Annotated in this window: 55 protein-coding genes and 1 tRNA gene (1 of these 56 only partly in view); 18 read left to right on the top strand and 38 right to left on the bottom strand. The window is 55.9% G+C overall.

Annotation, left to right across the window (positions count from 1 at the left end):
• Positions 1-601: the 3' portion of a cobalt ECF transporter T component CbiQ gene (cbiQ, locus tag HJW02_RS10600; RefSeq protein ID WP_102721276.1), read on the top strand. 212 nt of this gene lie to the left of the window's left edge; only the last 601 of its 813 coding nucleotides appear in the window; the start codon falls outside the window, past its left edge; it ends in the stop codon at positions 599-601.
• Complete coding sequence (locus HJW02_RS10595; RefSeq protein WP_102721275.1) at positions 598-1,368, top strand: ABC transporter ATP-binding protein; 771 nt, start codon at positions 598-600, stop codon at positions 1,366-1,368. The genes cbiQ and HJW02_RS10595 overlap by 4 nt, the downstream gene beginning before the upstream one ends.
• Positions 1,369-1,382: 14 nt before the next feature.
• Here the strand turns inward: HJW02_RS10595 and HJW02_RS10590 are convergent, their stop codons facing one another.
• From HJW02_RS10590 to ispE, 3 genes are all read right to left on the bottom strand, one after another.
• A complete protein-coding gene (locus tag HJW02_RS10590; RefSeq protein ID WP_290503209.1) occupies positions 1,383-3,344 on the bottom strand; it encodes a helicase C-terminal domain-containing protein in 1,962 nt (653 codons plus the stop codon).
• Between the two features lie 38 nt (positions 3,345-3,382).
• A complete protein-coding gene (locus HJW02_RS10585) occupies positions 3,383-3,949 on the bottom strand; it encodes a hypothetical protein (RefSeq protein WP_146018182.1) in 567 nt (188 codons plus the stop codon).
• Positions 3,950-4,012: 63 nt separating this feature from the next.
• A complete protein-coding gene (ispE, locus tag HJW02_RS10580) occupies positions 4,013-4,861 on the bottom strand; it encodes a 4-(cytidine 5'-diphospho)-2-C-methyl-D-erythritol kinase (RefSeq protein WP_102721272.1) in 849 nt (282 codons plus the stop codon).
• A 125-nt stretch (positions 4,862-4,986) separates the two neighbouring features.
• Between ispE and HJW02_RS10575 the strand changes: the two genes are divergently transcribed.
• The 4 genes from HJW02_RS10575 to ruvX are packed head-to-tail and all read left to right on the top strand — an operon-like array spanning position 4,987 to position 9,081.
• Positions 4,987-6,828, top strand: a complete 1,842-nt coding sequence (locus HJW02_RS10575) for a DNA topoisomerase IV subunit B (RefSeq protein ID WP_102721328.1) — start codon at positions 4,987-4,989, stop codon at positions 6,826-6,828.
• Positions 6,829-6,850: 22 nt separating this feature from the next.
• Positions 6,851-7,567, top strand: a complete 717-nt coding sequence (locus HJW02_RS10570; RefSeq protein WP_102721271.1) for an isoprenyl transferase — start codon at positions 6,851-6,853, stop codon at positions 7,565-7,567.
• A 33-nt stretch (positions 7,568-7,600) separates the two neighbouring features.
• The gene (locus HJW02_RS10565) at positions 7,601-8,659 is read left to right on the top strand and encodes a mannose-1-phosphate guanylyltransferase (protein WP_022398131.1); all 1,059 of its coding nucleotides are present in this window, start codon (positions 7,601-7,603) and stop codon (positions 8,657-8,659) included.
• Positions 8,656-9,081: a Holliday junction resolvase RuvX gene (ruvX, locus tag HJW02_RS10560; RefSeq protein ID WP_102721270.1), complete on the top strand. Its 426-nt coding sequence runs from the start codon at positions 8,656-8,658 to the stop codon at positions 9,079-9,081. The genes HJW02_RS10565 and ruvX overlap by 4 nt, the downstream gene beginning before the upstream one ends.
• 38 nt (positions 9,082-9,119) lie before the next feature.
• On the opposite strand, the gene HJW02_RS10555 is transcribed toward ruvX, so the two are convergent.
• Positions 9,120-9,644: a DUF3592 domain-containing protein gene (locus tag HJW02_RS10555; protein ID WP_180970991.1), complete on the bottom strand. Its 525-nt coding sequence runs from the start codon at positions 9,642-9,644 to the stop codon at positions 9,120-9,122.
• Positions 9,645-9,664: 20 nt separating this feature from the next.
• Positions 9,665-10,666 (bottom strand): 2-enoyl thioester reductase domain-containing protein, encoded by a 1,002-nt coding sequence (locus HJW02_RS10550; RefSeq protein ID WP_102721268.1) that lies wholly within the window; start codon positions 10,664-10,666, stop codon positions 9,665-9,667.
• A 259-nt stretch (positions 10,667-10,925) separates the two neighbouring features.
• On the opposite strand from HJW02_RS10550, the gene rpmB reads away from it, so the two are divergent.
• On the top strand, positions 10,926-11,189 hold the full coding sequence (gene rpmB / locus HJW02_RS10545) for a 50S ribosomal protein L28 (RefSeq protein WP_012420229.1): 264 nt from the start codon (positions 10,926-10,928) through the stop codon (positions 11,187-11,189).
• Between the two features lie 201 nt (positions 11,190-11,390).
• The gene (locus tag HJW02_RS10540) at positions 11,391-11,615 is read left to right on the top strand and encodes a hypothetical protein (RefSeq protein ID WP_012420228.1); all 225 of its coding nucleotides are present in this window, start codon (positions 11,391-11,393) and stop codon (positions 11,613-11,615) included.
• A gap of 334 nt (positions 11,616-11,949) precedes the next feature.
• Here HJW02_RS10540 and HJW02_RS10535 read toward each other — a convergent pair whose 3' ends face one another.
• Both HJW02_RS10535 and HJW02_RS10530 read right to left on the bottom strand, forming a co-directional pair.
• Entirely contained in the window at positions 11,950-13,551 is a 1,602-nt protein-coding gene (locus HJW02_RS10535) for a glycoside hydrolase family 27 protein (protein ID WP_180970990.1), read from the bottom strand.
• Between the two features lie 64 nt (positions 13,552-13,615).
• Entirely contained in the window at positions 13,616-14,683 is a 1,068-nt protein-coding gene (locus HJW02_RS10530) for an FAD:protein FMN transferase (protein ID WP_180970989.1), read from the bottom strand.
• Between the two features lie 201 nt (positions 14,684-14,884).
• Here HJW02_RS10530 and HJW02_RS10525 point away from each other — a divergent pair, with 201 nt between their 5' ends.
• Entirely contained in the window at positions 14,885-18,259 is a 3,375-nt protein-coding gene (locus HJW02_RS10525; RefSeq protein WP_180970988.1) for a PA14 domain-containing protein, read from the top strand.
• A 291-nt stretch (positions 18,260-18,550) separates the two neighbouring features.
• Here the strand turns inward: HJW02_RS10525 and HJW02_RS10520 are convergent, their stop codons facing one another.
• Together HJW02_RS10520 and HJW02_RS10515 are read right to left on the bottom strand one after the other, a co-directional pair.
• Complete coding sequence (locus tag HJW02_RS10520) at positions 18,551-19,792, bottom strand: LL-diaminopimelate aminotransferase (RefSeq protein ID WP_102721263.1); 1,242 nt, start codon at positions 19,790-19,792, stop codon at positions 18,551-18,553.
• A 142-nt stretch (positions 19,793-19,934) separates the two neighbouring features.
• A complete protein-coding gene (locus tag HJW02_RS10515) occupies positions 19,935-20,630 on the bottom strand; it encodes a DNA alkylation repair protein (protein WP_102721327.1) in 696 nt (231 codons plus the stop codon).
• 174 nt (positions 20,631-20,804) lie between these two features.
• Here HJW02_RS10515 and HJW02_RS10510 point away from each other — a divergent pair, with 174 nt between their 5' ends.
• The 3 genes from HJW02_RS10510 (at position 20,805) to HJW02_RS10500 (ending at position 23,237) form a co-directional block, all read left to right on the top strand.
• Positions 20,805-21,461 (top strand): hypothetical protein, encoded by a 657-nt coding sequence (locus HJW02_RS10510; protein ID WP_102721262.1) that lies wholly within the window; start codon positions 20,805-20,807, stop codon positions 21,459-21,461.
• Between the two features lie 89 nt (positions 21,462-21,550).
• Positions 21,551-22,840, top strand: a complete 1,290-nt coding sequence (gene eno, locus HJW02_RS10505; RefSeq protein ID WP_102721326.1) for a phosphopyruvate hydratase — start codon at positions 21,551-21,553, stop codon at positions 22,838-22,840.
• 28 nt (positions 22,841-22,868) lie between these two features.
• The gene (locus HJW02_RS10500) at positions 22,869-23,237 is read left to right on the top strand and encodes a septum formation initiator family protein (RefSeq protein ID WP_022197005.1); all 369 of its coding nucleotides are present in this window, start codon (positions 22,869-22,871) and stop codon (positions 23,235-23,237) included.
• 260 nt (positions 23,238-23,497) lie between these two features.
• Here the strand turns inward: HJW02_RS10500 and HJW02_RS10495 are convergent, their stop codons facing one another.
• From HJW02_RS10495 to HJW02_RS10455, 9 genes are all read right to left on the bottom strand, one after another.
• Positions 23,498-24,895: a sulfatase-like hydrolase/transferase gene (locus HJW02_RS10495; RefSeq protein WP_102721261.1), complete on the bottom strand. Its 1,398-nt coding sequence runs from the start codon at positions 24,893-24,895 to the stop codon at positions 23,498-23,500.
• A 290-nt stretch (positions 24,896-25,185) separates the two neighbouring features.
• Positions 25,186-25,848, bottom strand: a complete 663-nt coding sequence (locus HJW02_RS10490; protein WP_102721260.1) for a hypothetical protein — start codon at positions 25,846-25,848, stop codon at positions 25,186-25,188.
• Positions 25,849-26,028: 180 nt separating this feature from the next.
• Positions 26,029-26,892 (bottom strand): hypothetical protein, encoded by an 864-nt coding sequence (locus tag HJW02_RS10485; protein ID WP_102721259.1) that lies wholly within the window; start codon positions 26,890-26,892, stop codon positions 26,029-26,031.
• 4 nt (positions 26,893-26,896) lie between these two features.
• Positions 26,897-27,904: a hypothetical protein gene (locus tag HJW02_RS10480; protein ID WP_102721258.1), complete on the bottom strand. Its 1,008-nt coding sequence runs from the start codon at positions 27,902-27,904 to the stop codon at positions 26,897-26,899.
• Positions 27,905-28,141: 237 nt separating this feature from the next.
• The gene (locus HJW02_RS10475; RefSeq protein WP_022398146.1) at positions 28,142-28,837 is read right to left on the bottom strand and encodes a FadR/GntR family transcriptional regulator; all 696 of its coding nucleotides are present in this window, start codon (positions 28,835-28,837) and stop codon (positions 28,142-28,144) included.
• A gap of 6 nt (positions 28,838-28,843) precedes the next feature.
• Positions 28,844-29,641: an ATP-binding cassette domain-containing protein gene (locus HJW02_RS10470; protein ID WP_022398147.1), complete on the bottom strand. Its 798-nt coding sequence runs from the start codon at positions 29,639-29,641 to the stop codon at positions 28,844-28,846.
• 99 nt (positions 29,642-29,740) lie between these two features.
• Positions 29,741-30,721: a ketol-acid reductoisomerase gene (ilvC, locus tag HJW02_RS10465; protein ID WP_102721257.1), complete on the bottom strand. Its 981-nt coding sequence runs from the start codon at positions 30,719-30,721 to the stop codon at positions 29,741-29,743.
• Between the two features lie 504 nt (positions 30,722-31,225).
• Positions 31,226-31,753: a lipocalin family protein gene (locus HJW02_RS10460; protein WP_022398149.1), complete on the bottom strand. Its 528-nt coding sequence runs from the start codon at positions 31,751-31,753 to the stop codon at positions 31,226-31,228.
• Entirely contained in the window at positions 31,750-32,619 is an 870-nt protein-coding gene (locus tag HJW02_RS10455) for a TIGR01777 family oxidoreductase (RefSeq protein ID WP_022398150.1), read from the bottom strand. The genes HJW02_RS10460 and HJW02_RS10455 overlap by 4 nt, the downstream gene beginning before the upstream one ends.
• Before the next feature lie 262 nt (positions 32,620-32,881).
• On the opposite strand from HJW02_RS10455, the gene HJW02_RS10450 reads away from it, so the two are divergent.
• Positions 32,882-33,934 carry an SPFH domain-containing protein gene (locus tag HJW02_RS10450; RefSeq protein ID WP_022398151.1) on the top strand — a complete coding sequence of 351 codons (1,053 nt, stop codon included), beginning with the start codon at positions 32,882-32,884 and terminating at the stop codon, positions 33,932-33,934.
• A gap of 36 nt (positions 33,935-33,970) precedes the next feature.
• Here the strand turns inward: HJW02_RS10450 and HJW02_RS10445 are convergent, their stop codons facing one another.
• Entirely contained in the window at positions 33,971-34,654 is a 684-nt protein-coding gene (locus HJW02_RS10445; protein ID WP_102730239.1) for a hypothetical protein, read from the bottom strand.
• Positions 34,655-34,728: 74 nt separating this feature from the next.
• Positions 34,729-35,715, bottom strand: a complete 987-nt coding sequence (locus HJW02_RS10440) for a hypothetical protein (protein ID WP_102721255.1) — start codon at positions 35,713-35,715, stop codon at positions 34,729-34,731.
• Positions 35,716-35,947: 232 nt separating this feature from the next.
• On the opposite strand from HJW02_RS10440, the gene HJW02_RS10435 reads away from it, so the two are divergent.
• Positions 35,948-36,442: a YbhB/YbcL family Raf kinase inhibitor-like protein gene (locus tag HJW02_RS10435; protein WP_022398154.1), complete on the top strand. Its 495-nt coding sequence runs from the start codon at positions 35,948-35,950 to the stop codon at positions 36,440-36,442.
• Positions 36,443-36,467: 25 nt separating this feature from the next.
• Here HJW02_RS10435 and HJW02_RS10430 read toward each other — a convergent pair whose 3' ends face one another.
• The 10 genes from HJW02_RS10430 to HJW02_RS10385 form a co-directional block, all read right to left on the bottom strand.
• Complete coding sequence (locus HJW02_RS10430) at positions 36,468-37,652, bottom strand: DUF418 domain-containing protein (protein WP_102721254.1); 1,185 nt, start codon at positions 37,650-37,652, stop codon at positions 36,468-36,470.
• Between the two features lie 316 nt (positions 37,653-37,968).
• Positions 37,969-39,006: an aminotransferase class I/II-fold pyridoxal phosphate-dependent enzyme gene (locus HJW02_RS10425; RefSeq protein ID WP_102721253.1), complete on the bottom strand. Its 1,038-nt coding sequence runs from the start codon at positions 39,004-39,006 to the stop codon at positions 37,969-37,971.
• A gap of 179 nt (positions 39,007-39,185) precedes the next feature.
• Positions 39,186-40,181, bottom strand: a complete 996-nt coding sequence (locus HJW02_RS10420) for an L-dopachrome tautomerase-related protein (protein WP_180970987.1) — start codon at positions 40,179-40,181, stop codon at positions 39,186-39,188.
• Positions 40,182-40,583: 402 nt separating this feature from the next.
• Positions 40,584-41,234 carry a recombinase family protein gene (locus tag HJW02_RS10415; protein WP_102733139.1) on the bottom strand — a complete coding sequence of 217 codons (651 nt, stop codon included), beginning with the start codon at positions 41,232-41,234 and terminating at the stop codon, positions 40,584-40,586.
• 137 nt (positions 41,235-41,371) lie between these two features.
• Complete coding sequence (locus HJW02_RS10410; protein ID WP_146018181.1) at positions 41,372-41,956, bottom strand: hypothetical protein; 585 nt, start codon at positions 41,954-41,956, stop codon at positions 41,372-41,374.
• Positions 41,913-42,539: a hypothetical protein gene (locus tag HJW02_RS10405; protein WP_102721249.1), complete on the bottom strand. Its 627-nt coding sequence runs from the start codon at positions 42,537-42,539 to the stop codon at positions 41,913-41,915. The genes HJW02_RS10410 and HJW02_RS10405 overlap by 44 nt, the downstream gene beginning before the upstream one ends.
• 48 nt (positions 42,540-42,587) lie before the next feature.
• On the bottom strand, positions 42,588-42,971 hold the full coding sequence (locus tag HJW02_RS10400; protein WP_146018180.1) for a hypothetical protein: 384 nt from the start codon (positions 42,969-42,971) through the stop codon (positions 42,588-42,590).
• A 10-nt stretch (positions 42,972-42,981) separates the two neighbouring features.
• Positions 42,982-43,323: a hypothetical protein gene (locus HJW02_RS10395; protein WP_102733137.1), complete on the bottom strand. Its 342-nt coding sequence runs from the start codon at positions 43,321-43,323 to the stop codon at positions 42,982-42,984.
• Between the two features lie 79 nt (positions 43,324-43,402).
• Positions 43,403-44,026 carry an outer membrane beta-barrel protein gene (locus HJW02_RS10390; protein WP_180970986.1) on the bottom strand — a complete coding sequence of 208 codons (624 nt, stop codon included), beginning with the start codon at positions 44,024-44,026 and terminating at the stop codon, positions 43,403-43,405.
• Between the two features lie 19 nt (positions 44,027-44,045).
• Positions 44,046-44,234 (bottom strand): hypothetical protein, encoded by a 189-nt coding sequence (locus HJW02_RS10385; RefSeq protein ID WP_146018179.1) that lies wholly within the window; start codon positions 44,232-44,234, stop codon positions 44,046-44,048.
• 60 nt (positions 44,235-44,294) lie between these two features.
• On the opposite strand from HJW02_RS10385, the gene HJW02_RS10380 reads away from it, so the two are divergent.
• Positions 44,295-44,711, top strand: a complete 417-nt coding sequence (locus tag HJW02_RS10380; RefSeq protein WP_146018178.1) for a helix-turn-helix transcriptional regulator — start codon at positions 44,295-44,297, stop codon at positions 44,709-44,711.
• On the opposite strand, the gene HJW02_RS10375 is transcribed toward HJW02_RS10380, so the two are convergent.
• The 3 genes from HJW02_RS10375 to HJW02_RS10365 form a co-directional block, all read right to left on the bottom strand.
• Positions 44,675-45,631 (bottom strand): protein rep, encoded by a 957-nt coding sequence (locus HJW02_RS10375; protein ID WP_146018177.1) that lies wholly within the window; start codon positions 45,629-45,631, stop codon positions 44,675-44,677. The genes HJW02_RS10380 and HJW02_RS10375 overlap by 37 nt on opposite strands.
• Before the next feature lie 437 nt (positions 45,632-46,068).
• The gene (locus tag HJW02_RS10370) at positions 46,069-47,394 is read right to left on the bottom strand and encodes a tyrosine-type recombinase/integrase (protein WP_102721245.1); all 1,326 of its coding nucleotides are present in this window, start codon (positions 47,392-47,394) and stop codon (positions 46,069-46,071) included.
• A gap of 214 nt (positions 47,395-47,608) precedes the next feature.
• Positions 47,609-47,695: transfer RNA gene (locus HJW02_RS10365), tRNA-Leu, on the bottom strand.
• Positions 47,696-47,896: 201 nt separating this feature from the next.
• On the opposite strand from HJW02_RS10365, the gene HJW02_RS10360 reads away from it, so the two are divergent.
• Positions 47,897-49,696, top strand: coding sequence for a potassium transporter TrkG (locus HJW02_RS10360; protein ID WP_146018176.1), 1,800 nt, complete (start codon positions 47,897-47,899; stop codon positions 49,694-49,696).
• Between the two features lie 137 nt (positions 49,697-49,833).
• Positions 49,834-51,171: an MATE family efflux transporter gene (locus HJW02_RS10355; protein WP_022398159.1), complete on the top strand. Its 1,338-nt coding sequence runs from the start codon at positions 49,834-49,836 to the stop codon at positions 51,169-51,171.
• A 410-nt stretch (positions 51,172-51,581) separates the two neighbouring features.
• On the opposite strand, the gene HJW02_RS10350 is transcribed toward HJW02_RS10355, so the two are convergent.
• The 5 genes from HJW02_RS10350 to rsmA all read right to left on the bottom strand — a co-directional run bounded on the left by HJW02_RS10350 (position 51,582) and on the right by rsmA (position 55,074).
• Positions 51,582-52,394 carry a hypothetical protein gene (locus HJW02_RS10350; protein WP_146018175.1) on the bottom strand — a complete coding sequence of 271 codons (813 nt, stop codon included), beginning with the start codon at positions 52,392-52,394 and terminating at the stop codon, positions 51,582-51,584.
• 56 nt (positions 52,395-52,450) lie between these two features.
• Entirely contained in the window at positions 52,451-52,714 is a 264-nt protein-coding gene (locus tag HJW02_RS10345; protein WP_022398161.1) for a hypothetical protein, read from the bottom strand.
• Positions 52,715-52,849: 135 nt separating this feature from the next.
• Positions 52,850-53,128, bottom strand: a complete 279-nt coding sequence (locus HJW02_RS10340) for a TfoX/Sxy family protein (protein WP_208050637.1) — start codon at positions 53,126-53,128, stop codon at positions 52,850-52,852.
• A 117-nt stretch (positions 53,129-53,245) separates the two neighbouring features.
• Positions 53,246-53,707: a hypothetical protein gene (locus HJW02_RS10335; protein ID WP_102721243.1), complete on the bottom strand. Its 462-nt coding sequence runs from the start codon at positions 53,705-53,707 to the stop codon at positions 53,246-53,248.
• A gap of 14 nt (positions 53,708-53,721) precedes the next feature.
• Positions 53,722-55,074 (bottom strand): 16S rRNA (adenine(1518)-N(6)/adenine(1519)-N(6))-dimethyltransferase RsmA, encoded by a 1,353-nt coding sequence (gene rsmA / locus HJW02_RS10330; RefSeq protein WP_102721242.1) that lies wholly within the window; start codon positions 55,072-55,074, stop codon positions 53,722-53,724.
• Positions 55,075-55,432: 358 nt separating this feature from the next.
• On the opposite strand from rsmA, the gene galE reads away from it, so the two are divergent.
• Positions 55,433-56,422 (top strand): UDP-glucose 4-epimerase GalE, encoded by a 990-nt coding sequence (gene galE, locus HJW02_RS10325; RefSeq protein WP_102721324.1) that lies wholly within the window; start codon positions 55,433-55,435, stop codon positions 56,420-56,422.
• Positions 56,423-56,898 lie beyond the last annotated feature (476 nt).

Below are 56,898 nucleotides of genomic sequence, written 5' to 3'. Positions count from 1 at the left end.
CCTGGGCTACCTGCTGAAGCGCACCCTGTGGCTGCTGCCCGTCGCCGTCATGATCGGCATCTTCAACCCGCTGGTGGACAGGACGCCGGCGGGAGAATGGTTCGGCATTCCCGTTACCCGGGGCATCATCTCCTTCATCTCCATCATCCTGCGGTGCATGCTCACCATCCTGGGAGCCTTCACGCTGCTGGCCTCCACGGGCTTCGCTCCGCTCTGCCGGGGCCTGAGGCAGCTCGGCGCGCCGCGCATCCTGATCACGCTCCTGGCCTTCCTGTACCGGTACGCCTTCATCCTGATGGATGAATTCCAGAACATGCTGATGGCGTTCCGTTCCCGGAGGGGAGGCTCCGGTTCCGTCCCCCTCTCCACCTGGGGGGCCATGACCGGCCAGCTCCTGCTGCGCACCTTCGGTCGCGCGGAACGCATTTACCAGGCCGTCCTGTGCCGGGGAGGGGAAGACCCTGAATTCGTCAGCGCCCCCGGCGTCATCACCATGCGCGGCGTGGCGGGCGGCATTCTCTTCTGCGCCCTCGTCATCCTGTTCCGCTGCTTTAACGTCACCATGCTGGCGGGCCAGTGCGCCCGCAGCCTCCTCTCATGAGCCACCACCTTGTAGAAACCATCGACCTGTGCTTCAGCTACCCGGATTCTCCTCCGGCGCTGAACCGCGTCTCCCTGCGCATCACCCACGGGGAATCCGTTGCCGTCGTGGGCGGGAACGGAGCGGGAAAATCCACCCTGCTCCTGCACCTCAACGGCCTGCTGGAGCCCTCCTCCGGACAGGTGCGGGTGGGGGACATCCCCGTCACGCCCAAAACCGTCGCCCGCGTCCGGGAAAGCGTGGGAATGGTATTCCAGCAGGCGGACGACCAGCTTTTCATGCCTACCGTCCGGGAGGACGTGGCCTTCGGCCCGCTCAACATGGGCCTCCCTCCGGAAGAAGTCAGCCGCCGCGTGCGGCAGGCTCTGCGGGACGTCCATGCGGAAGCCCTGGCGGACAAGATGACCCACCACCTTTCCGGCGGGGAAAAACGCGCCGTCTCCATCGCCACCGTCCTCTCCATGACCCCGGACATCCTGGTTCTGGACGAACCCAGCGCGAACCTGGACCCGGCCTCCCGCCGCACCCTCATCAGCCTCCTGCGCCAATTCTCCCATACCAAAATCATCGCCACCCATGACCTGGACATGGTCATGGACCTGTGCACCCGCTGCATCGTGATGAAGGACGGCTCCATTCTGGCGGACGCGCCCGTTCCGGACATTTTCGCCGACTGCGCTTTGCTGGAAGAAGCGCGCCTGGAACAGCCCCTCAGCTACCGCCTGATGCAGTACGGCAGGGAGAAGGAGAACTCCGGCCAATTTTAAGGAGGAAAAACTCCTTACACAAACTCCAGACGGGCATCCGGCAGGGACTTGATGAACCGCGCCCCGTACCTCTTGGTGGCTACGCGGGGGTCCAGGATCACCACCATGCCGGAATCGCTTTTCGTGCGGATCAGCCGCCCCACCCCCTGCCGCAGCTTCAGAATGGCTACGGGCACGGAATATTCGTAAAACGGGTTCCCCCCGCGCGCCCTGATGCTCTCAAAGCGGGACTCCACCAGCGGGTGGTCCGGCACCTCAAACGGCAGGCGCGTCACAATAACGTTGGAAAGGGCCTCTCCGGGCACGTCCACCCCGGTCCAGAAACTGTCCGTGCCGAAGAGCACGCTGTTCACATCCTTCCGGAACGCCTCCAGCATGGCATGCCGCTGCATGTCCTGCCCCTGCACGTACAAGGTCCATCCCTGTTCTTCACAGAACGGGCGCACCTTTTCCGCCACCTGCACCATCAGCCGGTAGCTGGTGAACAGCACGAAGGCCCTGCCGCGGGACTCCGCCAGATACCTTTTAATCCATTCCGGCAGCACTTCCGCATACTCCGGCTGGTCCGGCTCCGGCATGGAACGGGCCACGATCAGCCTCATCTGCTCCCGGTAATTGAACGGACTGCCTATCTGGAGCTTCCGGACGCTTTCCGCACCCACGCGCCCCGCAAAGTAGCCCATGTCCGCATCCCCCGTCCCCAGCGTAGCGGAGGTCAGAATGGCGGAACGCCCGGCGGAAAACAGGCGCTCCCTCAGGATATCGCCCACCTCCACGGGGGCGGAGCACACGCTCATGTTCCTTCCCTCCGGACCGGACCGCTCCGCCCAGTACACGTGCCCCTCCTCCGTCATGTCCATCAGCACCTTCAGGGAGGCCTGCGCCTCCTCCATGCGGGCGGCCATGTCCGCCAGTTCATCCTTCACGGCCACGTTTTCCTCCTGCTTCGCGCCCTCCCTCTTCAATTCTCCGATCAATTCCGCCAGAGGCAGGGAAAGAATGTCCTGGGACCATTCCGGCTGGAGAATGCGGACAATCTTGCCGGAGCCCGCAAACCCCAGGTCATCCCGCGCATTCTGGAAAAACAGGCCTGAAGCGTCAATCACGTCCTGCACCCGCTGGAACAGGGCCGGATTGTTCAGCGGTTTCAGCAGGCCCTTGTGCGTGCGCGGATTGAACATCCGCAGCAGTTCATAATTGAGATGCGGTTCCGAGAGCTGCACGCCCAGCTGCCGGGCGGCGATGTTCTCAATCATGTGGGCCTCATCCAGAACCACGAAATCCCCGGGAAAAACGAACCCCGCCTCCTCGGAACCCTCCGCCTGGGCCATCAGGCCGAAAAACAGGGTATGGTTCAGCACCACCACCTTGGCCTCCAGCACCCTCTTGCGGGCCACCTGGTACGGACAGGAGGGGCCGCAATGGCGCATGCTGCACGCATGCGGTTCACTGCACACCATGGCCCATACCTTGGGAGACGGACGGAACGCCATGTCGCTCAGGGTGCCGTCCTGCGTTCTCAGCGCCCAGTCCTGAATCCGCGTCAGCTCCGCGGCTTCCCCCTGCGTAAACAGGGAATCCATCTGGGCCAGCGCGCGCCGCAGGCGGGTATGGCACAGGTAATTCTGCCTGCCTTTCAGCAGGGCGGCGGAAAAATCAATCCCCAGGGCGGCGCGCAGCAACGGAATATCCTTGTTGAACAACTGCTCCTGCAAATTGATGGTATGCGTGGAAATGACCGCTTTCCGGTCAAAATCCAGCGCAAACTTCACGGCCGGCAGCAGATAGCCCAGGGACTTGCCTACGCCCGTTCCGGCCTCCACCAGCAGCGGGGCGTCCACCTGGAGAGCCCTCGCCACGGCCAGGGCCATATTCTGCTGCTCCGCCCGGTATTCAAAATCCCTGGCGCGGGAGAACAACCCGTCCGGGGCAAATGCCCGGTGGACATAAGCCTCAAAGGCGCTAACGCCTTCCACGTCATCTGCCCCGGCGCCATTCATACGGGAACGCTCCCCTACTGGCCCACGGGAAGCTGGCGGGAGGAAACCGGCGGCAGATTCACCTTTTCCGGCAGGTCATAGAACATGGAGCGCAGGGCATTCGCATTCATCTTGGAAGCATCAATGAACGTCCAGGGCCCCTTGTCCTTCAAATCCTTCACCAGCACCAGAACGCCTGTATTCTCTATCTTTACAGGCATCCCGTCCGGACGCTTCATGGAAATGACCATCCGCGTGGGGAGCACCACCAGCACCTCGTCTCCATTCTTCACCAGATGTTCCGCCGTAGGCTGGCCTATTTCATACGTCTCCACCACCATGCCGCGCTCTTTCATCACGGCGGCGGCTCCCTGCATCTTTTCCCTCATGGTCTTCATGAACGCGGCCTCCCCTCCCGGGAAGGAAGAAACAAGCTGCTTCTTCATGGGAGCGTACATCTTCTCAATCATCCACATCATGTCCCCCGTTTTCACCGCTCCGGAAAGCTCCCGGGCGGCCTGGACGGCGCTGTCTCCGTATTCACCGGCCTGGACGGCGCACGCAGCCGCCACCATCACACCTGCAAACAAACTTTTAATCATGGACGGAGTGTAACGGCATGCATCCCCCGCCGTCAAGGCAAGGCCTCCTGCACAACCATGTTTTTACCGGGCGCCCTCCCGCATCACAAGCCCGGACCACATCCACAGCGTGGGGTCCAGTTCCCGCGCGGCGTCCTCCATCAACTTGCGGGCCGCTTCTTCATCCTCCGCCACGGCGAACATGGTGGAGCCGGAGCCGGACATCATGGCGCCGCGCACGCCGGGCCTCTCCAGCAGCCATCGCTTCATCTCCGCCAGGAACAAATGCTTCTCAAACACGGGCCTTTCCAGATCATTCACCAGCACATGGCCGTCCACCCGCTGCTCCCCGTACGGTATGCCCGGCAATTCCCGTGAACCCGCCCAGCGGCGGTAGGCGTCCGGCGTGGAAACGCCGAACGACGGCTTCAGCAGAACGATCCGGGGGCGCCATTCCCTCCATTCCGGCAGGGGCTCCACCTTTTCCCCGCGGCCGGTGCAGCGGCACGCCATTCCATAAATGAAAAATCCCACATCGGAACCGATCTCCCCGGCCAGCTCCGCCAGACGCCTCCGGGACAGGCCGCCGTGTTCCAGCTCATTCAGGGCGGACAGCACGCACGCGGCGTCGCTGCTGCCGCCGCCCAGCCCCGCGCCATGGGGCACGTTCTTGACCAGGCGCACATGCCACGGCATGGGCCGTCCCAGCTCCCGCTCCATCAGCCGCCCCGCCTTCATGACCAGGTTGCTTTCATCCAGCGGAACTCCCGGGGCGTCGCAGCTCATTTCCAGGCCGTCCGCCGGGAAAAACTCCAGCACGTCGCACAATTCCAGGGGAACCATCACGGTATCCACTTCATGGAAACCGTCCGCCCTCTTACCCAGAACGCGGAGGGAAACGTTCACCTTGCACGGAGCCTTGCAACTGATCATACGCCATGGATTCCACCAAGGGACGGCCTCCGGGTCAAGCCCCCATTGGGCGCAAATGGACGGGCACGCATTTTTTCTTCGCAAATTCCGGGGGCTCCGCTATAATAGGCGCGACCCCGCTGCACATGGCCTACGACGAAAACAGCATTAAAACCCTGGACTGGAGGGAGCATATCCGCATGCGTCCGGGGATGTACATCGGCAAACTGGGCGACGGAACCTCTCCGGATGACGGCATTTACGTCCTGCTGAAGGAAGTCATTGACAACTCGATTGACGAATTCGTCATGGGCTTCGGCAAAAAAATCACCATTGACGTGACTCCGGACGGCCTGTGCGAGGTGCGCGACTTCGGACGCGGCATTCCGCTGGGCAAACTGCTGGACTGCGCCGCGAAAATCAATACCGGAGCCAAGTACGACAGCGATGCCTTCAAGAAATCCGTAGGGCTCAACGGCGTAGGCATCAAGGCGGTGAACGCCCTTTCCGACTTTTTTGAAATCCAGGCCTACCGCGACGGGGAAACGCGCTCCTACCAGTTCTGCCGCGGGAAGGAACTCCCCAAAGGACGGAAGGACGGCGCCACGGAGGAGCCCAACGGCACCCGCACGGCGTTCCACGCAGACCCGGACATTTTCCCCGTAACCACGCAGTTCCGTCCGGAATACATTGAAAAAATGTGCCGGTACTACTCCTACCTCAACAAGGGGCTGGCCCTGCACTTCAACGGACGCCGCTACGTCTCCAAAAACGGCCTGCTGGACCTGCTTACGGAGGCAATGAGCGAGGAACCGCTGTACCCCATCATCCATCTGGAAGGGCACGACATCGAGGTGGCCTTCACCCATGGCGGCCAGTATGGGGAGGAGCACTACTCCTTCGTCAACGGGCAGCACACCACGCAGGGGGGCACCCACCAGGCGGCCTTCCGGGAGGCCATCGTCAAAACCCTGAGGGACTTTTTCAAGAAAAACTATGAGGCCGGGGACATCCGTTCCTCCCTCGTGGCCGCCATCTCCATCAAGGTAAAGGAACCCGTCTTCGAATCCCAGACCAAGACCAAGCTGGGATCCAATACCATCAGCCCGGAAGGGGAAACCATCCGCACCTTCGTAGGCAACTTCATCGCCAGGGAGCTGGACAACTACCTGCACAAAAACCCGGAGACGGCCAAAGCCCTGGAAGCCAAGATCAAAGACTCCGAGCGGGACCGCAAGGAACTCTCCGGCATCCAGAAGCTGGCGAAGGAAAACGCCCGCAAGGCCAAAATCCACAACAAGAACCTCCGGGACTGCCGCGTGCACTACAACTCCAAGCACGCCCGCGCGGGGGAAACCACCCTCTTCATCACGGAAGGCATCTCCGCCTCCGGCTCCATCACCACGGCGCGGGATGCGGAAATCCAGGCGGTCTTCTCCCTGCGCGGCAAGCCGCTGAACTCCTTCGGGATGAGCCGCAAGGTCGTCTATGAAAACGAGGAATTCAACTTCCTCCAGCACGCCCTGAACATTGAAAACGGGCTGGAAGACCTGCGCTACGACAAAGTGGTCATCGCCACGGACGCCGATGACGACGGCATGCACATCCGCATCCTGCTGATGACCTTCTTCATCCAGTTCTTCCCGGAGCTGATCCGGGAGGGCCACCTCTTCATCCTCCAAACTCCCCTCTTCCGCGTGCGCAACAAGCAGCAGACCATCTACTGCTACTCGGACGCGGAGCGGGAAGCGGCCATCGCCCTGCTGGGCAAAAACCCGGAAATAACGCGGTTCAAGGGCCTGGGCGAAATCTCCCCCCAGGAATTCAAGGCCTTCATCGGGGAAGGAATGCGCCTGGACCGCGTTCGCCTGGAAGACTCACACAAGGTGAAGGACCTGCTCTCCTTCTACATGGGCAAAAACACGAGGGAAAGACAGGAATACATCCTGAAAAACTTGCGTGTTGAACTGGACCCGGTCATGGACTAGAGTAGCGGAGCCACATCTATCTATGCTTACCATTCCCAAGGAAAAACTGCCGGTTCATATTGCCTGCATCATGGACGGCAACGGCCGCTGGGCGCACAGCCGCCATCTGCCGCGCCAGGCCGGCCACCGGGCGGGAGCGGATACGGTGGAGCGCTGTGTGGACTTCTGCATTGACCATGATATTCCCTGGCTCACGCTTTACGCCTTCTCCTCGGAAAACTGGAACCGCCCCAAGACGGAGGTGCACGCGCTGATGCTGCTGCTGCACGAATTCCTGAAAAAACGCCTCAGCCAGATGCAGGAAAAAGGCGTGCGCCTTCACGCCATAGGCGACCTTTCACGCCTTCCCAAGCGAACCCAGAAACTGCTGCAATCCAGCCTGGAAGCCACGGCGGGAAATACCAGGCTCAACCTGGTTCTGGCCCTCTCCTACGGCAGCAGGGCGGAAATTGCCGCCGCCGCCAGAAAAATCGCGGAGAAAGCCTCCCGCGGGGAACTCCACCCGGACGCCGTCACGGAAGACCTCTTCAACCAGCATCTGGACACTGCCGGCATGCCGGAACCGGACCTGCTCATCCGCACCTCCGGGGAAATGCGCGTCTCCAACTTCCTGCTGTGGCAGATCAGCTATGCGGAACTCTATGTAACAGAAACGCTGTGGCCGGACTTCAGCGACCGTGACATGGAAGCGGCGCTGCTGGACTACTCCCGCAGAAAACGCCGCTTCGGCGCACTTTGACCCTTTTTTAAACCACATTCCTACGGAATCGCCATGAACCAATACGCTCTCATTCTGGCCGGCGGCAGCGGCACCCGTTTCTGGCCCCTCTCCCGCGACCACCGTCCCAAGCAGCTCCTGAACATGTTCGGGGAAGGCACCCTCCTCCGCCAGGCCATCGACAGGCTGGACGGCCTGGTGCCCCGGCAGAACATCTTCATCCTGACCAACCACCTGCAGGAGGCGGAAGTCCGCCGCCAGGCCCACGACATCCCCGTGGACAACATCATCTCCGAACCCGTGCGCCGGGACACGGCGCCCGCCATCGCCCTGGGCATAGGCCTCATCAAGGCGGCGGACCCGCACGGGGTCATGCTCGTCATCCCTTCCGACCAGCTCATCCAGGACCAGGCGTCCTTCCGCTCCCTGATGAAAGCCGCCATGGACACGGCGGCGCGGGAAAAGGCGCTCGTCACCGTGGGCATCAAGCCCACCTGGCCCTGCCCCTCCTACGGCTACATTGAACGCGGGAAGGAAATCGCTTCCGCACCGGGCTGCTCCTGCCGCGAAGTCATCCAATTCCGGGAAAAGCCTGACACGGCCACGGCCGCCGCCTACCTGAGCCAGGGCAACTTCTGCTGGAACGCCGGCATGTTCGTCTGGAGCATTCCAACCGTGTGCGAACAGCTTGACAAGCACTGCCCGGAGCTGGCCTCCTTCGTGGAGCACATCGCGGAATCCCCGGACCCGCAGGAAACCATCCGGGAGGAATTCCCGGCGCTCACGCCCATCTCCATTGACTTCGCGCTGATGGAAAACGCGGACCGGGTGCTGAACATTGAAGCCACCTTTGACTGGGACGACGTAGGCTCCTGGATATCCGTAGCCAACTATCTGGAAACCCACAACAAAAACACCACCAATACGGACATCACCGTGCAGGACGCCTCCGGCAACATCGTCTTCTCCCAGCGGGGGGACAAGCACGTGGCCCTGCTGGGCGTGGAAAACCTGATCGTGGTGGAAACGGCGGACGCCATCCTGATTGCGGATAAAAACAAGGCGGACGAAATTAAAAAAATCGTCAACCAGCTTCCGGACGAACTCAGATGACCAGCCAGCATCCGGCCCTGGGCATTGACTACGGAGAAGCCCGAATCGGCATCGCCGCCACGGACCCCGTGGGCATCATGGCGCACCCTGTGGAAACCATCCACAGGCACAAAACGGACGGCGTCACCCGCATCGTCCAGCTCGTCCAGGAGCGGGGGATACGCACCCTGGTGCTGGGCATCCCTGTCCGCATGGACGGCACGGAAGGAACCGCCGCCGCCAAGGTGCGCGCGTTCGGCAGGGAACTGGCCGCCGCCCTTCCCGGCCTTCCCATGGTATTCATGGATGAATGCCTCACCACCGTCATCGCCCAGGAAAAACTGCACGCCGCCGGCAAAAAGGAGAAAAGCTTCCGCCCCATCATCGACCAGGTGGCCGCCGTGGAAATCCTCAACACGTGGCTTGATTCCACGCTGGGCTGAAACGGCAAACGGCGCCGTGCCGCGGCGCAATCCCTGCTTTACGCGCCTACGGAACTCCGCACTTCCCTCTTCCTCAGCAGGACCGTTCCGCCGGCAAGCAGAAACGCCATCAGCCACAGGGCCCGGCGCGTTTCCGGCCACCAGATGAAGCTATCCGCCACACGGGCGTCTTCCGGGCGTTCCGGCGGGTAGCAGACCGTCACCCGGTCCCCCCTGGAATAGGAAGACCAGAAAAGAAAAGCGGGGGACTGGAATACCACTTCCCCCTCCCCGGTCTGCGGCAGGAACCGCACTTCCGGCGCCCAGACGTCCAGAGAGGGACCGGACGTCCCCATGACCCGCGAACGGCTCCACAACTTCACCGTATCCTCCGTGATGTTCCGCACCGTCCCTTCCGTACACAGGCCCTCCCGGGCAAAACGGCTCTTTTCCAGAAAAAAATCACCGGCCTGCCATATGGAATAAAGGCTCAGCCCCGCCATCACCCAGGCCAGCAGCCAATACCAACCGAACCACGGAACGCTGAAAAAATCCCTCCAGCGCTCCGCAGCCCGGGAAAACAAAAACTCTCTCCCCCCATGCATCAGGCACGCTCCATGCTCAGCACCACCTTGCCGCTGCGGAACTCTTCCTGGGCCTTCTCCACGGCCCGGCGCACGTCGCTCAACGGATAAACGGTATCCACGGCCTGCTTCAGCCTGCCGTCCGCCATCAGGCGCGCCAGCTTGTCATAAGCGGCCTCAATCTCCGGAACGGGGGCATTCTTGAGCCACTGCGTCACCCACAGGCCTTCCAATTTAATGCCCTTGAAAATCAGGAAACCGTTCGGCACCTTGATGCTCTTCCTGCTCATGGCGCCGTACGTCACCATGCTTCCGCCGGGAGCCAGCATGTCCATCAGGCGCAGGGCGCTTTCCCCGCCCACGGCGTTGGAGGCCAGCACGGGCCTCTTTCCGTCCAGCCGGGCCAGGGTATTCTTCACCACATCCTCGTCATCCTCTCCCACTACCAGGTCGGCGCCCAGCGCGGTCAATTCATCCCTCAATTCATCCGGCCTTCTTACAAAATTCACCGTCTTCACGCCCATCTCCCGGGCCAGTTGAATAATGCACCTTCCCACGCCGGAATTGGAGGCGTTCTGCACCACCCAGTCCCCCGGAGTCAGGGAAACGAACCCTTCCAGCATGCGCAGGGCGGTCAGGGGGTTCACCTTCAGCATGGCCGCCTGCACGGGGTCCACCTTCACGGGGAGCTTCATCACGTTCACGGCGGGAACCGCCACATACTCGCTCCAGGAACCCACGCCGCGCAGCAGAATCACTTCATCGTCCTTGCGGAAGCCTTCTGCGCGGGACTCCTGCACCATGCCGCAGCCTTCCAGTCCGGCGCGTGAATGGGGCAGCACGGGCTTCACACCGTAAACGCCCTGCACAAAATTGATGTCCGCCGGATTGATCGGGGCCGCCTTCATCCGGATCAGCACCTCCCCCTCCGCCGGAACCGGCATGGGACCGGAAACATACTCCAGCACGTCCTGGGGTTTCATGCTGCATTCGGAAAACTCTGCATAATGATTCTCACTCATGCTTTCAATCTCTCACGCCGCCTCCCTCCGTGCAAGCGCCGGATACGTTTTACATGGGCAAATAAGCCATCCGGCCGCGCGCGCCTTTCCCCGGCGCCTGCCCCCCCGGCCATGAACGGAGGGAACCAGACCGCAGGAAAGTCCGGCAGCGCTTCCGCCGGGCCGGCACAAATTCCGAGTCTTTTGTTCGGTTGTTCTTGACCTTAGGCGAAAATACGCTAGACTATCTCTCTCGCATTAACAAATAACTTCGATTGCCATGTCCCGAATTTGCATCATCAGAGGTACCATGCCTCACAAAGGTCGTCGTATCCATCGCTCCGGTCTTGCCAAGAAAAAGGGCGGTATTGGTCGTCACGTCACTAAGACTGTCAATCGTACCGTTTTCCCCAACCTTCAGGAAAAGCGCATCTGGGTTCCCGAACTCGGTCAATTCGTGAAAATGAAGATTTCCGCCAAGGCCCTGCGTACGATCAACAAGAACGGTGCTTACAACACTCTTAAAAAGGTAGGTCTCCTGTAAAAAAGATTCTTTTTTTTGAACGTTGTTACACCACTTGAACTCTAAGGCTTCAACGAGGTGAGCAACTGGCAGAAAAAGATGTCCAAAAAGACAAGGGATCATCTGCTTAAGTGAGGCGCCTCCAAGTTGAAGGTTTTATTGAAACATTAATATACCAACGGACGTAAATAAGACGTCCCCTACTGGAAAAAGATCACACAGATGAAAGCCCAAACCAAAATCGCTCTTAGAATTAATGATGACAACCCCAACCATCACCTGTGGAACAACAGGGGGGTTTGGTGGTGCCACGTCACGGTTCACAAGCCTGACTCCACGGCGGAACGCCTGAGATTCTCTCTGAAGACCCGTGACATCGAAAAAGCCCGCGCCCGCCGCGACAAGATTTTCGCCTCCATCCAGCAGCACTTCGGCATCGCCGCTTAAGGAAGCTGTACGGAGAGATTAAGGCAAGTCACATCAATCTCTTTATAAGAACCGTTCCGGTTAACCGGGACGGTTCTTTTTTATGGAAAAAATAAAGACTTTCACTCGGAAAGGGCGGCAGCGGATTTGCCGCAACACAAGCCCCCTGCAAACAAGGCTGAAACAGCGCGTTTCTTAAAGCCGCCGCCCCGCCAGGCTATCCTTGCAAAGCCGGCTATCCATTTCACCCTTTATTCCTATAATAATGGACGGGCAGTGAAACGCGGCATTCACGGACCCGCTGGCCGGCAAAAAAGGATGCCGTCCTTGAAAGCATCCATTCCTGCCCCTGCCGTCAACTCTTTTTGCTGAACCGGAACATGGCCGCTCCATGGCTGTTCAACTCCACGGCCATATCTCCCGTCACCGTTCCCTGGTCGGCGCGTTTCCAGAGGTCCCTGGCTTCATACGCGCCGGAGAGCCCCAGCTCCCTCAGGTTCACCTTCACTACGCCCTTCTCTTTCCCGGTATTGAAAAACCCCGCCGCTACGGAACCGTCGGACAACTCCTTCGTCCAGACCTGGAAATCCCCCCGGTGCCACGCCTTGCGGGCGGGACGGGCGGCAGGGTCCTGGTCCACGGCAATCACCTCGTCGTTGGTCAGGAGCCCCATCGTGAATGAATCGATATGCTCCAGGTCACAGGAAATGATGAGCGGGGCGGACAGGAGGCACCACAGGGTCACATGGGTGTACTGTTCATCCGGCGTCAGCTGCGTCTGGACAAACGTGGTATTGGGCTGGTTGGGCTTGCCCAGCTTCCCGATCTGGAGAATGTCCGGATCATTCCAGTGGCCCGGGCGCATGTGCTTCTGCCAGCGTTCCTGGGAAAAGCCGATGCCGCTGACGCTGCCCCAGTGGTCCTGGATATCCCCCGTCGTCCTCCACAAATTGGCCAGCTTCCCCAGCTCTTCCACCTGTTTATACGGGGCGGCATTGGATATGCTGAGCACAATATCCCGCCCGGAATCGTCCAGAGCCTGGCGGATGCGTTCCGTCGTCGGCACGTCATTGGGGTTCCAGTCCACCTTCACGTAATCGAACCCCCAGTCCGCCCATTGCCTGGCGTCACGGTCAAACAGCCAGACGGCGCCTACACGGTCCGCCTTCCTGCGATGCACGCCGGGGTAACTCCCGAAAATTTGATTCTTCTGCTTGCGGTCCTTCTCCGGAATGGCCATTTCCCCGTAATCCGCCTTCGCATTGGGCGAGCTTCCTCCGATGAACCCGGCATACGTCCCCATCCAGGGCGTGGAATAAATGCCCGCCTTCATCCCCATGGCATGAATGGAATCGCACATGGCCTTCATGTCCGGAAAGCGCTTGTTGGGCTGGATGGAGAAATTCCGTCCGCCTCGCTCGCCCTGCCAGCAATCGTCAATATTGATATAGGTCCAGCCATGGTTGACAAGCCCCCGCTCCACAAAAAGCCGGGCCGTCTTCAGCACATTCTCCTGCCCCACGGCCTCACTGTAGGAATACCAGCTGCTCCAACCCATGGGCGGGGTCAGGCACAACTCATCCCCCACCTTCAGAATCCACTCCTTCGCATCTTTTCCATGCCTGTTGGAAGCCTGGATCTTCACCTTGTATTCCCCCTTCTTCGCCGGGGCGGTACCCGTAACCAGCCCGCGCGAATCCATCCTCAGGCCGGAGGGAAGCCCAGCCGCCTGAATCTTCATGGGACGCTCCCCGGAAACGGGAACCTGGAACAGCACCCGCGCGCCGGGAGTGGCGCCAACAATGCGGGCGCCGTTGACGGAGGGGGAAAGCGGGGTTTCAGGAGTCAGGCGCACGCCGGGAGGGGGAGCCGGATAAGGATTCGGGAACTCCGTGCCAAATGAGGAGGATACGGCGGCGCCAAGCACGGCAGGCAGGAAAAAACGGTACAATTTCATAACTGGTCTATGGAGGTGTACCTTAAAAAACGCGTCCGCTCCCCCGTTTCTTTCATCATGCTGTCTATCTCGGCCTCCGTGCGCCATCCTGTTCCTGCGTTCCTTCCGCAAAACGTGAGGAACTCCGGAAAAAAGCCGGGACGGACACTCCCGGCAACCGTGCCGCCAGGGAGCGGAAATCCTCTTCACGCATCACGTTCCCCGCCGTCGCCAGGGCATCCGCCAGCGCCGCGGAAGGCGCCTGCACGCTCACCTGCCTGCCCTCCGTCATGCCCAGCCCCGTGCGGGGGTCCAGCACATGGGAATACTCCGCACCGCCGATCTTCGCCATCTGGCGGGCGCTCCCGGAGGTGGAGACGGCGGCATGGCTCAACAGCAACACCGTATTCTTCCCATTACCTTCATCCACCAGCACCCGCCATCCCCGCTCCCCCGGTGGGGGGGCGCCGGCCATAACGTCGCTGGTGCTGTCAATAAAGAAGGAACGGATTCCTCTTTTTCTCAAAATCTCCGCCATCCGGTCCACGGCAAACCCCTTGCCCATGCCTCCCAGGTCCACCCTCATTCCGGGAACCGTTTTGACCGCGGCCCCCTTGCCGACGTACAGCTTTTCCCATCCGGACGCCCGGAGCGCACGTTCCAGTTCCCCGCCGGACGGGAGAACGCCGTGGCGGCGGCTCTTCTTCCACAGGCGGATGCAGGGACCGAGCGTGGGGTCAAAGGCGCCCTTTGTCAGCCGGGCATAATCCAGGGCCAGCAGAAGAGCCTTTTCCAGCTCCGGGGAAACGGGGACGGAAACGCCGTTTTCCGCGGCATTCAACCGGGCCAGACCGCTCCCCGCATCCATGGCGGACATCACCTTCTCCCAGCGGACGGCGCAGGCAAGAGACTCCATGCAGGCCTTCTCCGTCTGCGCCGCATCCATCCCGTGCCCGGGATAGGCGCGCACCGTAAACACCGTTCCCATGGCCGTACCCCGCACCGTTACCCTTCCATCCGGAGCATGAACGCAGGAAAGCGGCTCCGGCGGGGCGGAAGCCGTTTCCCTCTCCTGCCCCCGGCTTGTCCCCGCAGCAGCCAGCAGGCAGGAACAGCACGCAGAAACAACGGCCAGCCGGAAAAAAGAACTCATGCGCACCTGCGGGATCATGTTCCAAAACCTACTCCGCACAAACAAACAGGAGCAAGGACCGAGTGCGCCATGGAGACGCCGTCATCCCATCCGCTGACAAAACCGGGATGACGTTATTTCATTTGAAGCTGGCGCACGCCCCCCTTTTCATGATAAATGGAACGGTTCCACGTTTTTGCAAATTTTCCCCTCTTCATCGTCATGACCAGATTCCTGCTCTCCCTGTGGCTTCTTTTAACGCTTCCCGTTTCCGCCAGCTGGTACGGTGACGAAGTAAAAGCCGGTTCCGACATCATCATGGTGGACCTGCTCTACCCCTACTGGCCGGAATCCACCTACTTTTCCTGCTGGAACCTGGACATGTTCCCCAAGGGCGGCTACTTCTATGCCGGCGTGGCGGCCAACGCCAACGACAACACGAACCTGGAAACCTACCGCCCCTCCACCGTATGGTCCTTCTGGCCCGCTCCCGTTTACGAAGGGCGGCAGGTGCGCAACGTGTACGTCAATCCGCACGTCTACGCCCAGCAATACGTGGGTGAAGGAGCTTCCGGAAAGGCCGGGGGGCGCGACGTCCCGTGGATCAAGACCAAGCAGTGGTACACCATGCTCATGCGGACCTGGGGCGCGGACGAAGCCAGGAAGGAATGCTACGCCGGCTGGTGGATGAAAGACCAGGCCGGCAACCGGTGGCACCACATCGCCACCTTCCGCATTCCCTATGCGGCCACCGGGTTCAAGGGGAACGGCGGCTTTCTGGAGGACTTCGGGCACGGGGGCCGCAAGCAGAGGGAACTGTGGCGCGGCAAGGGCTTCTACAGGCACAACGGCGCGTGGGAAAAATGTGATACCGTTTCCATTAACGTTCCCAAGGAAGGAGGCATGAAATACAGCGGCTGGACGGTCCACCAGACGGAAAACGACTCCATCCTGACCATGTCCTATACGGAAAACAGGCAATTTCCCAGAAACCTGGAGCCGGGCCGCAAGCACACGTTCAAGCTGAACCAGCCGGACAAGCCCGTGATGGACGCCATCGCGGCGGAAGGCAACGCGCGCCACAACGGCAGCCAGGTGATCGTGGACTGGACGCTGGCGGAAACGTCCTCCCCGCAGTTCGGGTACAAGATAGAGGTCTTTGACAATCCGCAATACTCCGGAACTCCCATTTACACGGTGGAGGAACAAATCCCGCACGTACGCACCAAAGCTGTCGCGCTCCCCCGGGACATCCCCCAATGCTTCGTCAGGCTCACCATCACGGACATCTTTGACCAGCAGAAAACCCTGAAACTCGCCAAGGCCGCTGCGGAAACTCCCCTCAAAGGGCTGCCCGGCAAAAAAGACCTGTCCAGCGGACTGGAATACAAATACCTGGAAAACAAGGACGGATGGTCCAAACTGGCGGAATTGGACTTCTCCAAGCCGTTGCGGACCGGCGTCTCCCATGGATTTGACACGGCCCTGCGCGGGGCCAGGGAAGGACGATTCGCCTTTGAATATGAAGGCTTCCTGGTCGTCCCCCAGACGGGGGCCTACACCTTCGCCCTCCAAACCTGTGACGGAAGCCGCCTGGACGTCGGCGGAAAAACCGTTATTGACAACGACGGACTGCACAGCACGTCGGAAAAGCGCGCCTCCGTCTTTCTGGAAAAAGGCGTCACTCCCATCAAGCTGACCTACTTCAAGAAAAAGCCGGAACACGAATTCACCGTGGCGTGGGTGGGCTGGCAGCACGGCAACCGCCCCATGGAGGAAATACCGCTCGCCAGCCTCATGCGCCCCAAACGGGCGGACATACCGGAAGCCAGGCTGGAAGTGGGCGGCAAGGGACCGGAACGCGTGCTGAAAACAGCCATCTCCTCCGGACGGGTGAACAAGGTGGAATACTACAACGGCGCCAAGCTGGCCGCCGCCGCGGACGCAGCCCCCTTCACCGCTCCCCTCATGCTCTTTGACGGAGAAAACAAACTGTGGGCGCGCGTCTTCTACAACGGTTCCCATACGGTGGACACCCCCGTCGTCCCCGTCCATTCCCAGAGCCGCATCACCCCCGGCTGGGAAGCCATGCTGCGCGGGGAACCGGGGCTGCCCCACTCCATCAGCGGCGCGGGAAACGCCTTTCGCTTCGTGGGGGAAGGGGAATACCTGGTCAGCAAAAAAATCAAGGGTGACTTCATGCTGACAGCCCACATCAGCTCCATCAGCGACAAGGCGCTGGACACCGGGGACGACTGCTGGGCCGGCATCATGGTGCGCAAGGACACGGGAGCCACCAACTACGACGATGAAATCGCCGTCTTCCGGACCGTGGGCCGCGGCCTCCGGTGCAGCGCGGACTTCAGCGACTACGGAACGGGGCGCCAATCCACCTTCACCCTGAACAAGGACCACTCCTGGGTGCGCATCATGCGGCGCGGCAATGAATTCACCTGCTTCACCTCCCCGGACATGAAAAAATGGGAAATGGGCATGCAGCGCATCATCCCGATGAAGGAGGAAGCCATCGCCGGCATCACGTTCAGGACCATTCCGGGCAAGGGCAAGGGCATCTTCTCCGCCGCCATGGACGGAATCTCCATCAAACCCGTCAAACTCCAGCCGCACAAGATAACCGCCGCCATGCCTGCCGGAAAAATCATCGGCTATTCCCTGCTCTCCCCGGATCTGGCGGTGGCGCGCTACCGTTCCGGGGCGGACCTGCTGGAACGCAAAAACGGAACCTACGCCCGCAAGCCCCTCACACTGCCCAGGGGCGTCAAAACCGTCCGTTCCATGGCGCTTGCCGGGGACAAAATGTTCCTGCTGGCCCCGACCTCCCAGGGAGGAGCCCTGTTCAGCAGCAAGGATATGGGCAGAACGTGGACCGTCGCCAATCCGGATGTAAAAGTGGACCCGTCCCCCATCTCCTTCATTGCCGGGGAGCTCATCTCCGTCAATCCCCGGAATCCGCGGGAAATCATCGCCGGTTCGGACCGCGCCGGACTCTTCATGAGCACGGACGGCGGAGACACCTGGAACAACGCGGGCCTGGTGGGGGAACCCGTCACCAACGTCGGCTTCCATACGACCGCCCAGGGCAGGATTGGAGCCGTGACGGCGGACCGCAAGGCCAACACCAGCAAAATCTTCATCTCCACCAACAACGGGAAGAAATGGAACCAGAAAAACGAAGTGCAGGGAGCGGGCTTCCTGAGACTGGTGTACGACACCCGCGCCGCAGACCAGCTCTACGTCTTCTCCACCCAGGGCGTTTACACCTCCTTCAATGACTGCCGCACCATGAACCGCGTGCTCCAGGGGCTGCCCGTCACGCAGCCCACGCTGGCGATCGACAGGCGCCGCCTGGACGATACCTTCATGCTCGCCGTCCCGCTGGACGGCAAGGGCGTGTACTCCAGCGAACGCAACGCCAGAAACTGGCAGAAGCGTTCCGACAAGGAAGACTGGGGAGCCGCCTTCAACCTGCTGATTGACACCGCGAACAACAGGCACATTACCCTGTACGCGGAAAAAGGCATCTATGAAAGCACGGACGAAGGCAAAACCTGGAAACAGGTCTATCCGGGCCATTGAGCCAGAATGCTCTCCTTCTTCTCCCATGAACAAAGGCACTCCGGCGCGAGGCGTTCCCTGCAACGCCAGAGGAACTCATGCAGTTCTCTCATTTTCTCCGCCCTGGCGAGCGTTTCCGCCGACCTTAACAAGCTCCGCTTCCGGGCGCCGGGCGGCTTTCCTCTGAAACCGGACGGATTACGCCATCCTAGGCAGGAACAGCCTCCATGCGGCTTTCCCCATCACAATCATGCGCGCAGCCGCAGTGCTTCCCGCACTGCGGCCTGACAAAATCTGCCTGGGAACGCCTCCTTATCTGGCAAACAGGGCATGGATGCGGCGGCAGACCTCATCCACGTTCTCCCGTGAATTGAATGCGGAAATGCGGAAGAACCCTTCCCCCCTGGAACCAAAGCCGGAACCGGGCGTAATGACCACATTCGCCTCATACAGCATCTTGTCAAACATCTGCCAGCTATCCAGGCCGTCCGGACACTGCACCCAGACATACGGGGCGTTTTCCCCTCCCCACACGCGCATGCCCGCCTGGCGGCAGGCATTCAGCAGCAGCGCGGCATTCCCCAGGTAATGGCTGATCAGCACGGCGGTCTGCGCCATGCCTTCCAGCGTAAACAGGGCCGCGGCTCCCCGCTGGACGATGTAGGAAGCTCCGTTGAACTTCGTGCTGGTGCGGCGGCTCCACAGCTGGCTGATGAGAACCTTGTTCCCCCCGGAATCATGGCCGTGCAGCTCCTTGGGAATCACCACGTAGCCGCAGCGCACCCCCGTGAAGCCCCCCTGCTTGGAAAAGGAGCGGAACTCAATGGCGCAATCCCGCGCGCCAGGAATTTCAAAAATGGACTTGGGAACGGCGGAATCCTGTATAAATGCCTCATACGCGGAATCGTACAAAATAATGGCGTGGTTCGCCCGGGCATACTCCACCCATTTCAGCAATTCATTCCGGGAAGCCACGGCCCCGGTAGGGTTGTTCGGGAAGCACAGGTAAATCAAATCCACATGCTCATCAGGCAATTGCGGCACAAAATTGTTCTCCGGCGTGCAGGGGAGGTACACCAGTCCCTCATACGAACCGTCCGCGCTGGAATCCCCGGTATTCCCGGCCATCACATTGGTATCCACATACACGGGATAAACCGGGTCCGGCACGGCGATCCTGTTGCCCGGCCCGAAAATGTCCAGAATGTTGCCCGTATCGCACTTGGCGCCGTCAGACACGTAAATCTCATCCACTTCCACATGCACGCCGTGGACCTGGTAGGCCTTTTTGGCGATAGCCTCCCTCAGCCAGAAATAGCCCTGCTCCGGACCATAGCCGTGAAAGCGCTCATGGGTGGCCAAATCGTCCACCGCCTCGTGCATGGCTTCAATGGCCGCCATGGGCAGCGGTTCCGTCACGTCTCCGATGCCGCAGCGGATCAGCCTTTTGGCCGCCTCCGGATGGGACTCGGCAAACGCATTCACGCGGCGCCCTATTTCCGGGAACAAATATCCCGCCTGCAGCTTGAGGAAGTTATCGTTAATATTAGGCATGGTTTTAATAGTAAGTGTCTCATTCCATACCCTCCACGGGAAGGAATCAAGGCCCCGTTCCGGCATGGCTCCCCTCCCTGCGTCACTATCTCCGCACACCCCTTTTCCTGCGGTTCCCTCCGCGCGGACATGGAGCCGCTGCCTATTTGCGTTTCATGCTCCGCATCAAACTCTTGTCTTCCCGGCTAACACGCAGGGATTCAATAATTTTTTGCAAAGCCCTGTTGTAAGTGAAATCGGACAGGGACGAATTCCTCAAATACTCCAGCGTCAATGCCGGGAACTTCACATAACAGACGGAAACCGCCCAGGCCACCGCCATGCCCACGTAATAATCCTCATGCCGCACGCCATCCAGCAGGGCCAGCACCTGCTCCACGTAATCCTCCGTAATGAAATGGGCCAGCATCATCACCACGGCAAAGCGGACATCATAGACCCGTGCGGACGTTAAATACGGCTGGATGAACTCCCAGACCAGGGCAGGATGCTTTTTACAAAACTTCAGGCTGGTGCAGAAAGTATCGCAGACAGCCCAGTTATCCATGCGGGGCACGAAGCGCGCGACCTGTTCCAGGCGCTCTTCCGGCTCCATGCGCGCCAGCGCTATCAGCATGCCGTCCAGCATCACTTCCTCCGCACACGGGTCAACGGCTGGATTTTCCAGCAGCTCCCGCCAATTCCCCCCCGCCACCTCGCGGGCAAGGTTCCGGAGAACGGGGAGGCGAACACCCAGCAGACGGTTGGCGCCGGGAATCAGGGAAGCGGAGAACTTCTGAAACTCCGGTTCCGCCAACGCCTCAATCCTTTCCCTCAACTGCCGCCTGCTCTCAATCATGGGCGCCATCCTACATGGAGGCTATGCGCCGCACAAGGGGGAATTCCCGTATGAGAGGCGGCGGAACCCATGCGGAATCCCTCTTGGAAGGCCCTTCCGGAGACGCGCCTAAAAAGGAATTGGCGGCTTCCCGTCTTCTGTGGTAGCCTGCGGACAGGCAGCAAGCCGTCCCCTATGCCCTCCAGCCTTCAACAATTCAAATGTCCCGGATGCGGCACTCCCTTTTCCGCGGCGGATGTGGACAACCGCCGGGACACGGTCACCTGCAGCAGCTGCGGACTTTCCACCCCCTGGACGTCCCTGGTCCGGGAGCATGAATTCCATGATGTTCCTGCGGCCCCTTCCAGGCATCTGGCGGTAACATCCGCCCATGGAAAAGTCACGCTCACCTACAGGCATTCCTTTACCAAAATACTTCTTTACACGGGACTGGCCGTGGTTTGGGGCATCATCACCCTGGTGCTCGTCCTCCTGTCCTTCGGGCCGGGGAAAACGGACTTCGCGCTGCCCGTCTTCACCACCTTCTTTGCCGTCACGGAAGCCTTCATCATCTTCCTCTGCGTTGACATGATGCTGGGAAAAGCCGTTCTCCGGGTGGAACCGGGTAAAGCGTCCCTTTTCCGGGGCATTGGTCCGGTGGGGAGCACATGGGCTTTTCTCCTTCCCGCGCAGGCCCCGATCATGATGGAGCGCAAGGGAGGGGAAAAGACGGACTATTGCCGCATCTCCGTGCCCCAGCCTTCCGGAAGGCCGTTTTACTTTTCCGGCGGCATTTCAGACCCGGAGACTCTTGAATACATCGCCGCCGTTCTGCGTCAGTTTCGCGCCTGAACCCGGAATTTTCACGGTCATGACGTGGTTCCCTGGAACGAAAAAAGCCGTTCCATGGTCCAAAAAAGACAATAAAAAATCTTATGATCATGAACGAACTGGAAATCATCGACGTCCGCGGCCGCGAAATTATCGATTCGCGGGGCAATCCCACCGTGGAAGTGGACGTGGCCCTGGCCGGCGGAGCCATCGGACGCGCGTCCGTCCCCAGCGGAGCCTCCACCGGGGAGCATGAAGCCTGGGAGCTCAGGGACGGGGACGCCAAGCGCTACGGCGGCAAGGGCGTTCTCAAGGCCGTGGAAAACATCAACAAGATCATCGCGCCGGAAGTCTCCGGGCACGATGCCACCCTCCAGCCGGCCATTGACAAAATCATGATCGACCTGGACGGCACGCCCAACAAGTCCCGCCTGGGGGCCAACGCCATCCTGGGTGTTTCCCTGGCCGTGGCGAAGGCCGCCGCCATCCAGCTCAATCTTCCCCTCTTCAAATACCTGGGCGGCCCGAACGCCAAGGTGCTTCCCGTCCCGATGATGAACATCATCAACGGAGGCGCTCATTCGGACTCCCCCATTGACTTCCAGGAATTCATGATCATGCCCAAAGGCGCGCCCACCTTCCGGGAAGCCCTGCGCTACGGCGCGGAAGTCTTCCATGCGCTCAAGGACGTGCTGCACGACCGCGGCCTGTCCACCGCCGTGGGGGATGAAGGCGGCTTTGCCCCTTCCCTGAAATCCGCTGATGACGCCCTGGAATGCATCGCCCAGGCCGTGAAACGCGCCGGCTACACGCTGGGCACGGACATCTTCATTGCCCTGGACGTGGCTTCCTCCGAATTCTACGACCCTTCCCAGAACCTGTACGTCTTCAAGAAATCGGACGGCCGCGGCAGAACGGCGGAGGAACTGACGGCCTACTACCAGGAGCTCCAGAAAAAATACCCCATCATCTCCATTGAGGACGGCTGCGCGGAAAACGACTGGCTGGGCTGGGAACAGCTCACCAAAGCCATGGGCCACAATACCCAATTGGTGGGGGACGACCTCTTCGTAACGAACGTGGAATTCCTGAACCAGGGCATTTCCCGCCATGTGGCGAACGCCGTGCTGGTGAAGGTCAACCAGATCGGCTCTCTGACGGAAACGCTGGACACGGTGGAACTGGCCAAGGACAACAAATACTCCGCCATCATCTCCCACCGCTCCGGGGAAACGGAAGACGCCACCATTGCGGACATTGCCGTAGCGACCAATGCCGGGCAAATCAAAACCGGCTCCCTGAGCCGTTCCGACCGCATGGCCAAATACAACCAGCTCCTTAGAATTGAAGAGGAACTGGGAGATGACGCAGTTTATGGTGGCAAAATCCACATTTTATGATCAAAAATGTTTTGTTTAACTGCAAAGAATGCTCTGGAGACGCCGCTATTACCATCGTTTTACCTTGGCGGAGCTTGAAATCCGCCGGGAGAAACGTGCCCTGATCGTCCAGAGGGCTCTCCGCCTCTTTGCCATCGTCCTGGCCTTGTGCCTGACCATGCTGCTTTCCCTGGTGTGTTTCAAGCCATGGAAGGACCTGCGCTCCCTGGAGCATGAGCGTTCCTTCCTCCAGGCGCATCTGGAAAAATCCAGGGAGCAGATGGAACAGGCTAAAAACGAATTCATCTGGATTTCCCAGGACCCCCATTATTTTGAAATGATCGCTCGGGACAAGGGCAACCTGGCCCTTCCCGGTGAACATATCCTCCGCATCGCGGAACCCAAGCGCCTGAAATAAGGCGCTTTTTTAACGAAAAAACGGGACCATGAAAACCATGTCCCGTACCGGTCAACGGAACGTTCCAGTCCAAACCAGGGCGTTTGATCCCACCCGGCCTCCATCCAGCCCGGTTATCCGCAGCGGGATAGGGGCAGCCACGGGAATGGCAACCATGCCGCGCGGCGGAAAGGGACGGTTCCGCATCCCCGCTACCCTGCCGGCAGGCGCCGCTGCGTATTGACCGCAGCGCAGGGCCCCTGGCGAGACCCAATGCGGCCTCATTCAGGCTGTTTGTCCGGCGTGGCCTTGTCGTACTCCCTCATCAGCTTGGCGGACCAGCTGATGCTGTCCGGGAAACGGCACGCGGGCGTCGTGGTCAGGTACGTTCCCAGCTTCCTGGCCAGGGAATCCGCATCCTGGTGCCTGGAAAAATATAAATCCTTCTGCTCCTGGGGGTCATCCGTAACGCTGTAAAACTGCGGAGCGCGGTCCGGCACCAGCAGGTACTTCATATCCCCGTCCAGCACGGCGGACGTATAATCCGTGCACCAGAACAGCGTGCGCGGAACAGGCGTTCCCCTGTTCGCCACCAGCTCCAGAATATCCATGCCGTCCAGTTTCTTGGGGATTTGACGTCCGTTTGCCTTCAGCAGGGCCGGAAGCAGGTCCACGGTGGAAACGGGCTGCTTGCAGACGCTTCCGGGAATCAGCCGCTTGTCCGCCGGATACCTGATGATGAAAGGCACGCGCACGCCCCCCTCAAAATGCTGCCTCTTGGCACCCCGGAAAGGAGCGTTGCAGGAAGACGCTTCCGGAGCGCCGCCGTTGTCCGACAGGAACACGACAATCGTGTCCTTTTCCAGACCGTCCTTCTTCAAGGCATCCAGAATGCGGCCTATTCCCTTGTCCATCGCATACACCATGGCGCAATAAATCCGGCGTTCCCTGTCCTGCACGTTCTTGAATTTGGCGATGTCCTCCGGTTTGGCTTCGTTGGGCCAATGGGGAGCATTGTAGGAAACGAACATGAAAAACGGCTTTTTATCCTTGTTGGACTCCTGGAGGAACTCAACCGCCCTGTCCGTAATATCGTCCGTCAGGTAGGTAATATCCGTCTTATCCGTAAAATTGGACACAATCATGGAGGGATTCAGGCCTTCAGCCTCCTTCTTCACGGGAAAATAAGATCGGGAACCTCCCAGGAACCCCCACCAGCGCGTGAAGCCGCGTTCCGGCGGCGTATACCCCTGCGTGTGGCCCAGATGCCACTTGCCGAACACCGCGCTCCGGTACCCGCAAGGCTTCAAATACTCCGGAATCAGCTTCTCCGTCTGGGGCAGCCCGTAATGGGACTCCGGAAGGTAATCCACCTGGATATTGGGATTCGTAGTAATGCCGTAGCGCTTCGGAAAACGGCCCGTCAGCAGCCCCATGCGGGAAGGGGAGCACATCGGCGCCGTTACATACGCCCGGGAGCAGAACACGCCCTCCTTCGCCAGCCGGTCAAGGGAAGGCGTTTTAATCTGCCTGGACCCCGTGCAGCCCAAATCCCCGTACCCCAGGTCGTCCGCCAGAATGACCACCATGTTCGGCGGAGTGGCCGGGCGGCTCTGCGCCCCCGCCGCCCCGCAAAGCAAACTGCACAGAATCAACAATAGATGCGCTTTCTTCATCATAGTTTAATTTACGCGGCTTGCCTGCCATATCAATCAAAATATTAATTCTGAAATTTCCGGGGCAATCCTGCAAGCGGCATCCATGACTCTTTAGCAACGAATTTGCTAAAAACAGGACGATTATTTCCCGGAAATGGATACGAAGCCTTTCCTTCCGCGCTGCACCCACGGACAGACGCCCCCCTGCTGCCGGAGAAACAGCTCCATCAAGGCGTTTCCAATCCGGCGGCAATAAAGGCCGGCTCCCCCTGTCATTCCTTCACCTTCCCTGGAATGCCGGAACAGCAGCCCTACCCTCTCATCTGCCGCAGAAGGGCCGCCACATACTGCTGGGCTTCCTTCTCCGCAATACCTGTACCGAACTCGAACGGCTTGCCGTCCGGTTGTTCCACTACAATCTTGTTCAGCACCTTATTATTCTGCTGTATATTACTCGCCTCAATGGAAATGCGGGAATCCTTCGCCAGAAGAAACTGCTGGCGGCGGCCCAGGCTCCCAACCCCGCGGAACAGCTCTCCCGTTCCGGGCGACAGGGTCAGCGTCATACGGCCGAACAACACATAAACGGCGCCCAAAAACGTACCGAACCCGACCAGAACGAAAGGAATCAGGAACAATTGCCCGAATAAACTCTCATGGGCCATTTTCCCCATCATCACAAATATGGCGGTGTATGTAATAGCATTCCAAATCAGTGCAAACAGCAACAGGAAAAATCCGGCTCCCTTGGGCTTCCTGTACGTTACTTCCAATCCCCGTGCCGTTTTTGTCACGCTCATGCGCCGGGGAATGGAATCAAGGATTTCCTCATCCCTTTCCTCCTGAACAAGCTCTGAAAACCTGCTTATCTTGTTGCAGGCGCGGCATAAAGCCATATCCGTGGCCATATTCACATCTTCCATCGCCAGCAACGCGCCGCACATCGGACACTTCAATTCAACAGGGGTAGTCATGCCTGGAATTCTAACAAACTTTTATGTTCAGAAAAGCATAAAAATCACAGCGTTACCGGCCTCTCCATCCTTCACAAAAATACCGTTTTTCCGGGAACAAGGGATAGACGGCTTTAAGTTGTCCGGAAAGGAAATTCCGTCTGCCTTGGGAAACTGCTGTCCTTAAGCGTTTGTCCTGCTTCACGGCTTTACCTTCTGCGCATCCCTAGGCATTCCCTTGTACAAAAATTCCGTGGACGGAGTACGCCCCACCGTCCGGTTGATCAAGTCCGGGATTTCCTTGTCCGCATAGCCCGCCATCCGGAGGTAATTCTTCACCGCCCCGCTCTGGCCCGGAAACAGGTTCACCAGCATTTCCACAAACTCCTCCATCCAGCAAATGGAAAGATAATGCTCCAGCCTTCTATTCCGGGTATCGTTTACTCCCAGCTTGTTGAGGAAGACGTGATACTGTGGATTGACGAGGCTGCCGATCTCCTTCTTCTTGAACTCTTCTTCCACGTACTTTCGGTTCAACGGAATAAACGACTTCTTCAGGGCCTCGTGCTTCGCCTCCAAATCCGGATCATAATGGCTCCGGAACTGCGCATAGGTAGCAGCAGCGTACGTGGCCAGCAAGTCGGACAGCGTCTTGCCCCGCAGATGCAGGCGGCGCGCCATCGGCGCAACATCCCGGCTCATCACGTAGAGGAAGGACAGCATGTCATGTTTGACGGCATGGTCCTTATTGTCAAAAATACTCTCCGGCGTGGCCTTATCGTAGTCCGCGGGATACAGGGGTGCGGCGGCAATGTCATGAAACAGCCAGAGCTGCAACGCCAGCTCCTCCCTCGTGATCTGTTTATTGTCAACGGAAGCGCATTGGCCCAGCAGGGCATCGGCTCCGTCATAAAACTCCCTCAGCTTCCCCTGCTTCAGCTTTTCCCGCAAGCCGGACAGCTCCGCAGGGGGAGATTTAAACGGGTCCAGGCAAGCCGGAGCAGGAATGACTTGCCCCAATGCAGCTGCGCAGAACAACACGGCGAGGCAAAAAAACAGGCTCATCAGATTATTTCCAGACATATTCATAATTCATTTGGTGATTGTATAAATCATAGGAGATCGCGCGCCCGAATTTCCTGATGGCGATCTGTACTTCTTCAACCTTGCCGTCCATACCGTCGAATTTCATATATTCGGCCTTGAATCTTTGTTCCACGGTTTCCACTTGGAGAATATCATCCCCGGTCGATTCCTCGCCCCCATTTCCATCATGGACTTTCCAACCGCAGGTCCACAACCATTCCTGCGGTAGCCTGGCGCCCCAGACTGCGTTGTAATATGCCGCATAAATCACCTGATCAATAAACGAATTATTTAGTTCAATGATCCTGGCGTCATTGCATCCATGACCCGTATGCGGCACGCCCAACTTTATTTCACCTTTCCGGGGATCGGGAGGCGGATCCGGCATGACATAGGTCAACCCTTCATCGCGCTCAATCAGTTTAATGTTTTTAAAACTCACCTCCGTAGGCTCTACCGTCAGTTTGACATCCGCCGCCACAACAACGATATTGGGATCACTCGGAAGACTGGATTTAACGGGAACGGCTGCCGTCAGCTTGGTTGGCACAAGAATCTCAAAGGCAATGGTTTTTTCCAGGCCTTCACTCGTGGTGACGGTGACTTCCACCTCTCCCTTCTTTTGTATTCGCTTATTCACCGTCAATACCACCTTCGCCTTTCCTTCCGTTTTTTTGGGAAGAGAGGCAAGAGCTTCTCCTTTGGTAATCTTCCACTGCAACTGAGAAACATCCCCCATGGGCTTTCCGGTCAAAGTCAACAAAACATCTTCCCCCATGCCGAGTTTTTTGCGCTCCTTGTCCGTCTTCTCATCCACATCCTTTCCCTGCTCTTTGGCAATATAGAAATCGGCAGAACACAACGTCGTTTCCGATTTTATTTCCAGCGCCTGTACTTCATCAGGAACATCTTCTCCGGCCTGGGCAAAAGCGCCAAACCAGTGGCCCATCAATATCAGGCCGATAGAACGTATTTGAAATAGAGACAACATGGCAAGGAGGGGAAGTTGGCATATCGTTGCCTTATCCGGGTAATTTATTTATTTGAAGATGTAAAGAAAAGGTTGAAAAACTAATCGTGCTCCATGAATTACCAAGCTATTTCCCCTCTTTTTCCCGGAACGCCATTCTCTTTTCCGCAAAAGACGGCGGCTTCCGCCATGCGGAGGACGCCGGAACGTTCCGGTTACCGGACAAACTGCCGGTTCAAGCATCCCAACACCCGAATATCAGGCGCTGAATTGGCCGCCTATGCTGACCGTATCAAACTCCACGATCTTCACAATAATGTTTTCCGCCGTGTCCGCCTCCCGCTGCCGGATGGCATCCAGCAGGTCGTCATGCAGCTTCATGGCCCCGGCGTCATACTGCTTCTCCTGCAGCAGGCCTTCCAGATTCTCCTGCACATGGCGGATCACCACGTTGTACAATTCCGCAAGCACCGGGTTATGCGTGGCGCGGGCCACGGCGGCGTGAAACAGCATGTCGTCCTCAATGCCCGGCCTTACCCTGGCATGACAGTCCTTCAGGGCGCTTTCCAGCTCCTTCAAATCCTCCTCCGTCCTTTTAACGGCGGCCAGCCGCGCAATCTCCTTTTCCAAAGCCAGCCGCGCTTCCAGAATCTGGGGCAGTTCGGATTCCTTGAGGCGGTTGCTCACCGCAACGGCAAAGCGGTCTGACGCCATCACATACGTGCCGTCGCCGGGCCGGGCCTCCAGCATCCCCATATGAATCAGGGATTGAAGGGCCTCGCGGATGGTGTTGTGGCTGACGGAAAAAGCCCGGGCCAGTTCCGCCTCCGCGGGAATGCGGTCCCCCACCTTCCACTTGCCGGACCGTATCATGGATTCCATGGCGGTGAGCACCTGGCGGGACAGGGACACTCTTACAGGCTTCTTCAACTCCATTGTCTTGGATTTCTTCATGAAAAGTTAGCGAATAACAGTCCAGAGGCGTCCCTTCTCCGTCTTGATCAACTGGATATCCAGTTCAAAGGCGTCCTTTAGATTTTCCTCCGTCAACACCTCGTCCCGGCTTCCGTGGGCCACGATCTCACCGGACTTTAAAATCATGCCGCGGTTGAATACGGGGAGGATGTCTTCAATACGCTGGGTAATGAACACGATGGTCAGGTCAGGCCGCGTCTCCGCCAGTTCCTCAATGGTTTTCAGTAAAAATTCGCGTCCCGCCAGGTCCAGGTAAACGCTGGGTTCGTCCAGGATCATCAGCTCCGGGTTCGTCATCAGCGCCCGTGCAATGAGCACCTTGACCTGTTCTCCGGAAGACATGGCCACCACGGGCCTGTCCATCAAATGCTGCGCTTTCAGGGATTTCATGATCCCGGCGGCTTTCTCTTCCTCTTCCGGCGTCGGCTCCCGCAGAAGGCCGATAGTGCCGTCAGGGCCGGAAAGCACCATGTCGCGCCCATTCCAGGCGCCGTCCTCCAGCCATTTGTGCATGAACGGGCTCACCCACGCGATGGACTTGCGCAGTTCCAGCAGATTCACGTGCCCGAAGGTCTTGCCCAGCACCTGTACTCTGGCGCCGAAGAGAGGCCATGCAAACCCCATCAGCACCTTGACCAGCGTCGTCTTTCCGGCACCGTTCGCGCCCAGGATGAAGCAGCGTTCTCCGCGCTGCACCTGCCAGGAAATATTGTGCAGGATTTCGTGGCCGCCCAGGTATACCCTGGCATTCTCCACATTGACGGCCGGCAAGGAATTGTCCATAAACTGAAAAAATAGCGGGCTTCCGCGGAAAGCCCGGGAGTGTCCGGGCCGTTCCTCCGGGATACGGCGGAACGGCCCGTAATCAACGTAAAAGAAACCTTAGTTTCTTTCAAACAGGCTGCGAATCTTGGCGCCCACGATTTCCACCGGGTGCTGGCCCAGGGCTTCGCGCTTGGCCTTGAGGTTGGGAGCACCCTTGGCGGCTTCTTCCAGCCAGTCCTTGGCGAACTTGCCGGATTCAATGCGCTTGAGAGATTCCTTCATGCGTTCCTTCACGTCGGCGGGCAGAATCTGAGGGCCGTTGTAGTACTCGCCGAATTCAGCGGTGTTGGAAATCACGGAGTTCATTTTCTGGATGCCGCCGTTGTAAATCAGGTCCACGATGAGCTTGGCTTCATGCACGCATTCAAAGTAGGCCATTTCCGGCGGATAACCGGCTTCCGTCAGGGTTTCAAAGCCGTATTTCATCAGGTCCACCAGGCCGCCGCACAGCACGTTCTGTTCGCCGAATAGGTCTTCGTACGTTTCCTGGGCCATGGTGCATTCCAGCACGCCGCCGCGGGTCAGGCCCTCAGCCTTGGCCATGGCGAGAGCCACGTCGCGGGCCTTGCCGGAGGGATTCTGGTGCACGGCGATGAGGCCGGGGCAGCCGAAGCCTTCTTCAAACACGCGGCGCACTTCCGTGCCCGGTCCCTTGGGAGCCACCATGATCACGTCCACGTCCGCGGGGGGGACGATGGTGTTGAACACGTAGGCAAAGCCGTGGGAGCAGCAAAGCGTCTTGCCGGCCTTCAGGTGGGGCTTGATTTCAGCTTCATACACGGAGCCGTGGCTTTCATCCGGCAGCAGAATGTGGATGATGTCCGCCTTGTCCGCGGCTTCCGCTACGGTCATCACCTGGAACCCGTCCTGGGTGGCGGCGTCAAAAGACTTGCCGGGGCGAACGCCGATAATCACGTTCACACCGGAGTCACGCATGCAAAGTGCCTGGGCGCGGCCCTGGGCGCCATATCCGATCACGGCAATGGTCTTGCCGTTCAATGCGCTGAGATCAGCGGCGTTGTCATGAATAATATCCATTGTTACTCCTTCTTTAAGTAATTCATCCAAACATCCAATGTTTGGATGAATGAGAACATAGCCATCCGCCGCCCGATTGCAAGCGCTTTTCAACGAATGGCTGCGTTTTTTAAATTATGTGCATGGAGACGGGCCCGCTGGAGGGAAGAGCTTGAAAGCAGGAGAATGAAGAAAGGAAGGAGCCCATGGGGGCGCTTACGGGAAATTCCTGACAAGGGCCATGAAACCGCTTTACGGCCGGGCAGCCTTCATGGATGAACCTGTTCCGGAATACAGCGGAGGCATTTTTTACAAGGGCCGGAAGGCCCTTGTTCCCGGCGGATGCCCAGCGGGAAACACGGAGAAAATACGCCTTCCCCCGGACTGGGTAAAAACATCCCTGGGAATGAAGGCCTCCCGGCCTTCACTGCCAAGCGAAGCGGAGGCGTTTTTCCACAAAGGAGCTTGGCTCTTCCATAAAGCCGTTATCCCTACCCCGCACTCCCATTTCAAGAACGGTATCCCTCACAGATCCCGCCCAATGCCATTATCCGTGGAAGCCAGGGAATTGGAGTAAATCAGCTGGGAGGTATCATACCCCAGTTCCTCCGCGCAATGGAGCATCGGCTGAAGCTCTTCATCCCTCAACTGCGGCGTCCGGGCCAGCAGCCACAGGTAATTCAGGGAACCGCCGGAAACCACGGCGCGGCTGTAATCCTCATCCAGAAAGGCCACTTCATACCGGCCGTACACCAGCGGCACGAAGTACACTTTCAAATGATTGGGGGCGTCTCCCACCACAGCCTTCGCATGAGCCTCCTTCCGTTCCCCGGTACGGACGTCATAACCGCTGTTGGTAACGGAAATGGTACCGTTCTCTCCATGGTCATACCGGGCAAGCACCTTGCGAAGTCCGCGCTCAAACCAGTTTTCCAGGCGCGCGATTTCGTGCCATTCCCCCAGATAACGTTCCAGATTGAAATCCGGCATGGGGTCGGTTTTGACGGAATGGCCGTGAAACAGGGAAGTAACGATGGTCTGTATGATACTCATGATTTGACAGGGAATGCTTTGTTAAAAAAGGTGCGGATATCCGGATATTGAAACTCAAATCCCTCCCGCATCAGCGTCTCCGGAATGGCGCACTGCCCGTTGGTAATCACCTGGGAGGCTTCCCCCATCAGCAGGCGCAGGACGGCGTCCGGAACATGGATGGACAAGCGGGTGTGGAAATGTTCTGCGGCAGCCTTGTAGAATTCCCGGTTGGTGGTGCGTTCCGGAGCCGTTACATTGACCGGGCCGGAAATGTCCTCCTTCCCCATGATGAAAATCAGGGCATCCACCAGGTCCTCCAGCGCCACCCAGGAAAAGGGATGGTCCGGGTTCCCTACCGCCGCCGTGATGCCGAACCGGGCCGGGCGCACCATTCTGGGGAGCGCTCCCCCATCCGGGGAAAGGACTACGCCAAACCGGGTGCGGACCAGCCGCACGGAGTCGTTCACCAGTTCCGCCTCCTTTTCCCAGGCCACGCACAATTCCGCCAGAAAGGAATCCGCCGCCGGATCGTCCTGTTCGCCATGGCAGCCGCCGGCCGGACTGTAATACCCGACGGCGGAAGTGGAAATCATCACTTCCGGAGGTTCGTGCAGACGATTGACCGCTTCCACCAGCTTGCGGGTGGTCATAATGCGGCTCTCCACCAGTTCCTGCTTGTAAGCGTCCGTCCACCGCCGGTCGATGGGCGCCCCGGCCAGATTGATGACAGCGTGGCATCCCGCCAGAGCCTCCGCCAGGCAATCCACGCTGTCCTGCGTGAATAGATAGCGCCACAAAGGCGTCACCTGATGCCCGAACACCGCAAGACGGCTGGACAAGTGGCTGCCTATAAATCCGCTGGAACCCGTAATGGCTACATTCATGACTGTAAATCAGATGGCGGCCCGTCTCCGCGGAGGGCGCTCCGGAACACTGCTGGAAATATCCCGCACGGGAACGGACAACCTTTACTGGATAAGACATTTCCACCTCTCTCCTCCGTTCAGCGGAGGACATACTTTGCCGCCTTCCTTTTCCTGAAACGCGCTCTTCACCGGAATTTCCCCTGCGGCCGGACGGAAAAAGAGAACTTGATTTTCACCGGGTGCCTTTTATGTTGGAAACCGTCACAACCACTACTCTCTCATGAATAAAACTCCCAGAACTTTCCTTTCCCTGCTCATTCCCGCCATTGTCATCATTGCTGCGGGTGCGGCGGCCTTCTCCTTTTACAATTTCAGCAACAAGCGCGTGCTGTCCGGTTTTGCCGGCTACGTCTATTCCAAGCCCATTTTCGGCCAGAACAAGTTTGAGGGCATCCTGATCGGGCCATCCTCCACGGGATGGGTATGGCGGAGGGAAGTCAGCAAGGTTTCCATCACGCCGGATACCACGGTGGAGGAATTCGATGCCCGCAACGGCGGCGCCATCCTGGGCAAGGACAAACTGCCCATCTCCTGCAAGGCCTCCCTGGTTTACCGCCTGGACCCGTCCCGAGTGAAGGAATTCATGGAGGATTACGGCGGCATCGCGCAGAGCTCCGGCCGCAATGACGACGAAGTGGCGGACGAGATCATGCTGTTTGCCTACAAGAATTTCATCCAGCAGCCCTTCCGCACCGCCGTACGGGCGGAATTGAGCCAGTACAACGCCCTGGACGCCTCCGGCAGCCTGCAAAAGATTTCCGACAACGTTTACACGCAGTTGAGCAAGCGACTGGACGGCACCCCCTTCATCGTGGATTCCGTAGCCGTGGGAGAAACCAATCCTCCGCAGGCCATCATTGAATCCGTCGTGAAGAAAGTGCAGACCACCCAGGAAAATGAACGGAAGGAGACGGAGCTGCAAATCGCCCGGAAGGACATCGCCATCCAGCGCGCACGCGGGGAGGCGGAAGGAGCCATGAAAATGGAAATAGCGCGCCAGGAAGCGAACGCTAATCTGGCACGCGGCGAGGCGGAAGCCAAAGTCATCGTCATGCAGGGGAAAGCGCGCGCGGAAGCTTCCCTGGAAGCCGCCAGGGCGGAAGCGGCGGGTCTGGCGCTGAAGGAAAAGGCCATGGGGCCGAACGTGCTCCGCGCCAAGGCCTTTGAAAACATGCTGAACAATGCCAAGGTCTACCTTCCCTCCGGCAAGGATGCGGAAGGGAACATGTCCGTGCTGGGCATCCTCAATCTGGACAGGGAGTCCGCCAAATAAGCCTCACTTTCCCCGGCGCTGCCGGAACGGCGGCAGTCATGAAGCGGCGGGACCGGAGATGGAAAAACCGCCCTCCTCCTCTTCCCCGGCAAATTCATGCTTGAGCATGAACAAGCCGCACATGTTCATCAGCACGCAGGCGACATACAGCTTCACGGGCGCCATGGCAAAATCCATCAGAAACCCGGAAGGAAGGCTCAGAATCACCCATCCCCCCGCGCAGATGGCGCCGAGCAGCCCGGCATAGGGAAGAGGCGCCTTTCTGACAAGCCCCCACCAGCCCGCGGGAGAAAGCCCGGAAAAACTTTCCAGCACGGAAGTCCTCATGAAAACGCCCGGGAAATAAGCTGCACCCGCCGCAATGAACAGCCAGATAAGGGGGCTGTCCATGTCCCAGTCCATCACTCCCAGATAAATGACCAGAGGCAGGAAGGAGACTGCCATGCACATTACCAGCCGGATGTAAGGCATCATCAGATCGTCCAGCCATTCCTCCAACTCCGGAAAGAGGCAGATTTCCTCCTCCCCCATGGCGGACCGCTGCACCATCTTCATGAAAAAGGCGCACATGAACGGTTGCAGGAAACAAAAAATGGCAATCCAGCCGATGAGGGGCGCCCAGGCCGCCAGGAACATGGCCCATACAATGAGGACGGCAAAGGCAAAAACCATGGGCCTTCCACGGAAAGGATAGCCCAGAGAAGAGAGATAGTCGGACATTCAAAAATGTTAGAGCAGTCCGTTCACACCGTCAACGCCTTATTGCCGCTCTAACAAAATAGTTCCTCCTTGTTTCAGGAATAAAAATTCTCCACGGTCCGGACGACGCGCTCCATGTCCTGCGGCCCGCAGCGCTGGTCCACGGGAAGCGGCAGAAGATGCAGCGCCAGCTTCCGTTCCAGGCTGCCCTCCGGGGCCTGTTCCAGCACCTCCGGCCACAGCAGGGGAACCAGGATGCGTTCATCAATCAGCACATTCCTCAGCTCGGGAAAAGCCGTCCAAAACGGATAGCAAAATGGAGCGGACAAGGAATCCGGCTCCACGGAAAGGCGGTTCAGATGTCCCAGCCTTTCGTGCAGAAACAGGAAATTGTCCATGCGGCGCAATCGCGCCTGCTCGTAATCAATTCCGCGCATTAACCGCTCCGTCAGACGGGACATTTTCCGCAGGGGGGCGTTTTCCAGCCTCCGTTCGTTCCGTCCGCAGGCGGCGGAAGCCCTTTCCGGCCCACGTTCCAGGCATCCCAGCAGAAAGGCGGCATCCGGCAGAGACTCATCCCGTTCCTCCGGTTCCGGCAGCGGCTGGTCTGCGTCCATGACGGCGATTCCCCCGTCCGGAAGGCCGGAAAACTTGCGCGGACTGTACAGGGACGCCACGCCGGGACGGGCGGGAGAATACAAGGCCAGCGCATTGTCCACAACCAGCCTGCCGCCATACCGGGAGGCCAGCCGGTCCACGTACTTCTCCTTGATGCCGAAGTAGTTTGTATACAGCAGGAATTCTCCTTCCTCCAGCTCCGGCAATTCTTCCGGCTCCAGATGCCCGTCAATGCGGTAAGGAATAACGGGAATGTGAAGCCGTTCCATCGGTTCCAGCACCGTTCCGCACGTATAAAGGGGCACGTGGACACGGCGCACGCCCCCCAGGCGGCGCAGGATATACTCCAAAGCGCGCCTGCCGGAATTCACGGCCACGCTCCGGCCGGGATGCCACTGAGGGAAATTGCCGTATTCCGGCAATTCCAGGCCGAAAAAGCCGCCGATGTCCGTCCGCCCTTCCATACGCCACGCAATACTACATCTCCCTTTCAAAGGAAAGCGCCATCTGGAACGGCACCCTTTCCCGTACCAGGGAACCAACCGAACACGACTGGAAGGAAAAAATCAACAAGGAATGAATCTGGAGCATCCGGGAGAAAGCCGCCGGACAGCCCGGCAGCAAGCCCCTCCACACAATCTCCTGAACCCTTCCCCTCATTTTGAACGAACAACACTGAAATAAAATCCTGACCTTATGCCTTCATCATTTACACTCCACAGCAAGGACCTGGGCGGCGTTGCCACGCCTGTCCACCGGCACACCAGCATAGGCGGCGGCAATCAGTCCCCCGAGCTCTTCTGGACCAATCCGCCGGAAGGAACAAAAAGCTTTGCCGTTACCATCCACGACCGGGACGCGCCTACCGGAAGCGGATTCTGGCACTGGCTGGCCGTCAACATTCCCGCCTCCGTCAGGGAACTGCACGCGGATGCCGGAAATCCGGCTACCCGCCTGATGCCGGAGCAGGCGGTCCAAATTCGCAATGACGCCGGATTCACGGGCTACAGCGGCAGCTTCCCTCCCCCGGGCCACGGGTGGCACCTGTACCTGGTCACCGTTTATGCGCTGGATACGGCGTCCCTGCCCGTGGCTCCGGATACCCCGGCCGCCCAGGTAGGCTTCCAGCTCTGGCAGCACACGCTGGAAAAAGCGTCCCTCGTCTTTTACGACCAGGTACCGGCAAAATAACCTGTACCGGAGAAAATCACCGTTTCTACCGGGCTTCCGGCTTGGCCACCTTTCCGGCGCCCATCCAAGTTGCCCGGTGCCACAGCCCTTCCAGCACCCCGTAACGGTGCCGCTCCAGCCACCAGCGGCAGAACCATATCTGCCCGGCCATGGCAGCGCAGCCGATTGCAAAGCTGGCCAGATACCCGCAATAAGGAGCCAGCCCCAGCGCGTACGGGAAGAAAATCAGGGAGCCTATCAGAGACTGGGAGACATAGTTGGTCAGGCTCATGCGTCCATAAGTCAGCAGAGGAACCGTCACTTTCCTGAAATATTCCAGCCGGTACAGCAGGACGAACCCGGCTACCCACACGCCGGTAAAGCAGACATTGTGCCACATGGTGAACACGGTGTGCACCGGGGCAGGCAAATCCGGCAGGGACATCACCACATAAAACGCCACGGCTCCGGCCAGGGAAAGAAGCATCCCCCGGGTCCAGAACATGGCATTCCGGTCATTCCGCAAAAAGAAATCCTGCCGCCCCAGCACGAACCCCAGCAGAAACAGTCCCGGAGCCTGCATCAGGCGCCCCGCCTCAATGCCCCAGGCCAGGCTTGCCCACTGCCCCACCGTCAGGTTCTCCCACGCCATCAGCCAGAAATTGCCCGTATCCACAGCCGTTTTCAGGGCAGCGTACGATTCCGCAACAGCCAGGGAGGGAGGCGCCCAGCCCGGATTCACCCACTGCGCTGCCGCATACGCCCATTCCAGGGGCTGGGCCAGGAAGAACAGGGATAATACCACCAGAGTGGAAGTCTTCAGCCGGCGGCACGGCACCAGGAGCAGCCCTGCGATGGCGAAGGTCAGCAGCACGTCTCCGCCCGGAAAAAACACCGCATTCATGCAGGCGAACACCGCCAGCAGGCACATGCGCCAGACAAACCTGCCCGCAAAGTCACGGCCCTTCCGGGCCTGGTTGCGGTACTGGATGGCAAAGGTGAACCCGAACAACAGGGCGAAAATGGTGTAGGACTTTCCGGCAAACAGGAAGAAAAAAGCGTCCTTGAACTGCTGGTTGGCCGCCTCCATCACCGGGGAGGAAGCCACGGGATAGGAATTGTAGATGAAATGTTCCAGAAAATGCAGCAGCATGATTGCCATCACGGCAAAACCGCGCAGGGCGTCCACCACATAAATGCGTTTGCTGTCGGGAGAGAGTAAGGGTTCCATGGCTATGATAGTACGGCGTACGGAACGCCTCTGTTTCAACAGAAGCCACCTATACACCATGAAAAAGCCTTTTACAGCCAAAATCGCAGCCGGAGCATCCTTCCGGAAAATTTATTCCATGCCGGGCGGAGGACGCGTCCCCCCGGCCATGGTTGCTGCGCGGTCAAGGACATATCCGTGCCATCCCCGCCCTTCCGCATTCCGGAAAGCTCAATACCGCTTCCCAGGGATGAGCTGGAGAACGATCTTCCCCCTGCCCCCGCAGACAATGAAACCCGGTGCAGGTACCCCGGCGCTCCCCGGAAACGGGAACACCTCAGCACAAACGGCCGATATCTGCCATCAACTCCCGCACGTCTTCCTCCCGCGTGGCCCAGCTCGTGCAGAAACGCACGGTACTGTGGGAGGGGTCCTCCCGGCGCAGGTAGGCAAAGCCGTACTTCTTCCCCAACTCATCCAGGACGTAATCGGGCATCGTGACGAACTGCTGGTTCGTCCCGCTGGCAACGGGGAGCGCCAGTCCCCTGGCGCGGCAGAAATCCCGGAGCATCACGGCCAGACGGTCCGCGTGGGCCCCCAGGCGGAAATAAAGGCCGTCACGGAACAGCTCCAGAAACTGGATGCCCAGAAGCCTCCCTTTCGCGAGCCGGCCGCCCTTCTGCTTGGCAATGTAGCGGAAATCCTCCTTCAGGGCATCATGGCGCAGCACCAGGGCTTCCCCGAACAGGGCGCCGACCTTCGTGCCGCCGATGTAAAAGGCGTCGCAGAGGGAGGCAATTGCCGGCAGATCCAGATCATTGCCTTCATCGCACAAGCCGTAGCCGAGGCGCGCGCCGTCCATATACAGGTACAGCCCCCGGCGGCGGCAGACTTCGGAAATCTCCTGAAGTTCCCTCCGGGAATAAATGGTCCCCAGCTCCGTCGGCTGGGAAATATAAACCATCCGGGGCTGAGGCATATGTTCATGGGCCTCGTCGTCCCAATGGGCGTGCCACGCATCCTCAATCTGCCGGGCCGTCAGCTTCCCGTCCAGGGATGGAATGGCGGAAACCTTGTGGCCGCACGCCTCCACCGCTCCCGACTCATGGACGTTGATATGGCCCGCATCCGCGCACAGCACGCATTGATGGGGGCGCAAGGCCGCCGCAATCACCGTGAAATTGGTCTGGGTTCCTCCAATGAGGAAATGAATGTCCAGGTCCGTTCTGCCGCATAAATTAGCGATCAGCTCCCGGGCCTGGTCGCAATAGGGGTCCTCCCCGTACCCGGCTGTCTGTTCCATATTCGTTTCCGCCAGCCTGCGGAGAATATCCGCATGGGCGCCTTCACTGTAGTCACAGTTGAAAAGAATCATTGCCTTCCTGAAAAACGCGGGGACTGTAGCCCGGGGCGCCTGTCATGTAAAGGAAGATGAAGAATACCTCCGGAACAGGGGCAAGCCACGTCGCGGTTCCGGCGGAGGGCGGCAGGGCGCAAGCGGTTTCACGGCACAGATGCCGGAGGCTCAGCCATCCTCCGCTCCGCCCAGGCCGCTTATTCCGGCAGCTTCACCCTTTTCAGCGTAAACTCCATCTTGGAAATATCCTCGCTGGCTTCCTGAATGCGGGAATTGGTGAAATACAGGTACCCGTCATGAATGCTGAACGTGTCCGGCCACCTGATTCCGTCCCCGGAAGCCAGAACCTTGATCTCCTTGCGGTCCGGAGTGAGATAGACAATGCGGTTCTCTTCCAGGTCCCCCATGTAAAGGTTGCCCCGGTCGTCCATGATCATGCCGTCCGGGGAAGGCGTTTTCATGGAAAAAATCCTGCTTTCATCCACCTTCCGGTCAATCAGTTGGCGGGTGGGTATTCCATACAGGGTTTTACCCGTCAGGGCGTGGAAATACAGGATGCCGTTCTTCCGGTCCAGGGCAATCCCGTCGGCATGGACTTTTCCGTCATGCCTCTTCCCCTCAACGGTGACATGGTCCTGTTCCGCCGTCGTATAGGGGTGATGGTCCAGCATTCGGTAATTCTCTCCGCTCTTCATGTCCAGGACGATCAACCCCGGATCGTTGGAATCCGTAAAATAAATTTTGCCATGCTCACGGTCCACGCGCAGGTCATTAACATAGGAATCCGGGCTGGTGGATTCCGCCAGGGGATACTTCCTGACAAGCTTGTCCGTATTGAGGTCATACACGTACAATGCAGGAACGGCGACAGTCTTGCCGATCATGGGATTCTTCGTATCAATCACATAAAGCCTGTCTCCGTCCGCAACCACGGACTGCACGCACACAAACGCATCTCCGTCTCCGGGCATTCCCTTCTCCCACCGGTTGGTTTTCTCATCCGGATAAGGGGTATAGCTGCCGTCCTTGCGGACCTCCGCCACGGAGCACGGAATCTGCTCCCGCCAGCGGGGAAAATTGACAAAAATCCTGCCCTTGTCCGACACCGTCACTCCGGTCACCTGCGCCCCCTTGAACGAGGCGACGTCCTCAATCTTCGCCTCCGCACGCCCGGCCGGAGCAAACGCGCACATGAGGAATAAAACAACGGAAGCGGAAAAGAAAAAACATTTAACGGGGAACATGGGATTTTAATTTCTCTATTGACTGCAAGACAATACTGAGGCGCTCCGCGTTCATTCCCCGCGGGCGCAGCTTTCCTCGCAGCACCACTCCCGTCATTTGCAAAAAAATGCCCCGTTTTCCCGCACCTGATGCCATTTTGAATGGAAACCGCTATCCTCAAGAAACCAGTAAGGCCGTGCAAGCAGTTAACTTGCACGGCCTTGTTTGGTGCGCCCGAAAGGACTCGAAAGTTTTATGGATTTACTTTGGAAAGAGTCATATTTGAATGTCAGTAAGTTATGATTTTATAAAAACTAGATTTTTAACAAATTTCACAAATTTAATATTAGAAAAGTGTGACTAAAGTGTGATTAGATTCTTCTGCTATCGGTGACTTTAAGGATGGCTTTTACCTTCTTAATAGTACTAAAAGAACACTTTTCCAGTTTGGAAATATCCCTGAAGGACAGACCATCCTGAACACGACGTACAATACCCTTATGCTTGGAGAGAAAATCCTCTATGAGCTGTACAGAGCCTTTAGGACGTCCCAACACTTTTCCCTTTTCTCTGGCAGAAGCCAACCCTGAACGAATCCTTTTGACCGTCATTTCGCGTTCGTTACGGGCTATTTCGGCAAAAGCGGCTAGAAAGATATTTGCCACTCCGTTTCTTTCTCCATTCTCTTGCAAAGTCTCCAAGCCTTGGTTCTGCCAGAAAATAGAAACCTTCAAATCTTCCATCTCTTCCACGAACTTGGAAACTACCGAAAGCCTTCGCGCAATCCGGGAAATTTCAGAAACCACGACTTTTTGAATCTTCCCTTTCCGAGCAAGCTCTTTAACGGTCTCCAAGCCTGCTAGAGAACGTTTCATTCCACTTTCTTGATTTTCTACCACAGCAACAACATTCCAGCCTTTTTCATGACAGAGAGCCTTTAATTCGGAAACTTGTCTGGAGGTATCCTGTTCTTCTGTAGATACGCGACAAAGAATAGCTACCTTGGGGACCTTCTTATTCATGGATAAATGATAAAACAATGTTACTATAAAAACAAGTGTTTTCTTGATAACGCATGAGAATAAAAAATCAGGGCCATGAGACCCTGATAAATTGGATGATTGAAAGCTGAAAATGTGGGAAGGATTTTTTAGTAACACTACTGAAGGTATTGTAGCTCCAAACAGAAGGCGACAACTTCAGCTATGGACCGACGAAGAAGCTTTTCATCTGATGTATTATAGAATTCTTCACACATGCGATAGTAATCCATATATGAAAATCGAGGATTGTCTCTTTTCAACGCCCGTTGTAAAGCTTTTGCACATTTTATTTTTGCCTCCTGAGATGCCCTATTCCAAGCATGACCGTTTTCTTGTGTCCTCAATTTAGTCTCATAACTTCCGCGCCATTCTTGAACATCACCATTTGTGTTCAATTCAGTTTTGTCTCCCCCCTTATCTCCTTCAGCAATAAGGTGAGCCCAAGCGCCAAAAGTAAAGAATATTGTTATCCATAGAACCTCCTTCCCAAAATCGTCACTTTTACATATTCCATAAATCTCTAATATTAATAATATAACACCACAAATGATAGCTACCGTACTACCTAGTAGGGAATAAATACCTATCAAGAGTAAAGCTATAAAAACACCAGCAAATAGGCCTGCCCCCCATACAGAATTATCATCTGCCTTTTTATCATTTTTCATATTCCACAACCCTCCAACAATCTCTTGAGGCATGGCCCATATTTTTATAATCACCCATGTTTGTTTTACTTCCATCAGGATTTATTCGATAAATATTACGAATTACCTTTGTTATATCTGTAGAGAATTGTTCACTATTTCCTATTAATTCAAATCGAACAGTCATATCAAAAAACAAAATTCCAGCTTCACCTTTTCTATAGGAACTAAGTTCTGCTAAACATTCGTACTTGTCATTATGTATCTTTGAAATATTTATTTTTATACTCTTATTCCTTGTAATTGTATCATAAATATCTCTGCTATAATCATCTACATCATATTTGCTTTTATGTATTGGGATAGCTTTTGCTTTACCATTTAGATAATCTTCTAATGACCCATCATATTTCACTAAATCTTTCTTTAACATTTCAGGAAACTCAAAATCTTCGTACATAAAGTTTGTAAGCCTTTCCTCTAAAGTAATTCTTAACTTATCTTCTTCCGATTCATAGAAGAACAAGAAAAACATTCCTACAATCAATGTCATAAAAACTATTATTGCCCCTATGATTTTTTGTTTTATCGAAAATTTGCCAAAATAATTTCTCACTAAATTAATTTTTTCTTTCATAGATTTTATATTCAATATATTCATTTTTATATTTTTTAACTATATAGGTCAACGAGCATTTGATTTTGAAATATTTATTTCATCTTGATTATCAAAAATAATTTCTTCGTCAATAGAATCTTCTCCATCATTTTCATTTGAAATAGATAATTTTCTTGGATGAATATTATCAACAATATCTTTTAAATTATCATTAATAGAAAATATTGTCTGGAATAATACAGAGCCTAAATAAAATAAGAGCGCTATATTTATCCCTATTCCAAAAATTAAAAAGGCTATAGTACCTTCTATATTTCCAACTGCTGTTACAAATGCAATTACCGAGAAAAATAACTGAAGAACTGCAAATATTCTTAGTAGATTAACTACAAACCATTTTGATTTTCTTTGCTCTTCACTGCTACATTCTTCATTATTTATATTATTCATTTTCTAATTTTTAAAGAATAAAAATAACACCTACAATTAATATAAATCCTATTATCACTAATGATATTAGAATCAAATTATAAGTATTATATTTTTCATATTCCTTTTTTTCCGTATTTTTATAAGCTTCTCTGTACGCCATAAAAGCATTCTGACCTGCTTTTCCTGCCTCTTCAAAAGTGGGTCCTTGTCGTGTTAAAATCGCTTTTCTAATAGCATTTTCAGTCATCATATCCACTTTCTCTTTTGCCCTTTGTGATTGATTGATTTTTTCTTCCGATAACCAACATACGCCTGCTGTGAGAATGAGAGCCAATATTAGCAATATCGATTTGCCTAAAGTTTTGTTCATATGCACGTTAATTTTCGCATCTAAAAAACGCCCCTTCTTCCAAAATCAGAAAAAGAGACGTTTAGTCATGCTTTGAAAATTAGAAATCCCAACTAAATCCTGCCTCAATGGCATGCCACGGAGAGCAATTAGAACCCATGCCTATAAGCTCATATCCTATTTGTATTTTCGCATTTTCACTGACATTAAAAACTAATCCAGCATTGAGCGTATACATACTAATACTTTGTTTTACCTCACGATAAGCCGTGCTGGTTTTGGATTTCTCGTCAAGCCATGTCCATGCTATTCCATATTTTGCACCGAAATAGAGGGAAGCACTGTCACAGACAGGAACATGCAGAGTATAGCCCCCTAGCAATGGAACTATTTTTCTACTTGTATCCTGAATACCAAAATCATGACTTCCTTTCATGTACCCAGATGTGATTGAAAGCTGATGAATTACGCTTTCTGTACTGATGTTTTCGTAGAAATCAGCAAGTACCCCTCCCATATCGGGTTCCCAGTCCTGAGAGGCCCAAGCATAAAGCCCTTTGATTCCTACTCCATATGTAGTTTCATTATAGGACTGGCTGTAGGACCGTGATTTCTTCTGAGAACTACCAGCCCAGTAGTATTCCCAAGGATTATCTGAGGCTTGAGAAATAGCGGCAAGAGAAATGGCACTGAGAATGCCTGCAATGAGTATGTTTTTCTTCATAGTATTATGATGGTAAAAATTATTTTGGAGATACATTCTTCAAGAGCTTGTGACGAACCAATTTAACCAATATCAATCGCTCAATCAGGGCAGAAACAGAAATCCGTTCCTCAACGCTCTTCTTGCAAAGCCATTCGTAAGCCTGCGCGGACAAATCCGGCAAAACTATCAAATTGCCCTGTTCTTCTTTCGCTACAATATTCGTCATATGCGCTCCTATGAGCGTATATAGTATATTATATGACAGATTGTCCAGAAGAATTGCAGGATGAAGAGATTATTTTTCGACAAAATCGCTCATAGAGGAGAAAATGACGACATGGAAAAAGCTCCGATTGTGTCTCTTGAGCAGTTAAGAAAATGGATGAAAGAAAACGCCGTTTCGCGGAGCGCGTTGGCAAAAGCTCTTGATATACAAAGGTCAACTGTTGATAACTGGTTCTCTAGCAAGCGCAATTCCATACCTACCCATTTCCATGCTATTTTGCACCGCATTATGGCGGGAGAACGGCTTTCCCCCACTGAGATGAAATCTCAATTGGTGGTTCCTCTGAGTAGCCATGTTCTCAATCTGGCAATGAAAGAGGCCGTTAGGGCCAATATGAAAATAGAAGATTGGATTGCCCAGACTATCGAAGAAAATGCTTCTCAAGAGGCCCGTGGCAATGTGGAACGAGGCGAATAATAGTCCACATAGTCTTCCAAATCGCGATTCCAAAAATATGGTGGGGTCTTCTGAAGGGATTGGTTTTCGTAAGGAGCGGATTTTTTCAATTCCTGAAAAATTTTAGAGAAAGAAATATCGCGCTTACGCTCCATCTGCTTTTCATACTTGCAAAGCCACACCATAAAAGGCTTACCGTACCTCCGAAAATTTTCTTCGATTTTCAAAGGCTTGGCAAAGTAGTGCAATTCCTGAAGGATTTGTTCCTTGACCTTCAATCTCTTCATATTCACTTGCGGCTCATAATCCAAGCCCATCACTTCTTGCCACATCAAAGATAGGACATTCCTACAGATATAGTTTTTTCCTAACATGCAGGGTTTCAGGCATAAAAGGATATGGAAATGCGGATGAGCTTCTTCTGGGCCACTATAATCTACTTCCAGCTTCCTAACGTACCCTTGCACGTATCCTTGGAAACGCTTTTTAGAACAATCTGTTTTTGACGGATTGATTTCAGGATTTTGTAGAGATTGAAAGGTCTTTCTCGTTAAGAGTTTTTCGAATCCCTTACTCATTTTCTCTACTTCTCCTTTGACATCCTCTATAGGACAATTCTTGACTGTCAAGGCAAGCGAAAAAAACACATTCTTTTTATTCTCTTCATAGAATTTATTTATATTTTTATTGAATATGGCCATCCATTTTTGAGAATTCTTTTTAGAACAATAAGGGCAAATTCTTGATTTACAGACTATTGTTGTATAGGAAATATGGCTCAAACAATGATTGTATTTATCAGCAATAAATTTATAACCTATTGATTTACAAGTACATTTCATTTCTTCGAGAAGTTTTTTATATTTTACATATTCTTTTTTCTGTAAAGAATTCATTTCTCCCTGTGATACTTTTTCTAAACTATAATTTTTCTTCTTCATATTCTTTTTATATGATGCCATCTATCCTTTATGATATCTGATTAAATGTGTTTTTAATTTATTCTTAATTATTTATAAATAGAAAAAGAATATTATTTCCATTTCTATTAATTCTTATATATCAAGATAATGATATATTTATTGCAAAAGACACCCCACTCTTGTTTTCAAAATGCAGGAATCTCTGTCTTTTTGAAAATGGGGGAGCCAGAAAAAAGCTACAAATCCATCATCTTATTTCAACATACTTCTCGCATTTTTGTCATCTTCAGAAATGCTTTTAAGTATTATAGATGATTTTACTCAAAATAATCATCTTTTTGTATTCTGAACCATTCGAATCCCACCGCTCTAAAATCTCGTTCTGGGGCGTAGCTGGTGTTTTATCGTCCGGTTTGCGCTCTTCATATTACCCGACGAGGAAAGTACAATTTTTCTTAGTCTTCACCGTAGAAATCCTCCCAGACATCCTCTTCGGATAAATTTTCAGCATAACGCAACGGTTCAATACCACCTGTGTCACGAATACATTTTTCGACCTCTTTTTTAGACTGTTCTCTCCATTCTTTTTCCTGTTCTTCCCTTGCTAGCCGTTCTTTTTCGGCGCGTTCTTTTTCAAGTTCGATTTGTAATGCTTCAACCTCTGAATAGGGGGTTAGATTCCAAAACTCCATGGCTTCTTCATAGGTTAATGGAGTTACATAATGCTGCCTTTGCATTGCTACCGAATTTCCCATTTGGTCTGCAACAAATTGATAATCATTATGTTTAGCAACAAGATATGTCGCACATGAATGACGCAAACCATTTTTTGCGACTCGAACAACACCCTTCAAAGCATTTCGGAATTGCTCCGAAAAAGCATCCTGCTTTCTTTGCTTATTCTTAGCCTTAGTCTTAAAAACTTCTCCAATTCTTTCTTCTTCGGGTACAATTTCCAACCATTTGAGCAAAGTTTCATTCATTAAAACTTGGCGAGGGTCAGTTTTTGACTCCGTAATTACAAAAGTCTTTTTTTCTACTTTAGAAGCCATGGCCTTATTTAAAACTGACCAATCCAATACAATAGCTTCGCTTTGTCGTAAACCTGCAAAAATACTCAATACGACACTTGGATAACACGGATGCATCGGCTTATTCTCATACTTCTTCGGCCTGAAAACATCGAGTATCTTTTCCACATTTGAAACAGAATAGAATTCTTTAGGAGGATTTTCCTTCAATAGATTTTCTAATTTCTCTATTGTATTAAGTCTACAAAACGTGAATAGCTTCTTTATCGTACTGAGATATTCATTTCTTGCTTTGCAACTTAGCAGCTTACCCGTTTTTTCATCAGTTAATCCATTCTTCCAATCCTCAACTTCTTCTTCTGACAAGGAAGACATTTTGTGACCTTCGAAACTTTTTGCGAACCTTTGAACTCGATTAACAAATGCCTTCTGATACTGCTTTGACCCTGAGCCTACCTCTCTTTGAACTGACCACCATTTAACAAACTGTTCAACGGCTTCTTCTGCAAACAAATTTGCTCTTATCTTCTCTTTCTTAGAGCTAAACTCTCTGACGGTTTCACTCAATGATGTGTCAGGATTTTTCTTTTTGAAATGGTCAATAGCCGATGCCTCATCCTTACTTAACGGCTTTACATGAGCCAATCCTGAAGCCTCTATACTTTCGACACGAGTTTCTGCAAGCTTTACCGCCTTTTCAAGAGATTTAGCGTATTGAGATTTTTTTTGTCTCTTTCCATCTGCCGACATGACAGGATACCATATCTTATACGGAGCCGATTTTTTTGCCGTCAACGTAATCAGAACGTCGTTACTAAATTCCTGAACTACTTTTTTATGATACCCCTTTTTACTCACCCTTTTATTCTACCAGAATAATTCCAAAAATCAATTCCGCGAAGTGTGACTAAAGTGTGACTACAAACAAGAAGCCTCTGTAAGCTATTAACTTACAGAGGCTATTTGGTGCGCCCGAAAGGACTCGAACCTTCACGGGGGAACCCCCACTAGAACCTGAATCTAGCGCGTCTACCAATTCCGCCACGAGCGCACATGGTTTGGTAAGAACGGGGGTTATTATGCACAGCGGCGGCGGATTGGCAACTATTTTCCTGCACATGAAAGAAAATATTTTCCAGGACCTCTTTCCTCCCGGCAACCGGGACGGCATGGAAACGATATAAGGGCTTCTCAAATCCTTCCGTATGCAGTAGTCTCCCCTCAGCATCAGAGGCACCACCATTGCAGGCTTGTGAATGAGACGAGGGAAAAACCGCTATTGAACCGTTTTGAGGTCATGGAAATGGGGTTCGGCCTGTGTACGCTGGCCGCCCTGATGTGGCTGCTGTGGTGGAACGGCTTCGGCGAGATTCATGAGGACCAGCTTTCCCTGCGTTATTTCCGGGAAATCCTGTCCCTGCTGGTGCTCGGCCAGCTTACCGGAGTTCTCGGCATCCTGCGGGAGAAGTGGCTTGCCAGGTCCATCCGGAACCCGCGGTGGATGGAGCTGGGGCTGGGCCTCCTTATCCTGGTCATGCTGGCCGGGAATTTTTTCAATTCCACCTTTATTTCCAGAATAGAACTTCAGAATATTTTCCGCGCCCTCTGCCTCTGCTACGGAGCGGCTCCCCTGCTAAACCTGAAGGAGTATTTTTTCCGCCTGGCCCGCCGGAACCGGGGGTTCCACCTGCCGCGCATCCGCCCGGCCCTGCTTTTCCTGCTCACGCTGATTGCCTTCATTACGCTGGGGGGAACCCTCCTCATGTCGCCCGGCGCTACCAAGGACGGCATCATTCTTTCCCCTACGGACGCCTATTTCATCAGCACCAGCGCCGTCTGCGTCACGGGGCTCGTGCCCCTGAACGTCCATGAGCATTTCACCAATTACGGGCAGACCATTTTGCTGGTGCTTTTCCAGGTAGGCGCTTTCGGCATCATGACGTTCACTTATTTCGTCTCCCTGATGGTGGGCCAGGGCCTGAGCCTGCGTTCCAAGGTGACCATCAGCAACCTGCTGGATGAAGAGGGCATCGCCCAGGTGGACCGGTTCATCAAGAACATCATTGCCGTCACGTTCGGGGTGGAGGCGCTGGGAGCCATAGCCCTTTATTTTTCCTGGAGGAACGTACCGGGGCTGGAGGGGGACACGCTCTGGTGGTACGCCGTGTTCCATTCCGTTTCCGGCTTCTGCAACGCAGGGTTCAGCCTGTTTGCGGACAACCTGGCTACGCCGGATGTGGCCTACAATATGGGCGGCCAGATTACCATCATGGTGATGGTGCTCTGCGGCAGCCTGGGGTTTGCGATGTACCTGGAGATCGTCCGCCGCGCCAGGGTGGCCCTGGGCTGGGACAGCCGGAACACTATCAGCCGCCACTGGTCCACGTACAGCTGGCTGGTCGTGCGCATGACCGCCGCGCTGGTGCTGGGCGGCGGATTGATCCTGTTCCTGATCAAGGCGATTGACGGCAGCCTGTTCACTTCTGCCGATCCCTGGTACTGGATTCTGTGGGAAAGCCTGTTCAACGCCACGGCGCGCACCGCCGGGTTCAATATTTCAGACATGGCGCTCAACAGCGTCCCGTACGCCCTGTTCCTGGGGGCGCTCATGTTCATCGGCGGCAATCCCGGTTCCACGACGGGGGGCGTCCATACCACCGCGTTCGCCGTTTCCTGCGGGGAGGTGGCGCGCATCTTGCAGGGCAAGCAGGACGTGGTGATGCACAAGCGCCGGATTGCCCGCAGCGTGGTGGAGCGCGCCGTCATCACCGTTATCCTGGCCGGGGCCTGGGTAGGCATGATGACCACGGTCATGTGTTTTGCGGAACCGGAACTGAGCCTGGAACGCCTGTTTTTCGAGGTAGTCAGCTCCTTCGCCACGGTAGGTTTTTCCTGGAACGTCACGCCGGAACTCAGCGATGCAGGCAAATGGATTATCGTGTTTAACATGATCGTGGGCCGCGTGGGCATGGTGGCATTCGTGCTGGCGTTCATGAAACAGCCCAGCAAGTCTCCGCTGCGGTATCCGGAAACCAGGCTTCCCCTCAGCTGACCCGCGGTTTTTCTCCGTTTTTCATGACATGCATGGAGACAAACGCATTTCTTTCTTGCATGAAAACGGTTTGAGTCAAGAATGCCGGACCTTTAGCGCCTGCTCCCGGCAGATCATGCCCGCGGGACGCCCTTGTTATGAATAATCCCTCCTTTATTTCCTATCAAAAGATATGGCTCATGTCGTATCCCCTCATGATCAGCCTGATCATTGAGCACATGATCGGCCTGACGGACGCCATTTTCCTGGGCCGCGTGGGGGATGTGGCGCTGGGAGCGTGCGCCCTGGGCGGCGTGTATTACATGGCCATGTTCATGCTGGCTTTCGGCTTCGGATTCGGGGCGCAGATCATCATTGCGCGCCGCAACGGGGAACGCCGTTACAACCGCATTGGACCCACCATGATCCAGGGTTGTTATTTCATGCTGGCCCTGGCGGTGGTTCTGTTCACCGCCTCCCAATATTTTTCGCCCATCATCCTGCGGGATATCATCGAGTCCCCGCAGGTTTACGACGCCACGGCGGATTACCTGCACTGGCGCACCTACGGCATCTTTTTCTCCTTCCTCTGCGTGATGTTCCGCGCCTATTACGTGGGGATTACCCAAACGAAGATTCTGACGATTAACTCCGTCGTGATGCTCCTGAGCAACGTGGTGCTGAATTACTGCCTCATTTTCGGGAAAGGCGGCTTTCCCGTCATGGGCATCGCCGGGGCGGCCATTGCCTCCAGCGTGTCGGAGGCCGTTTCCCTCCTCTTTTTCATCATTTACACGGGCACGACGGCAGACAAGCGGAAGTACGGCTTCCGCCGGGCGTTCACGTTCCGTCCCCATCTGCTGAAAGGCATGCTGTCCATTTCCGGCTGGACCATGGTGCAATCCTTCATTTCCGTCTCCATCTGGTTCATCTTTTTCCTGGCGATTGAACATCTGGGGGAACGCCCCCTGGCCGTGACCAACATCGTGCGCAATATTTCCGCGCTGCTCATCATGGTGATCAGCGCCTTCGCCACCACGGCGGGGGCCCTCATCAGCAACCAGATCGGCGCGGGGGAACAGCGCTATCTGTTCAGAACCTGCGGGATGACGCTTAACCTGACGTATGCCATCCTGGTTCCGCTGCTTGTCATCCTGTGCCTGTTCCCGGAACCCGTTCTCAGAGTTTTCACGGATAATCCGTCCCTGATTGCCGCCAGCATTAATTCCGTTTATGTGATGTCCACCTCCACCCTGATCATGGCTCCGGCATTCATCCTGTTTAATGCCGTATCCGGCACGGGCAACACGAAGGCGGGCTTCATCATGGAGATGATTTCCCTGACTGTTTACACCGCCGCCGTTTATTACATCGTCATCAGGCTCAAGCCTGACGTGGCTCTCTGCTGGTTCTCCGAACACGTTTACGGCATTGCCCTGATAGCACTGGCGTGGTGGTACCTGAAGAGCGGAAAATGGCGCGGCAAGAAGGTATAAACAGGAATACGGCAAAAACGCAACCCTTCCCTGCTTTTTTCCACCGTAAAAGGCGGCGGCATCCATCCATGCCCATGACGTTCCTTGATGAGAGCGGCATGGATGGAGGAGTGTCCATTCCGCCCCAGTCAAGCCAACCGGGTTCAACCCGTTTCCCTCATCCATGTCCCGGATAAAAAAGTCCGGCCATTCACAGACGCCGGAAGAATAGATCGATTCGCTCCCATTCAGGAAGAACCTTTAAGCGTGAAACAGGGGTTTTCCATTCTGCAAATCAGGGGAAAACGACGCCAGCGCATTTCCGGAACGGCCTTTCCTAGGAGAGCACCGCCACCTTTCAGAGGTCTTTCCCAAGGGCATAAAAAAGCCCCGCGGCACAAGCCGCAGGGCAAAAACGGAACAGGCCGGGATTATTCTTCGCCGGAATCCTCTTCGGAATCACGGTCTTCCTCCGGAGAGGAAGCTTTTTCCTGCTGCTGGGGGGCGGCCTTCTGGGCGTGCTTGCGGCGGGATTCTTCCATCATGAAGAATTCCGCGCAGCGGAAGGCGCGGCGCGCGGCTTCACGCGCCGTCTGGTCGTCCATCAGGGCAAGCCCTTCTTCAGACACTTCCGCCAGGAACATTTTCCAGGCGCGGGAGGCCACTTTCTTGCCATCCAGCTGCTTGAAGGAAGCGGAGTCCTGCATGGGCTGGCGGTCTTCTGAGCCGTTGCCCTTTTTATTGCGGCGGCGGCGCTTGCGCTTGTTGAAGGAACCTTCAGAAGCTCCGCCCACGGTTTCCGGCTGGGCAAAGGAGTCTCCGCCATGCTGTTCATGGCGTTCCTGCTGTTCCGGGTTGCGGTTGGGGCGGAAGGATTCGCGCTTGACCTTGACCGGAGCGGCAGCCTGAGGCCTTTGGGAAGCCTCGGGAGCGGTATTTTTTTCAACGGGAGCGGCGGGAGCCGGAGTCACGGAAGGAGCCGGCGCTTCAGCGGCGGAGGCCTTCTTGTCAGCCGCCTTTTTGGCGGGTTTCACGGTTTTTGCCTTGGCCGCGGTTTTCGGGGCGGACTTGACCGTTTTGATTTTGGGCGCTTCTACGGAAGCGGCGTCAGCAGCGGGCTTCTTTTCAGCCGCGGCGGCCTTCTTGGTCGTAGAGGCCGTCTTTTTGGCAGCCGTTTTGCGGGCAGCCGTTTTTTTGGCTGCGGACGCTTCCGGAGCACCTGTTTCTAATGGTTTTTTTGCCATAAAATTTCAAGTGAAAGAAAGGATTATGAATCAATTCCGGAGATTGTCGAGATTTATCACGGAGCCTCATCCGGAAGGGCCGGCAAATCTTTCAAAAGCGCCTTGTACTTTCCCGAATCAAAGGGGCGGCCGCCCACCACCATCTCATTAATGGTGATGGCAAGGGCCTGCGCCATCAGTTCCAGGGCTTCCTGCTCTTCCAGTTTTTCCCGGCCCGTCAGGCGCTCCAGGCAGGCCTTGACATAGGCAGTGTCCGGCGCTTCCAGCTGCTCCCGCACGGCAGGCACCAGCGTTTCAATCATTTCATCCGGTATTTCCATAAGATTTTCCTTCTGCTGTTTGGATTACCCTAACGAAGTTCAGGAGAATTTTCCCCTGTCCGCCCCTGAATTGCGCTGCCAGGATGCCGGCTCCGTAAAGGTAATATTAATTTTTCAATAATTTGATTCCAATGATCAATCCTCGATTTTTGCCTTTAATTCTTCTTTCAATTCAGAGGGAATGTCATTCCAGTGCAAGTTCAGCAACGCCCCTTCCAGAGAATACAGGTAATAACATACAGGCACCGTCTTGTCAGGATAGTTACCGCATATTTTTTTAAATGCCTCAACGGAAGTCATTTTCTCAAGATCAGCCAAGGTGAACACACCGATTTCATTAAGGCATTTTTTTATAGCCGCCCCGATGTTTTTTGCCTGCCTTAAATCGCTTGTTATCTTGAATTTCATTTTCATTGCGGCTTATTTACCGTCATCTCACTTTCGATTCCCTCCCGGTTTTTTTATCGCAACATGGCTGATGTTCCGGGTTGCTGCTCCGTTCCATTTCCACAGGGATGCCTGCTGTTTTCCCTACATGGCGCCCATGCGGCTGCGGATGACGGATTGCAGCTCCGTTTCAAATTCCCTCAGGTCATCCGCCGTGGGTTCTCCGAGCGTGGCGTCCCAGTTGATGCGGCCCGTTCGGTCGATGTCCCACACGCCCTGGGCTCCGCTCCTGAACAGAATCTTGCCGGCCATCAGGGCATGGGGAGGCGTTATCTCATCCACGGTTACCTGGGTTTTACCCAGCAGAGAGGCGGGGGGAGCCGTCGCTCCGGAAAGCTCCGCCGGCTGCTCGGCCTGGGGTTCCGGTTCCGGCTGCCTGATTTGAATATCCAGGTCCTGAAGCAGGAACCTGGTATCCATGAATGTCAGCTTGATGCCCAGGTCTTCATGCAGCCTCTTCTGGATGGCGTTTAAATCCAGCCCTTCTTCCGCCCAGTCCCGGATGGACCGGACCTGCTCCGGAGATAATTGATCAGGGTTAATCATGATATGTATTTGAGTTAGAATGATGCGTTTTTGTTCGCGGCCAGCCATGCATTCCAGCACGGAATGAACGCGGGGGAGAAGTCCTGCGGGCGGCGCTCCACCCATGCCTGGATTTGTTCCGGCGTAAACCACTGCACGCTATCCACTTCCGCCGCGGGAAAACGAACTTTCCCGGAGTACCGCCCTTCATAGAGCGCGATGAATTCCCAGCCGTTGTTTTCACCTGCGTCAAAGTCCGCAATTTTCCGCAGCTCGCAGCCGGAGATGCCCAGTTCCTCCTTCAGCTCCCGCGCCGCGGCCTCCCCATAGCTTTCCCCGGCATCCAGATGCCCGGCAGCGGAGGAATCCCACTTGCCCGGCTGCCTGTCCTTCCACAGCGATCTTTTCTGGAGGAGCACAGCCCCATGCTTGTTGACCAGGAACATGTGCACGGCGCGGTGGAGAAGGTTCCCTTCATGGATTTCCCGGCGCGTGCCCTGCCCCGTCATCTGGTTGAGTTCGTCCACCACGTCAAACAATTCGTCCCCGCTCTGCGCCACGTCCTTGAGGGGGTTGGCGTCGTAAGCCCGCGCCAGCTCCACCCACTGGGCCAAATTCAGTTCCTCGGCCCTGGCGGAAGGGGAAAGTCCCAGGGAGGCGGCTACTTCCTCCCACGGAGGGGAGGCCGGAAGCTGTTTTTTCAACTGCTTGCGCCTCTGGGAGAAAGCCTTGCGCATCAGCTCGTCCATCAGCCGGTCGTCATACGGGGGCAGGTCGCGGACGGGGCGCGGCGTGAGCAGCATCACGGTGGAATCAATCCGGGGCCGGGGATGGAACGCTTCCGGGGGAATAGTTTTCAGGGCGCGGGGAATCCAGTTTTTCTGGATGCGCAGGGACAACAGCCCGAAGGCGTCGTCATCCGGAGTCGCCAGAATGCGGTCGATGAATTCCTTCTGGAGCATCACCACGGCCCGTTCCACGGCGCTGGGCCTGGACAGGAAGTTCTGGAGAATGGCGCCTCCCGCGGAATAGGGAAGGTTGCCCAGGAACTTGACGGGAGCTTCCGCAAACAATCCCCGCGGGTCCCAGGACGCGCCGTCCGCATGGTGAACCTCCACATGGGGATCTCCGGCCCAGCGCTCTTTCTGGTATTCCGCCAGGCGGGAGTCGAATTCCACCAGAATCAATTTGCGGCAAAGAGGGGCGGCGTGCTCCGTCAGGGCTCCGGTTCCGGGCCCTACTTCCACCACGCAGTCCTGTGGCTGAATTTCAAGCTGGCCCACAATCCAGCGCGCCACATTTTCATCCGTCAGGAAGTTCTGTCCCAGGGATTTGCTGGGGCGCACTTCGTGATCTTCCAGAACATTCCTGATCTCGGACGGTTTCATAATAAGGGGATGTTCTCAAAAATGCACATCAGGAGCCAGTAAAAAGCGGGGCAGTTTCCGGCATGAAAACGGAGGCGGCCCGCACGCCGCCAGAGGAAAGCGCCCGGACCATGCAAAGGAGCCTTGCCCCTTGCGCACCGGAACGGGAGCGTTGCCGCCCCATGCGTCCGGCATCCTGCGCATGGGCGGCGGCAGACGTATCACAAATTGACAAAAAGGGGAAAACATGTCACTTTTACAGGTGTCCGGAACAGTGACGCAGCCTGCCGCGAACCGGAAGTTTCCGCAGGTTCCGGCGCGTACGGACACCCTTGCCGGAGAAAAGGTTGAACCGGCCCAACAGCAATTTGATAAGATCATGAAAGTACTTGTAACCGGCGGCGCCGGATATATTGGTTCCCACACGGTGCGCCAGCTCGTCAAAATCGGCGCTGACGTGACTGTGCTGGACAACATGGTGTACGGCCACATCGGAGCCCTCGTGGACCCGGAGGTGAAACTGGTCAAGGGCGACCTGGGAGACGCCTCCGTCGTGTATCCCCTCCTGATGAAGGGCGGCTTTGACGCCGTGATTCACTTTGCCGCCTTCATCAACGTGGGCGAGTCCGTCCAGGATCCCCTCAAGTACTACATGAACAACATCGCCCGTCCCCTCGTCCTCCTGGGAGCCATGCAGGCCGCCGGCGTCAAGCGCTTCGTCTTCTCCTCCACCTGCGCCACGTACGGCGTCCCCACCCAGATTCCAATCCCGGAAACGGAAAAGCAGGATCCAATCAATCCTTACGGCAGCTCCAAGTACATGCTGGAAAAGGTCTGCAAGGATTGCGACCGCGCCTGGGGCCTCAAGAGCGTTTTCCTGCGCTATTTCAATGCCTCCGGCTGCAGCGAGGACGGCCTGATCGGTGAAGACCACGACCCGGAAACCCACCTCATCCCCAACATCCTGCTCACGCTGACCGGGGAAAAGGAATACATCGAAGTCTTCGGCACGGATTACGATACGCCGGACGGCACCTGCATCCGCGACTACATCCACGTCAACGACCTGGCGGACGCCCACCTGAGAGCGGTGGACTACCTGATGAAGGGCGGCTCCACGGAATGCTTCAATCTGGGAACCGGCCTGGGGCTTTCCGTCCGGGAAATCCTGGAAACGGCTGAAAAAGTCACCGGCAGGAAAATCCCCGTCCGCTACGGCCCGCGCCGCGAAGGCGACCCGCCCCGCCTGATTGCCAATCCCAAGAAGGCCAGGGAAATCCTCGGCTGGGAAGCCCGGTGCAAGGACGCCGGAGCCATCGTGGAAACAGCCTGGAAGTGGATGACCGGTCCGCGCCACGGCCACTATTGATTCCCTTTCCTGCCTTAAAGGATCATTCCCTTTTCCGCCCTGCCATGCAGCCCATGGCAGGGCTTTTTTCGCAAAACGAACGGCATCCGGGGCATCAGGCTTTTTCCATGGTCAGCCTGTGCAGGGAAAACACGCGCCTGAACATGCGGGACATTCCTTCCGTATTCCCCAGCCTTCTTCATCCGCACCCGGGACAGCCCATGCTCCGGCCCGCAAACAAAACCAGGAAACGCTCCTCCCCAGCCCGGACGACTGCCATAAAACTCGTAAACCGCTCACCATAAAACACCGTTTTATTCATATCTGGTCATCATGCAGACCAGAGGAATATTAACATCTTTGCACTCGCCCCAACCGGAAAAAACGTTATATTATTCTCAGGAACCTCCCTTACTGCATGAGCCTGCACATTGAAAGTACTGAAGACGCCCTTGCGGAATTGAAGAAACAGCGCGTCAAGACGCTGACCGCCGCCA

The organism is Akkermansia sp. GGCC_0220, from assembly GCF_017566105.1.
Taxonomy (GTDB): domain Bacteria; phylum Verrucomicrobiota; class Verrucomicrobiia; order Verrucomicrobiales; family Akkermansiaceae; genus Akkermansia; species Akkermansia massiliensis.
Note: the sequence above shows the minus strand (reverse complement) of the source record. Positions and strands in the feature narration are given on the sequence as shown.

Bases quoted from the DNA above. Each gene is read 5' to 3' on its own strand.
- HJW02_RS10575 (WP_102721328.1), top strand. From the start codon at position 4,987: ATGGCCTACGACGAAAACAGCATTAAAACCCTGGACTGGAGGGAGCAT.
- rpmB (WP_012420229.1), top strand. From the start codon at position 10,926: ATGTCCCGAATTTGCATCATCAGAGGTACCATGCCTCACAAAGGTCGT.
- HJW02_RS10565 (WP_022398131.1), top strand. From the start codon at position 7,601: ATGAACCAATACGCTCTCATTCTGGCCGGCGGCAGCGGCACCCGTTTC.
- HJW02_RS10355 (WP_022398159.1), top strand. From the start codon at position 49,834: ATGAATAATCCCTCCTTTATTTCCTATCAAAAGATATGGCTCATGTCG.
- HJW02_RS10540 (WP_012420228.1), top strand. From the start codon at position 11,391: ATGAAAGCCCAAACCAAAATCGCTCTTAGAATTAATGATGACAACCCC.
- HJW02_RS10520 (WP_102721263.1), bottom strand. From the start codon at position 19,792: ATGCCTAATATTAACGATAACTTCCTCAAGCTGCAGGCGGGATATTTG.
- HJW02_RS10395 (WP_102733137.1), bottom strand. From the start codon at position 43,323: ATGAACAAAACTTTAGGCAAATCGATATTGCTAATATTGGCTCTCATT.
- HJW02_RS10460 (WP_022398149.1), bottom strand. From the start codon at position 31,753: ATGAGTATCATACAGACCATCGTTACTTCCCTGTTTCACGGCCATTCC.
- HJW02_RS10425 (WP_102721253.1), bottom strand. From the start codon at position 39,006: ATGATTCTTTTCAACTGTGACTACAGTGAAGGCGCCCATGCGGATATT.
- galE (WP_102721324.1), top strand. From the start codon at position 55,433: ATGAAAGTACTTGTAACCGGCGGCGCCGGATATATTGGTTCCCACACG.
- HJW02_RS10440 (WP_102721255.1), bottom strand. From the start codon at position 35,715: ATGGAAGGGCGGACGGACATCGGCGGCTTTTTCGGCCTGGAATTGCCG.
- HJW02_RS10410 (WP_146018181.1), bottom strand. From the start codon at position 41,956: ATGCCTCAAGAGATTGTTGGAGGGTTGTGGAATATGAAAAATGATAAA.
- HJW02_RS10570 (WP_102721271.1), top strand. From the start codon at position 6,851: ATGCTTACCATTCCCAAGGAAAAACTGCCGGTTCATATTGCCTGCATC.
- ruvX (WP_102721270.1), top strand. From the start codon at position 8,656: ATGACCAGCCAGCATCCGGCCCTGGGCATTGACTACGGAGAAGCCCGA.
- HJW02_RS10350 (WP_146018175.1), bottom strand. From the start codon at position 52,394: ATGGCAAAAAAACCATTAGAAACAGGTGCTCCGGAAGCGTCCGCAGCC.
- HJW02_RS10585 (WP_146018182.1), bottom strand. From the start codon at position 3,949: ATGATTAAAAGTTTGTTTGCAGGTGTGATGGTGGCGGCTGCGTGCGCC.
- HJW02_RS10445 (WP_102730239.1), bottom strand. From the start codon at position 34,654: ATGTCCGACTATCTCTCTTCTCTGGGCTATCCTTTCCGTGGAAGGCCC.
- HJW02_RS10455 (WP_022398150.1), bottom strand. From the start codon at position 32,619: ATGAATGTAGCCATTACGGGTTCCAGCGGATTTATAGGCAGCCACTTG.
- ilvC (WP_102721257.1), bottom strand. From the start codon at position 30,721: ATGGATATTATTCATGACAACGCCGCTGATCTCAGCGCATTGAACGGC.
- HJW02_RS10375 (WP_146018177.1), bottom strand. From the start codon at position 45,631: ATGAAGAAGAAAAATTATAGTTTAGAAAAAGTATCACAGGGAGAAATG.
- HJW02_RS10415 (WP_102733139.1), bottom strand. From the start codon at position 41,234: ATGAATAAGAAGGTCCCCAAGGTAGCTATTCTTTGTCGCGTATCTACA.
- HJW02_RS10550 (WP_102721268.1), bottom strand. From the start codon at position 10,666: ATGAGTGAGAATCATTATGCAGAGTTTTCCGAATGCAGCATGAAACCC.
- HJW02_RS10450 (WP_022398151.1), top strand. From the start codon at position 32,882: ATGAATAAAACTCCCAGAACTTTCCTTTCCCTGCTCATTCCCGCCATT.
- HJW02_RS10490 (WP_102721260.1), bottom strand. From the start codon at position 25,848: ATGACTACCCCTGTTGAATTGAAGTGTCCGATGTGCGGCGCGTTGCTG.
- HJW02_RS10510 (WP_102721262.1), top strand. From the start codon at position 20,805: ATGCCCTCCAGCCTTCAACAATTCAAATGTCCCGGATGCGGCACTCCC.
- HJW02_RS10430 (WP_102721254.1), bottom strand. From the start codon at position 37,652: ATGGAACCCTTACTCTCTCCCGACAGCAAACGCATTTATGTGGTGGAC.
- HJW02_RS10530 (WP_180970989.1), bottom strand. From the start codon at position 14,683: ATGAGTTCTTTTTTCCGGCTGGCCGTTGTTTCTGCGTGCTGTTCCTGC.
- HJW02_RS10480 (WP_102721258.1), bottom strand. From the start codon at position 27,904: ATGTTGTCTCTATTTCAAATACGTTCTATCGGCCTGATATTGATGGGC.
- HJW02_RS10380 (WP_146018178.1), top strand. From the start codon at position 44,295: ATGAAGAGATTATTTTTCGACAAAATCGCTCATAGAGGAGAAAATGAC.
- HJW02_RS10475 (WP_022398146.1), bottom strand. From the start codon at position 28,837: ATGAAGAAATCCAAGACAATGGAGTTGAAGAAGCCTGTAAGAGTGTCC.
- HJW02_RS10525 (WP_180970988.1), top strand. From the start codon at position 14,885: ATGACCAGATTCCTGCTCTCCCTGTGGCTTCTTTTAACGCTTCCCGTT.
- HJW02_RS10385 (WP_146018179.1), bottom strand. From the start codon at position 44,234: ATGACGAATATTGTAGCGAAAGAAGAACAGGGCAATTTGATAGTTTTG.
- eno (WP_102721326.1), top strand. From the start codon at position 21,551: ATGAACGAACTGGAAATCATCGACGTCCGCGGCCGCGAAATTATCGAT.
- HJW02_RS10500 (WP_022197005.1), top strand. From the start codon at position 22,869: ATGCTCTGGAGACGCCGCTATTACCATCGTTTTACCTTGGCGGAGCTT.
- HJW02_RS10595 (WP_102721275.1), top strand. From the start codon at position 598: ATGAGCCACCACCTTGTAGAAACCATCGACCTGTGCTTCAGCTACCCG.
- HJW02_RS10515 (WP_102721327.1), bottom strand. From the start codon at position 20,630: ATGATTGAGAGCAGGCGGCAGTTGAGGGAAAGGATTGAGGCGTTGGCG.
- HJW02_RS10345 (WP_022398161.1), bottom strand. From the start codon at position 52,714: ATGGAAATACCGGATGAAATGATTGAAACGCTGGTGCCTGCCGTGCGG.
- rsmA (WP_102721242.1), bottom strand. From the start codon at position 55,074: ATGAAACCGTCCGAGATCAGGAATGTTCTGGAAGATCACGAAGTGCGC.
- HJW02_RS10435 (WP_022398154.1), top strand. From the start codon at position 35,948: ATGCCTTCATCATTTACACTCCACAGCAAGGACCTGGGCGGCGTTGCC.
- HJW02_RS10535 (WP_180970990.1), bottom strand. From the start codon at position 13,551: ATGAAATTGTACCGTTTTTTCCTGCCTGCCGTGCTTGGCGCCGCCGTA.
- HJW02_RS10390 (WP_180970986.1), bottom strand. From the start codon at position 44,026: ATGAAGAAAAACATACTCATTGCAGGCATTCTCAGTGCCATTTCTCTT.
- HJW02_RS10405 (WP_102721249.1), bottom strand. From the start codon at position 42,539: ATGAAAGAAAAAATTAATTTAGTGAGAAATTATTTTGGCAAATTTTCG.
- HJW02_RS10495 (WP_102721261.1), bottom strand. From the start codon at position 24,895: ATGATGAAGAAAGCGCATCTATTGTTGATTCTGTGCAGTTTGCTTTGC.
- HJW02_RS10420 (WP_180970987.1), bottom strand. From the start codon at position 40,181: ATGTGCGCGTTTGCTCCGGCCGGGCGTGCGGAGGCGAAGATTGAGGAC.
- HJW02_RS10400 (WP_146018180.1), bottom strand. From the start codon at position 42,971: ATGAATAATATAAATAATGAAGAATGTAGCAGTGAAGAGCAAAGAAAA.
- HJW02_RS10335 (WP_102721243.1), bottom strand. From the start codon at position 53,707: ATGATTAACCCTGATCAATTATCTCCGGAGCAGGTCCGGTCCATCCGG.
- HJW02_RS10470 (WP_022398147.1), bottom strand. From the start codon at position 29,641: ATGGACAATTCCTTGCCGGCCGTCAATGTGGAGAATGCCAGGGTATAC.
- HJW02_RS10370 (WP_102721245.1), bottom strand. From the start codon at position 47,394: ATGTCGGCAGATGGAAAGAGACAAAAAAAATCTCAATACGCTAAATCT.
- ispE (WP_102721272.1), bottom strand. From the start codon at position 4,861: ATGATCAGTTGCAAGGCTCCGTGCAAGGTGAACGTTTCCCTCCGCGTT.
- HJW02_RS10485 (WP_102721259.1), bottom strand. From the start codon at position 26,892: ATGAGCCTGTTTTTTTGCCTCGCCGTGTTGTTCTGCGCAGCTGCATTG.
- HJW02_RS10340 (WP_208050637.1), bottom strand. From the start codon at position 53,128: ATGAAAATGAAATTCAAGATAACAAGCGATTTAAGGCAGGCAAAAAAC.